This is a genomic window from Prevotella sp. AGR2160 (assembly GCF_000424185.1).
Lineage (GTDB): Bacteria > Bacteroidota > Bacteroidia > Bacteroidales > Bacteroidaceae > Prevotella.
Genome location: NZ_AUJK01000018.1, coordinates 1 through 57,671, shown reverse-complemented (window position 1 = coordinate 57,671; position 57,671 = coordinate 1). Strand labels below are relative to the sequence as shown.

General features: G+C 53.1%; 47 protein-coding genes (1 of these 47 running past the window's edge). 18 read left to right on the top strand and 29 right to left on the bottom strand.

Annotated features, from left to right (window positions below):
* On the top strand, nucleotides 1–1,254 hold the 3' portion of the coding sequence (locus G604_RS0110375) for a 4-hydroxy-3-methylbut-2-en-1-yl diphosphate synthase (RefSeq protein ID WP_028910512.1). It extends 621 nt beyond the left edge of the window; 1,254 of the gene's 1,875 nt are visible here — the last part of the coding sequence; its start codon lies beyond the left edge, outside the window; it ends in the stop codon at nucleotides 1,252–1,254.
* A 124-nt stretch (nucleotides 1,255–1,378) separates the two neighbouring features.
* Here G604_RS0110375 and secDF read toward each other — a convergent pair whose 3' ends face one another.
* The 3 genes from secDF to G604_RS0110360 all read right to left on the bottom strand — a co-directional run bounded on the left by secDF (nucleotide 1,379) and on the right by G604_RS0110360 (nucleotide 6,695).
* Nucleotides 1,379–4,366, bottom strand: a complete 2,988-nt coding sequence (gene secDF, locus G604_RS0110370) for a protein translocase subunit SecDF (RefSeq protein WP_028910511.1) — start codon at nucleotides 4,364–4,366, stop codon at nucleotides 1,379–1,381.
* A gap of 120 nt (nucleotides 4,367–4,486) precedes the next feature.
* A complete protein-coding gene (locus G604_RS0110365; protein ID WP_231376138.1) occupies nucleotides 4,487–5,584 on the bottom strand; it encodes an endonuclease/exonuclease/phosphatase family protein in 1,098 nt (365 codons plus the stop codon).
* Between the two features lie 163 nt (nucleotides 5,585–5,747).
* A complete protein-coding gene (locus tag G604_RS0110360; RefSeq protein ID WP_028910509.1) occupies nucleotides 5,748–6,695 on the bottom strand; it encodes a rhomboid family intramembrane serine protease in 948 nt (315 codons plus the stop codon).
* A 207-nt stretch (nucleotides 6,696–6,902) separates the two neighbouring features.
* Here G604_RS0110360 and G604_RS0110355 point away from each other — a divergent pair, with 207 nt between their 5' ends.
* Entirely contained in the window at nucleotides 6,903–7,178 is a 276-nt protein-coding gene (locus G604_RS0110355) for an HU family DNA-binding protein (protein ID WP_028910508.1), read from the top strand.
* 151 nt (nucleotides 7,179–7,329) lie between these two features.
* Here G604_RS0110355 and G604_RS0110350 read toward each other — a convergent pair whose 3' ends face one another.
* Nucleotides 7,330–8,136: a gluconate 5-dehydrogenase gene (locus tag G604_RS0110350; RefSeq protein ID WP_028910507.1), complete on the bottom strand. Its 807-nt coding sequence runs from the start codon at nucleotides 8,134–8,136 to the stop codon at nucleotides 7,330–7,332.
* 16 nt (nucleotides 8,137–8,152) lie between these two features.
* Nucleotides 8,153–10,516, bottom strand: a complete 2,364-nt coding sequence (locus G604_RS0110345) for a glycoside hydrolase family 3 C-terminal domain-containing protein (protein WP_028910506.1) — start codon at nucleotides 10,514–10,516, stop codon at nucleotides 8,153–8,155.
* A gap of 132 nt (nucleotides 10,517–10,648) precedes the next feature.
* Here G604_RS0110345 and G604_RS14150 point away from each other — a divergent pair, with 132 nt between their 5' ends.
* Complete coding sequence (locus tag G604_RS14150; RefSeq protein WP_196801119.1) at nucleotides 10,649–11,287, top strand: M15 family metallopeptidase; 639 nt, start codon at nucleotides 10,649–10,651, stop codon at nucleotides 11,285–11,287.
* A gap of 207 nt (nucleotides 11,288–11,494) precedes the next feature.
* Here the strand turns inward: G604_RS14150 and G604_RS0110335 are convergent, their stop codons facing one another.
* From G604_RS0110335 to yfcE, 3 genes are all read right to left on the bottom strand, one after another.
* The gene (locus G604_RS0110335; protein ID WP_231376136.1) at nucleotides 11,495–12,268 is read right to left on the bottom strand and encodes a hypothetical protein; all 774 of its coding nucleotides are present in this window, start codon (nucleotides 12,266–12,268) and stop codon (nucleotides 11,495–11,497) included.
* A 195-nt stretch (nucleotides 12,269–12,463) separates the two neighbouring features.
* The gene (locus G604_RS0110325) at nucleotides 12,464–13,603 is read right to left on the bottom strand and encodes a CobW family GTP-binding protein (protein ID WP_036905341.1); all 1,140 of its coding nucleotides are present in this window, start codon (nucleotides 13,601–13,603) and stop codon (nucleotides 12,464–12,466) included.
* A gap of 38 nt (nucleotides 13,604–13,641) precedes the next feature.
* On the bottom strand, nucleotides 13,642–14,181 hold the full coding sequence (gene yfcE / locus G604_RS0110320) for a phosphodiesterase (protein WP_028910502.1): 540 nt from the start codon (nucleotides 14,179–14,181) through the stop codon (nucleotides 13,642–13,644).
* A 111-nt stretch (nucleotides 14,182–14,292) separates the two neighbouring features.
* On the opposite strand from yfcE, the gene G604_RS0110315 reads away from it, so the two are divergent.
* The 5 genes from G604_RS0110315 to G604_RS0110290 all read left to right on the top strand — a co-directional run bounded on the left by G604_RS0110315 (nucleotide 14,293) and on the right by G604_RS0110290 (nucleotide 18,542).
* Nucleotides 14,293–15,384 (top strand): AAA family ATPase, encoded by a 1,092-nt coding sequence (locus G604_RS0110315; protein ID WP_028910501.1) that lies wholly within the window; start codon nucleotides 14,293–14,295, stop codon nucleotides 15,382–15,384.
* An 85-nt stretch (nucleotides 15,385–15,469) separates the two neighbouring features.
* Nucleotides 15,470–16,768: a hypothetical protein gene (locus G604_RS0110310; protein WP_028910500.1), complete on the top strand. Its 1,299-nt coding sequence runs from the start codon at nucleotides 15,470–15,472 to the stop codon at nucleotides 16,766–16,768.
* A 396-nt stretch (nucleotides 16,769–17,164) separates the two neighbouring features.
* Nucleotides 17,165–17,455, top strand: a complete 291-nt coding sequence (locus G604_RS0110300) for an HU family DNA-binding protein (protein ID WP_028910499.1) — start codon at nucleotides 17,165–17,167, stop codon at nucleotides 17,453–17,455.
* A gap of 76 nt (nucleotides 17,456–17,531) precedes the next feature.
* Nucleotides 17,532–17,954, top strand: coding sequence for an acyl-CoA thioesterase (locus G604_RS0110295; protein ID WP_036905338.1), 423 nt, complete (start codon nucleotides 17,532–17,534; stop codon nucleotides 17,952–17,954).
* A gap of 3 nt (nucleotides 17,955–17,957) precedes the next feature.
* A complete protein-coding gene (locus G604_RS0110290; protein WP_028910497.1) occupies nucleotides 17,958–18,542 on the top strand; it encodes a hypothetical protein in 585 nt (194 codons plus the stop codon).
* 3 nt (nucleotides 18,543–18,545) lie between these two features.
* Here G604_RS0110290 and lgt read toward each other — a convergent pair whose 3' ends face one another.
* From lgt to G604_RS0110255, 7 genes are all read right to left on the bottom strand, one after another.
* A complete protein-coding gene (gene lgt / locus G604_RS0110285) occupies nucleotides 18,546–19,406 on the bottom strand; it encodes a prolipoprotein diacylglyceryl transferase (RefSeq protein WP_028910496.1) in 861 nt (286 codons plus the stop codon).
* A 3-nt stretch (nucleotides 19,407–19,409) separates the two neighbouring features.
* The gene (gene ychF, locus G604_RS0110280; protein ID WP_028910495.1) at nucleotides 19,410–20,513 is read right to left on the bottom strand and encodes a redox-regulated ATPase YchF; all 1,104 of its coding nucleotides are present in this window, start codon (nucleotides 20,511–20,513) and stop codon (nucleotides 19,410–19,412) included.
* 80 nt (nucleotides 20,514–20,593) lie between these two features.
* Nucleotides 20,594–22,813 (bottom strand): hypothetical protein, encoded by a 2,220-nt coding sequence (locus tag G604_RS0110275; RefSeq protein WP_028910494.1) that lies wholly within the window; start codon nucleotides 22,811–22,813, stop codon nucleotides 20,594–20,596.
* 214 nt (nucleotides 22,814–23,027) lie between these two features.
* On the bottom strand, nucleotides 23,028–24,158 hold the full coding sequence (locus G604_RS0110270; protein WP_028910493.1) for an ATP-binding protein: 1,131 nt from the start codon (nucleotides 24,156–24,158) through the stop codon (nucleotides 23,028–23,030).
* 208 nt (nucleotides 24,159–24,366) lie between these two features.
* Nucleotides 24,367–25,320, bottom strand: coding sequence for a hypothetical protein (locus tag G604_RS0110265; protein WP_028910492.1), 954 nt, complete (start codon nucleotides 25,318–25,320; stop codon nucleotides 24,367–24,369).
* 65 nt (nucleotides 25,321–25,385) lie between these two features.
* Nucleotides 25,386–26,456: a glycerate kinase gene (locus G604_RS0110260; protein ID WP_028910491.1), complete on the bottom strand. Its 1,071-nt coding sequence runs from the start codon at nucleotides 26,454–26,456 to the stop codon at nucleotides 25,386–25,388.
* Nucleotides 26,457–26,636: 180 nt separating this feature from the next.
* Nucleotides 26,637–27,506 carry a TrmH family RNA methyltransferase gene (locus G604_RS0110255; protein ID WP_028910490.1) on the bottom strand — a complete coding sequence of 290 codons (870 nt, stop codon included), beginning with the start codon at nucleotides 27,504–27,506 and terminating at the stop codon, nucleotides 26,637–26,639.
* 491 nt (nucleotides 27,507–27,997) lie between these two features.
* Here G604_RS0110255 and nadA point away from each other — a divergent pair, with 491 nt between their 5' ends.
* From nadA to G604_RS0110220, 7 genes are all read left to right on the top strand, one after another.
* Nucleotides 27,998–28,987, top strand: coding sequence for a quinolinate synthase NadA (gene nadA / locus G604_RS0110250; RefSeq protein ID WP_028910489.1), 990 nt, complete (start codon nucleotides 27,998–28,000; stop codon nucleotides 28,985–28,987).
* Between the two features lie 473 nt (nucleotides 28,988–29,460).
* A complete protein-coding gene (locus tag G604_RS0110245; protein ID WP_028910488.1) occupies nucleotides 29,461–30,108 on the top strand; it encodes a hypothetical protein in 648 nt (215 codons plus the stop codon).
* Nucleotides 30,108–31,685, top strand: coding sequence for an RNA polymerase factor sigma-54 (gene rpoN, locus G604_RS0110240; protein WP_028910487.1), 1,578 nt, complete (start codon nucleotides 30,108–30,110; stop codon nucleotides 31,683–31,685). Before G604_RS0110245 ends, rpoN begins: the two co-directional genes overlap by 1 nt.
* Before the next feature lie 102 nt (nucleotides 31,686–31,787).
* On the top strand, nucleotides 31,788–32,396 hold the full coding sequence (locus G604_RS0110235) for a phosphatase PAP2 family protein (protein WP_028910486.1): 609 nt from the start codon (nucleotides 31,788–31,790) through the stop codon (nucleotides 32,394–32,396).
* A gap of 28 nt (nucleotides 32,397–32,424) precedes the next feature.
* Complete coding sequence (locus G604_RS0110230) at nucleotides 32,425–32,640, top strand: hypothetical protein (protein ID WP_028910485.1); 216 nt, start codon at nucleotides 32,425–32,427, stop codon at nucleotides 32,638–32,640.
* Between the two features lie 14 nt (nucleotides 32,641–32,654).
* The gene (gene cysS, locus G604_RS0110225; RefSeq protein WP_196801118.1) at nucleotides 32,655–34,148 is read left to right on the top strand and encodes a cysteine--tRNA ligase; all 1,494 of its coding nucleotides are present in this window, start codon (nucleotides 32,655–32,657) and stop codon (nucleotides 34,146–34,148) included.
* Between the two features lie 320 nt (nucleotides 34,149–34,468).
* Nucleotides 34,469–35,335 carry a hypothetical protein gene (locus G604_RS0110220; protein WP_155941922.1) on the top strand — a complete coding sequence of 289 codons (867 nt, stop codon included), beginning with the start codon at nucleotides 34,469–34,471 and terminating at the stop codon, nucleotides 35,333–35,335.
* Nucleotides 35,336–35,423: 88 nt separating this feature from the next.
* Here the strand turns inward: G604_RS0110220 and mutS are convergent, their stop codons facing one another.
* The 4 genes from mutS to rd form a co-directional block, all read right to left on the bottom strand.
* Complete coding sequence (mutS, locus tag G604_RS0110215; protein ID WP_028910482.1) at nucleotides 35,424–38,090, bottom strand: DNA mismatch repair protein MutS; 2,667 nt, start codon at nucleotides 38,088–38,090, stop codon at nucleotides 35,424–35,426.
* A 306-nt stretch (nucleotides 38,091–38,396) separates the two neighbouring features.
* Nucleotides 38,397–40,760, bottom strand: a complete 2,364-nt coding sequence (locus G604_RS0110210) for a hypothetical protein (RefSeq protein ID WP_028910481.1) — start codon at nucleotides 40,758–40,760, stop codon at nucleotides 38,397–38,399.
* A 2-nt stretch (nucleotides 40,761–40,762) separates the two neighbouring features.
* Nucleotides 40,763–41,116, bottom strand: a complete 354-nt coding sequence (locus G604_RS0110205; RefSeq protein WP_155941921.1) for a hypothetical protein — start codon at nucleotides 41,114–41,116, stop codon at nucleotides 40,763–40,765.
* A 304-nt stretch (nucleotides 41,117–41,420) separates the two neighbouring features.
* Nucleotides 41,421–41,585, bottom strand: coding sequence for a rubredoxin (gene rd, locus G604_RS15050; protein ID WP_081657741.1), 165 nt, complete (start codon nucleotides 41,583–41,585; stop codon nucleotides 41,421–41,423).
* A 135-nt stretch (nucleotides 41,586–41,720) separates the two neighbouring features.
* Between rd and metG the strand changes: the two genes are divergently transcribed.
* The gene (gene metG / locus G604_RS0110195; RefSeq protein ID WP_028910479.1) at nucleotides 41,721–43,781 is read left to right on the top strand and encodes a methionine--tRNA ligase; all 2,061 of its coding nucleotides are present in this window, start codon (nucleotides 41,721–41,723) and stop codon (nucleotides 43,779–43,781) included.
* 210 nt (nucleotides 43,782–43,991) lie between these two features.
* Here metG and G604_RS0110190 read toward each other — a convergent pair whose 3' ends face one another.
* Entirely contained in the window at nucleotides 43,992–45,500 is a 1,509-nt protein-coding gene (locus G604_RS0110190; protein ID WP_028910478.1) for an acetyl-CoA hydrolase/transferase C-terminal domain-containing protein, read from the bottom strand.
* 298 nt (nucleotides 45,501–45,798) lie between these two features.
* Here G604_RS0110190 and trhA point away from each other — a divergent pair, with 298 nt between their 5' ends.
* Nucleotides 45,799–46,458, top strand: coding sequence for a PAQR family membrane homeostasis protein TrhA (gene trhA, locus G604_RS0110180; RefSeq protein ID WP_028910477.1), 660 nt, complete (start codon nucleotides 45,799–45,801; stop codon nucleotides 46,456–46,458).
* A gap of 177 nt (nucleotides 46,459–46,635) precedes the next feature.
* Here trhA and G604_RS0110175 read toward each other — a convergent pair whose 3' ends face one another.
* The 7 genes from G604_RS0110175 to G604_RS0110145 form a co-directional block, all read right to left on the bottom strand.
* Nucleotides 46,636–47,166 (bottom strand): RNA methyltransferase, encoded by a 531-nt coding sequence (locus tag G604_RS0110175; protein WP_028910476.1) that lies wholly within the window; start codon nucleotides 47,164–47,166, stop codon nucleotides 46,636–46,638.
* Nucleotides 47,159–47,584 (bottom strand): SufE family protein, encoded by a 426-nt coding sequence (locus tag G604_RS0110170; protein ID WP_028910475.1) that lies wholly within the window; start codon nucleotides 47,582–47,584, stop codon nucleotides 47,159–47,161. The genes G604_RS0110175 and G604_RS0110170 overlap by 8 nt, the downstream gene beginning before the upstream one ends.
* Nucleotides 47,581–48,825 carry a peptidase U32 family protein gene (locus G604_RS0110165; RefSeq protein WP_028910474.1) on the bottom strand — a complete coding sequence of 415 codons (1,245 nt, stop codon included), beginning with the start codon at nucleotides 48,823–48,825 and terminating at the stop codon, nucleotides 47,581–47,583. The genes G604_RS0110170 and G604_RS0110165 overlap by 4 nt, the downstream gene beginning before the upstream one ends.
* A gap of 33 nt (nucleotides 48,826–48,858) precedes the next feature.
* On the bottom strand, nucleotides 48,859–50,712 hold the full coding sequence (locus G604_RS14145; RefSeq protein ID WP_036905349.1) for a M6 family metalloprotease domain-containing protein: 1,854 nt from the start codon (nucleotides 50,710–50,712) through the stop codon (nucleotides 48,859–48,861).
* 186 nt (nucleotides 50,713–50,898) lie between these two features.
* Nucleotides 50,899–51,912: a C1 family peptidase gene (locus tag G604_RS0110155; protein ID WP_028910473.1), complete on the bottom strand. Its 1,014-nt coding sequence runs from the start codon at nucleotides 51,910–51,912 to the stop codon at nucleotides 50,899–50,901.
* 61 nt (nucleotides 51,913–51,973) lie between these two features.
* Nucleotides 51,974–53,287, bottom strand: a complete 1,314-nt coding sequence (locus tag G604_RS0110150) for a histidine-type phosphatase (protein WP_196801117.1) — start codon at nucleotides 53,285–53,287, stop codon at nucleotides 51,974–51,976.
* Between the two features lie 80 nt (nucleotides 53,288–53,367).
* Nucleotides 53,368–55,035, bottom strand: a complete 1,668-nt coding sequence (locus G604_RS0110145) for a formate--tetrahydrofolate ligase (protein WP_028910471.1) — start codon at nucleotides 55,033–55,035, stop codon at nucleotides 53,368–53,370.
* Nucleotides 55,036–55,136: 101 nt separating this feature from the next.
* On the opposite strand from G604_RS0110145, the gene G604_RS14140 reads away from it, so the two are divergent.
* Nucleotides 55,137–55,910 carry an arginase family protein gene (locus tag G604_RS14140; protein WP_051220352.1) on the top strand — a complete coding sequence of 258 codons (774 nt, stop codon included), beginning with the start codon at nucleotides 55,137–55,139 and terminating at the stop codon, nucleotides 55,908–55,910.
* On the opposite strand, the gene G604_RS0110135 is transcribed toward G604_RS14140, so the two are convergent.
* Complete coding sequence (locus G604_RS0110135) at nucleotides 55,857–56,903, bottom strand: glycosyltransferase family 9 protein (RefSeq protein WP_028910470.1); 1,047 nt, start codon at nucleotides 56,901–56,903, stop codon at nucleotides 55,857–55,859. The genes G604_RS14140 and G604_RS0110135 overlap by 54 nt on opposite strands.
* 34 nt (nucleotides 56,904–56,937) lie before the next feature.
* Nucleotides 56,938–57,543 (bottom strand): DUF4254 domain-containing protein, encoded by a 606-nt coding sequence (locus tag G604_RS0110130; protein ID WP_028910469.1) that lies wholly within the window; start codon nucleotides 57,541–57,543, stop codon nucleotides 56,938–56,940.
* Nucleotides 57,544–57,671 lie beyond the last annotated feature (128 nt).

Here is a 57,671-nt window from a genome sequence, read left to right as displayed (position 1 = left end):
TCCAACACCGTCGTCATGGTCCGCTCCGTTCGCCTCCTCGTGGCAACGATGGACAAGGAGGACATGCACTATCCCCTCCACCTCGGCGTCACCGAGGCCGGTGAGGGTGAGGACGGCCGCATCAAGAGTGCCGTAGGCATCGGTGCACTCCTCGCCGACGGCATCGGCGACACCATCCGCGTCAGCCTCAGCGAGGAACCGGCAGCGGAGATTCCCGTGGCCAAGCACCTCGTCGACTATTTCGCACGCCGCAAGGGCCATCTGCTCATCCCCGCCACAGCCAACAAGGACTTCGATTGGCTTCGGCCGCAGCGCCGCGACACCGTCGCCGTGGGCAATATCGGCGGTGATCACGTTCCCGTGGTCATCAGCAGCCATCAGAAAGACGAGACGGAGGTGGTGTCGAATATCGACCAACGCCCCGACTACATCTATCTCGGCTCCGAGAAGCCGCGCCAGTTCAAAGCCGGACAGGACTATATCGTTGACTATAATGTCTACGATGCCTGGAACAGTGATCCCGCAACGACGGGAGCCCATCTGTGGCCGATCTTTCCCGTCATGGCCATGCCGCTGATGGCAGCCATCAAGGCTGACCGCAAGTTCCTCGTCCTACAGTTCGGTACTCCCGCCGAGGAATATCTCGCTTGTCTGAAGGCTCATCCCGAAGTGGTTGTCGTCTGCACGAGCAACCACCAGAACCGCCTCGGCGACCAGCGTGCCCTCGTCCACGAGATGATGAACGCCGGCGTAAAGAACCCCGTCATCTTCGCCGAGATGTACCGCCACAGTGCTAAGGAGAAGGAAGACCTCCAGCTCGAGGCCGCCGCTGACCTCGGCGCCCTGATGATCGACGGACTTACCGACGGCATCTGGCTCCTCAACGATGGCGATATCTCCGAACAGACGCTCGACGAGACGAGTTTCGGCATTCTCCAGGCTGCCCGGCTGCGCACGTCGAAGACGGAGTATATCTCCTGCCCCGGCTGCGGCCGCACCCTCTATGACCTCCGCGACACCATCGCGAAGATCCGTGAGGCCACGAAGGACATGAAAGGTCTGAAGATCGGAATCATGGGATGTATCGTCAACGGTCCCGGAGAGATGGCCGATGCCGACTACGGTTATGTCGGTGCCGGTCCGAAGCGCGTGAGCCTCTATAAGAAGCAGGTCTGCGTGGAGAAGAACATTCCCGAAGAAGATGCCGTGGAACATCTGCTCAGACTCATCAAAAGTGAAGAATTAAAAAAGTAGAGAATTAAAAAAGTAAAGCTACCGCAAAGGAAATAATAAAGAAAACTCCCGCCTATCCATCATCGGATAAGCGGGAGTTTTTATTGAGGTTTGTTTTTACTTCTTTACTTTTTTACCCTTTTAATTATTTCTTCTTTCCGTAAATCAGGTAAGCCACAGGGCTGGCGATGAAGATAGAGCTCAAGGTTCCGAAGACAACGCCGAGGATCATGGCGAAGCTGAAGGAGCGGATGCTCTGACCACCGAGGACGAAGATACATACCAACACGATCAATGTAGAGAACGACGTGTTGATGGTACGGGCCAGCGTCTCGTTGATAGAGTCGTTGAACAGTCCGCCGAGGTCTTCCTTAGCCTGGTTCGGATGGATGCGGAGGTTCTCACGGATACGGTCGAAGACCACCACCTTATCATTAATAGAGTAACCAATCACCGTCAGGATAGCGCCGATGAACGTCTGGTCAATCTCAAGGCTGAACGGAACGATCCCCCAGAGCAGTGAGTAAGCACCGATGACGAGGATCGTATCGAAGGCCAGAGCGACGATAGAGCCCACGGAGAAGGCGACATTGCGGAAACGTACGAGGATGTAGATGAAGATGGCCAGGAGGGCGAAGACGACGCTGATGATAGCGCCATTCGTGATATCCTTAGCCACGGACGGACCGACCTTCGTAGAACTGATGATGGAACCACCCTGGCGGATGTCCGGGTTCTTGAAGTCGTTGACATTCTTCTGTGTCACGAGGCCGGCAGCCTTCAGACTCTTATAGAGGATCGTCTCTGCCTGGTCGTCGATCGTAGGACTGTTGCTCTCGATCATCCAGTTGGTGGAGATACGCAGTGTCTTATGATCCGTACCGAGGGCAATGACGGAAGTGGTAGCGTGAGAGCCATCCTTGTTGACAAAGGCCTTGTCGACAATAGGACGAACGGTCTCCGGCTCTACCGGCTTCTCGAAGGTCAGCACATAGTTACGACCACCGGTGAAGTCGATGCTGCGGCTCAGGCCACGGACTCCGAAGGAGACGAAGCAGATGACGGCGACAGCGATCCAGATGGTGAAACTCTTCTTGCGCATACCCATGAAGGCCACGTGCGTGTTCTGCATGAGGTTCTTGGAGAGCTTCGTATAGAATTTCTGATTCAGCCACTTGTCATGACCGAGCTTATACTCGTAGACGAGACGTGTCAAGAACACGGCGGTGAAGAAGGAGCAGATAAGACCGATGATCCACGTCGTAGCGAAGCCGCGGATAGGACCAGTACCGGCAACGAGGAGGATGACACCCGTGATCAGAGACGTGAGGTTGGAGTCGAAGATAGCGGAGAACGCATTCTTGTAACCGAGCTCCAGGGCTTGCTTGATGCCCTTGCCGGCTCGCATCTCTTCCTTGATACGCTCATAGATCAACACGTTGGCATCGACGGCGGTACCGAGCGTCAGCACGATACCCGCAATACCCGGCATCGTCAACGCACTCTGGAACGACGCTAGGATACCCATCGTAAAGAAGAGGTTGAAGAGCAATGCGAGGTTAGCCATCATACCCGGGATGAAGTCGTACATGGCAACCATATAGATCATCAACAACACGAAAGCGATGACGAAGGAGATGAGACCCTGCTGGATGGACTGAGCACCGAGAGTAGGACCGACGACCTCTTCCTGTACGATACGTGCGGGAGCGGGCATACGACCGGACTTCAACGTGTTGGCCAGATCCTTGGTCTCCTCAATGGTGAAGTTACCGGAGATCTGAGAGCTACCACCGTCAATCTCCTGATTTACGCGCGGAGCAGAATAGACGACGCCGTCGAGGACGATAGCGATGGCCTTGCCAATGTTGGCCTTCGTCATCTGTGCCCACTCACGGGCGCCTTCGGAGTTCATCGTCATGGAGACAACGGGATGGTTCATCTGGTCGAACTCATCCTTGGCATCGGTGATCACATCACCCTGCAGCGGTGCCTGACCGGTAGGCGTCGTCACCTTCAGGGCATAGAGTTCGTAAACATTCTTCACGCTCAGACCGTCGGCAGGCTTGGCGCCCCACAGCAGTTTGAGGTCAGAGGGGAGGATGCGCTTAGCGGTAGCGCTATAGATAATCTTGTTGACAGCAGCGGTATCACGAACGGAGCAGTAACCGACGAGGGCCAGCGTCTGACCACCCGTGAGCTGCAGACGGGAGAGCAGCGGGTTGCGCTTGATGGCAGCGGCAGTAGCGCTCTCAGCACTCACATTAGCCTTGTTGTTGGTCTTGCCGAGCTTGAACTTCGGCTCAGCGGCCTTGGTCTTAGCCACCTCCTTGGCAGCCTTGGCCTTGCTCTTGGCAACGGCAGCTGTATCGGAAGCGTCATGACCACCATTGGCCATGGCCTGATCGAGCTGCTGGAGATAAGGAGCGACCTCCTCGGAGTTGTAAGTTTCCCAGAACTCGAGGTTAGCACTACCCTGGAGGAGCTTACGCATACGCTCGGGCTCACGGATACCCGGCATCTCCACCATGATACGGCCCTGCTGGCCTTCGAGCTTCTGGATATTCGGCTGGACAACGCCGAACTTATCAATACGTGTGCGGACTACGTTGAATGAGTTGTCGATGGCATTCTGAATCTCCGTACGCAGCGCTTTCTCCACCTGGGCGTCGGTACTCGTCGGAGAGACCTTGCCCTGGAGTTCCTGCGTGGCGAAGATTTCTGCCAACTTATGACCCTGGGCATTCTTGTGATAAGCGTTGATGAAGAGGGTGAGGAAATCCTTCTGAGAAGATTCCTCCTCGACGCGGGCTTCCTTCATCGATTTCTCAAAAGCCATGTCGGTCTTGTGGTCAGCGAGGTTCTCCACGACATCAGGCACAGAGATCTCGAGAATCACGTTCATACCACCCTTCAAATCCAGACCGAGGCCGATCTGTGTCTCGAGGCAGTTCTTGTAAGAGTAGACGCCTAAATACTTCACAGAATCAAGATAATCCTGCTGGGCAATAGGGTCTTTGATCTTCGCAGCCTGACTGTCATAGTAGCTCGTAGCTACAGAGAAAGACAGGTAGAAGATGCTTGCGAGCGTCAGTAAGACGGCAACACAAATAACTAATCCTTTGTTTCGCATTTTTTGTTTTATTTATGATTTTTATTTTCAGCTTTTTGATGTTCGCGCATAATATCGTGCAAAAATACACATTTTTTATCAAATCTCGAAATTTCAAAGGTTTTATTCGCTCTTCCGACCTCATTTTCTTTGTTTTTTCAGCCAACAACGGATCGGATAATGGTCTGAATCCTTCATTTTCGTGTCTACACGGCATTCATAGGGTTTGAAGAAACGGTTGCAGAAGATGTGGTCGATGCGTACGAAGAAGCCGTTGAGATGATAGCTGATGCCCGGGCCCGTAGCCGTGGTGACATAGCAGTCGGTGAGGCCGCGGCCGATGGTGCGGTGGGCGTAGGAGATGGGACTGTCGTTGAAGTCGCCACAGACGATGAGGGGATAGCGGCGGTGCCGCTCGATGAAGGCATGGACGCTGTCGGCCTGTGGCCCGCGGATCTTACAGCTCTGGGCCAGTTGGGAGAGGATCAGCCGTGAGGTATGACGGCTCTGATTGATATTCTCATCTCCCTTGATCATCTTCTTAAACCCATCGCCGACGGTATTGCTGAGTCCCGTTGTCTCGAGATGATTGTTGATGACGATCACGGTATCGCCGTCTATCTTCAGGAAGAAGGCACCGGAGCAGTTACCGCGACTAGCATAGGGGATGAGTTGTTTCTTGATAATCGGATATTTGCTATAAATCACGGAGACATCAGCTTTCAGATAACGTGGTGTCAAGATAGAGTCATGGTAGGCGTAAGCACTGTCGAGGACAGCATCTATCTCCGCACGGCCAAGCTGTGACTCCTGCAGACAGACGATGTCGGCCTGCGAACGGGCGATATAATTGACAAGATCCATCTGCACCTCTCCTTCATGATATCCGGCACCAAAGTTATTCGTATTGAAAGAGAGGATCTGGATGCAACTGTCGGGATGTTCGGGGGAAAAGTTTACGGGGCAATAAGTTCTCACGGGACCATAGGCCAACAACATTCCGATGATGGGAATCCAGGCGCCGCGCTTGCGGAAGAAGAGCCAGAAGACAAGAAAGAGGAGGTTCAGAAAGAGAAATACAGGAAACGAGAGGCCGAGAGTAGAGAGTATAGGATGGTCTACGGGATTCAGCCGGTCGCTGTATCCCGTGACGACCATCATCACAATGGTCCCGATATTGGCGCCACCGATGATGCCGCCGATCAGCCCTCCTCCGGGGCTATTCTTTCTCTTGCTCAATGTTCTTTCTCAATGATTTTATTAACATGATCATGTCCCGCCCCATGACATTTGCGCTTCCTTGCGCTTGCAAAGCGCAAGCACACAACGGCAGGCCATTCAACAACAGCGCGCCATTCGATAACGGCAGGCCATTCAACAACGGCAGGCCATGACGTAGGGGTTATTTACTTTGGTCGAAGAGCTTCTGCTTCTCCTCCTTTGTCAGACTGTCATAACCGCTCTTGCGGATCTTGTCGAGGATACGGTCGATCTCGTCCTGCTCCGCCTTCTTCTGCGCATTATAGTCCCAGTCTTTCTGTTCCTCCGTCTTCGGCTCCTCCTGATGGTGCCCCCCGAAGGACCAACTGCCGCCATTACCGCCAAACGCCGTATCATCATGACGGTTACGGCCTCCGAAGACATTCTTTACCTTTGAGAAAGCGTCATGGCCGCGCATCTTGCCGTATTGTCCCTGTTGCTTGTTCCAGTGACGGATCATGAAATAACCGAAGACCATACCGCCGAGGTGTGCGATATGCGCCACGGAGTCGCCGGGCTGTGAGAGTCCCATGTAGAGTTCGAAGGCGGCATATCCCATTACGAAGTATTTCACCTTGATAGGGACGGGCAACGGGAAGATAAAGATGCGCTCATTCGGCATCAGCATACCGAAAGCCAACAGGATGGCGAAGATAGCGCCCGAGGCGCCCACCGTCGTCCAGAGATTCAAATACTGTTCTACGGGCATATTTCCGACATTCGGGATCGTGACATACTGATATTGCGCCAACCCCTGGGAGACATAAGAGATATACTGAGCAGCCTCCTGGAAGAGTCCGGCACCGACGCCGCAGGAGATATAATAGAACAGGAACTTCTTTCCGCCCCAGATCTGCTCCACCACACAGCCGAACATCCAAAGGGCAAACATATTGGAGAGGATATGTCCCCATCCACCATGCATAAACATATAGGTGAAGAGCTGGTAGACATGGAAGTCAGGAGCCATAAAGAAGTGGAGACCACAGACATTATTGAGATCGATGGTCGACTGCAGGCCCAGCATGGCGAAAAAGCACAAGAAGTTGGCAATGAGCAAACTCTTGGTAACGGCGGGAATACGAAACATATTTTGTTCTGATTAAATTCTTTTTTCGCCCGCAAAATTACGAAAAAAACCTCGTAAAAGGGCCTAACAAGGGCTTTTTACGACTTTTTTTATTAAAATTACTCATTTTTTTCGGTGTTTTGTTGTCAATTACAAAAGAGTTTTCTAAATTTGTGCCATTAAAAAGACAAAATCAACATTCAATACACAATTAAAAACTAGAAAATTATGAACAAGACAGAATTAATCGACAAGATTGCAGAGAAGTCTCAGCTCACCAAAGCTGACGCAAAGAAAGCCCTCGACGCTACCGTAGAAGCCCTGAAAGAGGCTCTCGTCGCTGGTGATAAGGTACAGCTCGTAGGTTTCGGTACGTTCAGTGTCAACGAGCGTCCGGCCCGTGAGGGTATCAACCCCGCTACGAAGCAGAAGATCCAGATTGCTGCCAAGAAGGTGGCTAAGTTCAAAGCTGGCGCTGAGCTCGCTGACGCTGTGAACAAATAATAGCCTCACCTCGTAGGGACATGATTGATCATGTTCCGACAAATGGGGAAAAATATAAAAAGACAGAGCAACAGATTTTACATACAATTGTTTCATCTGTTACTCTGTCTTTTTTGCGTGAGGGCGGAACATAATAAATTATGTCCCTACATTATTTCGGCTGCTTGCCGATATAGGCGAGGATACCGCCGTCGACATAAAGGATATGTCCATTGACGAAATCACTGGCATCACTGGCGAGGAAGACGGCGGGACCCATCAAGTCCTCGGGCGTGCCCCAGCGCGCTGCCGGTGTCTTGCTGACGATGAAGGAATCGAAGGGGTGGCGGCTGCCGTCGGGCTGACGCTCACGCAGCGGCGCTGTCTGCGGTGTGGCGATATAGCCGGGACCGATGCCATTGCACTGGATGTTGTACTCGCCGAACTCGGAGCAGATGTTTCTCGTCAGCATCTTCAGGCCACCCTTGGCGGCAGCGTAGGCGCTGACGGTCTCACGGCCAAGCTCGCTCATCATCGAACAGATATTGATGATCTTGCCATGACCTTTCTTTTTCATTCCCGGGATAACGGCCTTGGAGACGATGAACGGTGCGTTGAGGTCGATGTCAACGACCTGACGGAAATCCTCCACGCTCATCTCCTCCATCGGAATACGCTTGATGATTCCAGCGTTGTTGACGAGGATGTCGATGGTACCGAGTTCACGGTCGATATCCTCAACCATCTTCTTCACCTCATCTTCCTTCGTCACGTCGCAGATATAACCCTTGGCGTCAATGCCCTTGGCCTTATAGTCGGCGAGGGCCTGGTCCATGTGCTTCTGTGAACGGCAGTTGAACGCGATCTTCGCGCCAGCCTGGGCGAAGGCCTCAGCGATGGCGAAACCGATGCCGTAGGCGGCACCCGTGACGAGTGCCACCTTCCCTTCGAGGGAGAAATTCTTACTGAATGTGTCCATTTTGATTTGTTTTAATTTATTGGTGTAATAACTGTAGATTCACCTGCGGTGCCAGTACGTTGCTGACCTTCTCCGTATAGGCGGAGATGGTGGCAGAAGCCTTGACCTTGATGTCCTCCACATTGTCGCCGAAGAGGAAGTCATACTGTCCGGCATCCACCTTCCACTCGCTGTTGGCGGTGTCGAAGGACGCAAGGTCACGGCGCTGGATCGTCATCTTCAACGTCTCACTCTGACCGGGCTTGAGCATCTTGGTCTTGGCGAAAGCCTTCAGTTCCTTTGCGGGCTTCTCATAAGCACCCTTCGGGGCATGGACATAGACCTGTGCCACCTGCTTTCCACTGACCTTTCCGGTATTCTTCACGGTGACGGCAAGGGAGATCTTGTCGCCGTTGACTTTTACGGACGGCGCACTCATGGAGAAGGTCGTATAACTCAGGCCATAGCCGAAGGGATAGGCGACATTGCGGCGGAAGGTATCGAAATAGCGATAGCCGACATAGATGTCCTCCTCATGATTGGTATAGTTAACCCCTTTCATATAGCCACCGGCAATCTTATCGGTGAGGTTGTAATAGTCGGGGGTCTGCGGGAAGTTCTTCGTAGAAGGAACATCATTGATATCGATGGGCCATGTTGCCGTGAGATGGCCGGAGGGATTAGCCTTTCCCGTGAGAACATCGGCGACACTGTTGCCGCCCTCCTGACCGGGCTGCCAGGCTACGAGGATCGCGTCGGCGCGGTCACGCCACGAGGCGGTCTCCATGACACTGCCGGAGTTGAGGATAACAATGACGGGCTTGTTCTGCGCATGGAAGACGGCGCTGACACGCGCGATCATATTCTTCTCCTGATTCGTGAGGTTGAACTCGGTATTGACGTCACGGTCCATGCCCTCACCGGCCTGACGACCGATGGTGATGATGGCGGCCTGCGCCTCCTGAGCTGACTGTGCGGCACAGCGCTCGGTGATATCGATCTCGTCGAGCTTCGGTTGGCCCTGATTGAGGAACCACATCTCCGGGTTCTTATCGGCCTGCAGTTTAGCCTTGGCATATTTCACGTAGCTCTGATAGATCTCCGTGAGCTGGTCGGTGGTCTTGATACCGGCATTCTTCAGACCCGTGAGCATATCGACGACATAAGGCACGTTGACACAGCCACTGCCGAGGCCGCCGCTGAGGAAATCATAGCTGTTGACACCGAAGAGGGCCACGGTCTTCACGTTGCTCTGCAATGGCAGAACGGGAGCAGCGCCCTGTGTCAGCGGCTCGTCTTTCAGCAGTACCATTCCCTCCACACTGCTCTGACGCGTGATGGCGGCATGAGCTTTCATGTCGGGCTTATTCGTATACTTATATTTCTTAAACTTCGGAGTCTTGACAATATATTCGAGCATGTTACGGACATTGCGGTCGACGTATTCCATCTTCAGCGTTCCGTCTTTCACGGCCTTTACGATATCCTCCACCTGAGCGGGATAACCCGGCATCATGAGATCGTTGCCGGCCGTAACTTCCTGACTCGTGGGCAGGTCTGCGCGCTTGCCGATCCAGTCGGTCATCACGATACCCTTAAAGCCCCAGTCTTTGCGGAGGACATCAGTCAGCAGGCCTTCATTGTCCTGGGAGTAGGTTCCGTTGATCTTATTATAAGAGGACATCAACGTCCAGGGCCGGGACTCGCGCACCATCTTCTCGAAGCCACGGAGGTAGAGCTCACGGAGGGCGCGCTGGCTGACACGCTCGTCGACACGCGTGCGGTCGCTCTCCTGACTGTTGACGGCGAAATGCTTGGCACTCACGCCGACGCCCTCACTCTGGATTCCCTTCACCATGGCCGTGCCGATCCATCCCGTGACGACGGGATCCTCACTGTAGTATTCGAAGTTACGGCCACAGAGCGGGCTGCGCTGCAGGTTCATGCCCGGTCCGAGGAGGACATCGACGCCATATTCGAGCGCCTCGTTACCCATGGCTTGTCCAACATGGTAAACGAGGTCGGTGTTCCACGTAGAAGCGAGACAGGTGCCCACGGGGAAGCCCGTGGCATAGAATGTCTGCGTCGTACCGTCACGGTGGGCGTCGATATGCACGCCTGCGGGACCGTCGGAGAGAACGGTGGCGGGGATACCGAGACGAGGAATGGCAACGGTAGTACCAGCGGCGCCGGCGACGAGTTTCTTCTGATGGCCGAGCATAGCGCCGGAGCCGACGAAGCCGTCATTGCCGCCGCCCACAAGGAGTTGTGCCTTTTCTTCCAGCGTCATTGCCTGAAGAACTTGATCGATATTGTCGGCGCGGAGCTGTGGAGCCTGGGCCGAGAGCGTTAAAGAAGTGGCGGAGATTGCCATTGTTAAAAGAATTTTTTTCGTTTTCATTCTTTAGTGATAATTCGGTTTCTAGATGTTCCTTTCGCAAAAGTACAAAAAATTCCTTGTCCATGCAAAGAGTTTATAGTTATTTTGTAATTTTGCACCATCATGGACATATTCTGTAACATCACAACCATAATGATGAAGGTTTTATTCTTCTTTTGGGTACTCCTCACCCCGCTGCATTGCTGGGGCGGCAACAAGGATTTCACGGTTTCGGCTATCCCCGATGATGTCTTCGCACGGATGCAGGGGAAGTCGTATAAGAAAGGCTGCACGGTGCCGCGCTCTGAGCTGCGGCTGCTGCGCTGTCTCATCAAGGACCGACAGGGCGTGACGCATCACGGCGAGATGATCGTCAACAAGAGAATCGCATGGAAAGTCATCGTCATCCTCAAGAAGCTCTATGAGGCGGGCTACCCTATCGAGCGCATGGAACTCATTGACAACTATAATGCCGACGACGAGACCTCCATGCGACACAACAACTCATCAGCGTTCAACTTCCGCTTCATCTCCCACACGCATAAGGTCTCGAAGCACGGCCTCGGCCTCGCCGTAGATATCAACACCCTCTACAATCCCTATCATAAGCGGTTGAAGAACGGCACGGAGGTCGTCGAGCCCGCCACGGGGCGCCCCTATCTTGACCGTTCCAGGAATTTCCCCTATAAGATCACGAAGGGCGATCTCTGTTACCGTCTCTTCAAAGCGGCCGGCTTCCGCTGGGGTGGTGACTGGAAGACGATGAAAGACTATCAGCACTTTGAATACTAATATGAACGGTATTGCCACCGTAGGGGCGGCCCTTGTGGCCGTCCTAAAGGGGAAAAATGTCACCGTGGTGTTAGGACGGCCACAAGGGCCGCACCCTACGGTGGGTGTTAGAGGAAAAATGTCACCGTGGCGTTAGGGCGCCCACAAGGGGTGCCCCTACTACGAGGGGGAGGGGCGACCACAAGGGGTGCCCCTACGGTGGGATGATTATCTCCGAAAACGGATATACGCACGGTCGTCGAAAGAACGGTTGCCAGCGACAAGACCTTTCGTGGCGAGAAACGTATGAATGTTCTGCGGATCATCATGTAGCTGACGCTGCAGCGCTTCCTCGCTCTCCGAGAGCGTAGGTTTCAGAAAGGGATAGCCGTCACTGGCGAGAACAATCTCATGAGCCCGCTCCACGGCGATCGTCTTTACACCAGGCAGAAAAACAGGATAACCATCGAGGACAGCATACTGTTTGTTCTGTCCCTCACGCATGGAACGGACGAGATCGGGAACGATCAGCGCCCTACCCTTCTCCGGCGCGTCGGGATCATCGGGATGCGCAAGGATATAACGGGCACGCTTCTCCGCATGCTCCCTTTCCGACGGTTTCCCGTTCTCATAAAGCACTCCGTCGACGAGACACTGGCAGTCGCCGATCATCCATATCTCCCTGCGAACATCACTATAAATGATGGCGGAGGCCGTCAGCCGCTCTTCGGGCGGAAGGACTTGATGATACTGTCTGTGGAGCACATCCGTGAGCGCCTGAATACATGTTTCACGCGAAACATCCGCCGGCAGCTGGCGTATGGCGTCACTGATGAGCAGCATGGCGTAGCGGCCGTTGCGCAGCGTGGGATGGATATGCCGCGGCGTCTTACTCGTACTGCCATCGATGACGGCAACGAAAGAAGGTGTCGTGACGATACCGTCCTCACAACGGTCGTCCGACACCTTTCCACAGAGATATTGTTCAATTATTTTCATCATTATCAATGGTATTGATTCCTTTGCAGGGGCCGTCCCTTGTGGCGGCCCGATGCTTTGCAGGGGCCGTCCCTTGTGGCGGCCCGATGCCGGTTACGGCATTTCTGATGGCGATAAATTCCCATTTGATTCGGCGTATCCGCCGACGGGCCGCCACAAGGGACGGCCCCTGCAAAAGGATATAACCGTGAATTGGATTTAATCCACTAAGCACTTGTCGAGTTCAGCGCAGATAGCGGCCTTGTCGAGGTTCTGCCCGATGAAGACAAGCTTCTGCATGCGGTCGCCGTATTTCTCGTCCCAGTCGGCGCGCAAGCCCGGCTCCTGGTCCATGAGCTTCTTCAGCTCATTCTTCGGCATCGTGGCATACCACTGACCGGCATTGCGCAGACCCACCTGTTTGCCGGCCTGTTCAAAGACATAACATGTGTCGGGCTCATCCTGGAAATAACAGATGCCCTTGCAGCGAATGACATTCTTCGGCCAGAAGCGTGCCACAAACTCGTCGAAACGACTGAGGTCGAAGGCAGGACGGCGCTGATAGACGAAGGTCTGAATGTTATACTCCATAACTTCGCCACCTTCCTCTTCCTCCTCATCGTGGTGGTGCTCGATCTCATCAATCCACGCAGCACTCGTGGCAACCTTATTGAAGTCGAAACGGCGCGTATTGATCAGTTTGTCAAGATCAACGTCCCCGTAATCGCACGTCAGGATCTCGGCCTTCGGCTGCAGGGCACGGAGAATTTCCTTCACGTGATTGAGGTCGTCGGCACTGACCATGGAGGCCTTGTTGATGAGGATAACATTACAGAACTCCACCTGCTGGATGACGAGGCTCTCGAGATCGTCCTCACCGATATTCTGTTTCAACAGATCGTTGCCATTGGCAAACTCATCGCGCAGACGGAGGGCATCGACGACGGTGACGATACTGTCGAGACGGGGCACGCCGTTCTTGATATACTCCGGTCCGAGGGTAGGAATGGAACAGATGGTCTGGGCGATCGGCGCCGGCTCACAGATACCACTGGCCTCGATGACGATATAGTCGAAGCTGCCGGTATTGACGATGTCGGCGAGCTGTTTGACGAGGTCCATCTTCAGCGTACAACAGATACAGCCGTTCTGCAGCGCCACGAGGCTGTCGTCTTTCTGGTCGACGACACCGCCTTGCTGGATGAGCGAGGCATCGATATTCACCTCACCGATATCATTGACGATAACGGCAAACTTGATTCCTTTCTTGTTCGACAGGATACGGTTGACGAGCGTCGTCTTACCACTGCCGAGATAACCCGTAAGGAGAAGTACGGGCACTTCCTTTTTCTTTTCCATATATAATGTAATCCGATTGCAAAATACTGAATGCTTCGTTATCCGATTGCTTTCAGCTTCTTTCCGTCCAAGTCATAAACAACAACCGTGCCATGTTCATAGGTCACCATCGTCGGCACATTGTTCTGTTTGGGAAAGGTAATGCTGCCCGTATTACAGAACACGGTGCCGTTGTCAGCACGATAGAGATGCCACAGATGGGTATGGCCCGTAAAGACATAGTCGTAACGGCCCGGCGGCAGATGATCCTCGTTGTAGACATGGCCATGGGTCAGCAGAAGCTTCTTTCCTTCGTCGACAAGCAACATATAATCCTGCATCATCGGGAAAGCGAGGAGCATCTGGTCCACCTCACTGTCACAGTTGCCGCGGATGGCGACAATCTCGTCGGCCATGGCGTTGAGCCGTTCGGCGATGCCGCGGGCGTCCATGCCCTCGGGCACGCGGTTGCGCGGACCGTAGTTGTGGATATCACCGAGGATGCAGAGCATGTCGCAGTGCTGCTCGCGATAGAAGGCCAGCGCCTTTTCCAATGCCGGCAGAGAGCCGTGGATATCGGAGAGAATTAAATATTTCATATCAATAGTTTTTTCGCCCTGCAAAAGTATAAATATTTTTTTGTAATTTTGCAAGCAGAATACAAAAATAAAGTCAAAATACTCAAATAAGAATTTTCAAAACATTACGATATGAGCAAGATCACGAAGATAGTCCTTACAGGAGGCCCCTGTGCCGGCAAGACGACGGCACTCGTAAAGATCAACGACCATTTCTCCGGCCTCGGATATAAGGTGTTCACCATCCCCGAAGTCCCCACGATCTTTCAGGCTGCGGGAATGGACTACCTGACGAGCAACAAGGATTTCTTCTTTCAGGGCGAGCTGTCGACGCTGAAGATCCAGCTGGCTTTCGAAGACCAGTTTCTGAAGATGGCCGAGACACTCTCCGAGCCCGTGCTTATCATCTACGACCGTGGCGTGATGGATATCTCCGCCTATATGAAGCCGGAGATGTGGCAGCAGATCATCAGCCAGCTCGGCTACACCACGCAGCAGCTGCGTGACGAGCGCTATGATGCCGTCCTCCACCTCGTCTCCGCCGCCGACGGCGCCGAACAGTATTATACCGTGGCCAACAACAAGGAGCGCACGGAGGGTATCGAGAAGGCGCGTCTCGTCGACAAGCGCGTCATCGCCGCCTGGACGGGACATCCCCATCTACGCGTGATCAACAACCACGATAATTTCGACAACAAGATTTTCCGTGTCATCCAGGAGATCAGCAGCGTCCTCGGCCTGCCCCAGCCCATCGTCGAAGAGCACCGTTATGTCGTGGAACTCACGGGTGAGGTGCCGGAAGCAACCACGACGGAGATCTCACAGATCTATCTCGTCACTTCCCCGGGCACGCAGATCCGTCTGCGCAAGCGCGTGAGCAATGGCAAGGAGGTGATCATCCATACTACGCGCAAGGTGACGCCGAATCATGAGATGATCGAGACGGAGCGGCAGATCAACAACAATCTCTATGAGTCCATGCTCCGCCAGGCTGATCCTTACCGCCATCCCGTGGAGAAGACGCGCCGCAGCTTTATCTGGAAAGGACAGTATTTCGAGCTTGACGATTACCACTCGCCCATCGATCACCTCATGATCCTCGAGACGAAAGGCGTCACGGAGCACGAGAGCGTCAACTTCCCACCTTTCATCCGTGTGGTGAAAGATATCACGGGCAATGCCGCCTATGACAACTACAACCTCGCATTGGGAAAGATTGAATAACTCTTTCCCTTTGTAGGTGGCCGCCATGTTGCGGCCACCTACAAAAGGATCTATGAATTTTACAGGTTATATAAAAAAGGAACCAATGAGACAACTGCTTATCCTCTTTCTGTCCCTCCTCTTTCTTCCGCTCACCCTTCAGGCGCAGCGCAAGGAAATCTCTGCCGCCCAAGACCTCGTCAAGAGCGGCAAAAACCTGGAGACGGCACAGGCAAATATGGAGAAACTCCTTAAGGACTCTGCCAACCGCACGAACCTGAAAATCTGGGAGACACTCTATGAGGCGGTACGCAAGCAGTATGAGCAGGGCAACGAGAAACTCTATCTGAAACAGCAATACGACACGGCAAAACTCTTCCGCTCCGTCAACACGCTCTTCTCCGTTGCCATCGCCATGGACTCCGTCGATGCCCGCCCCGACCGCCGCGGCCGTGTCCGTCCGCAGTTCCGCGACCACCATGCCGACTATCTCAACGCCATCCGCGGCAATCTCTTCTTTGGTGGCGCCTATTTCATCCGCAAACAACAGTATCCCGAAGCCTACTCCTTTTTTAATAGGTATATTGACTGTGTCCAACAGCCACTCTTCCGCCGTTTCGACTACGCCCATCACGACCGGCGTGTGCCACAAGCCGCTTACTGGGCCGTATTCTGCGGTTATAAGATGAAAGATACGAAGGCCTCGCTCCATCATACGTATTGGGCGTTGCAGGACACGGCGCATCAGGCTTACATGCTGCAGTATCTCGCTGAGACGTACCGGTTGGATAATGACAGTGCCCGCTATATGCAGACGCTGCAGGAGGGATTCCATCGCTATCCCCTCTTTCCCTTCTTCTTTCCTCGTCTCGTAGAGGGTTATGTCCGCGCCGACAGTCTGCCGCAGGCTATGGCGGTCACCGAAGAGGCGCTGAAGATCGCGCCCGCCAAACGGGAGTTCCTTTTCACGAAGAGTACGCTGCTGCTGAACATGGGCAAATACCGCGACTGCATCACGATCTGCGACTCCGTCATCGAGAAGGATGCCGCCCGGCTCACGGAAAGCAAGGACTCGGTGGAGCAGAAGAGCAAAGTGGATGAGAAAAGCATTGTGGCCGACAAGGACTCCGTCGTCTTCGCCGGTTTCTATCTCAATGCCGGTCTGGCGTATTACAACATGGCCGTCAATCTCGACAAGAACTACCAGTCGCAGCGCCGCAACCGTACGAAGATCCTGCAGTATTACGAGCGCGCCCTCCCCTATCTGGAGCGCTACCGCCGCCTGCGTCCTGCCGACCGCAAGCAGTGGGCCTTCCCCCTCTACACCATTTATCTCAATCTCAACAAGGGCAAGGAGTTCGACGAGATCAACAAGGTCATCTCCGCAACTGACGGCCAAAAATAAATAGGATTGATTAAGGTCAAGAAAAGGGGCTGTTTTTAGAAAATATGCAGGAAATATTTGTTGTTATCGAACACAATTCGTACATTTGCAATGTCAAAAGAAAAAACATAACACACACGGACCTCGTCGGAGGTCATAATAAAAAGATTAAAAAGGATAACAATTATGATGACAACAGTATTAATCCTCGCAGTCGTGGCAGCATGCATTGCACAGGCTGTCAAGGTGAGCGAAAAAATGGAAATGGGTAAGTAAATCCCATTCCTTCTTTGATTGACAGAATCGAAATTAGAAAATAGAGCCGGTACATCTTCCGCAAAGGAAAATGTTCCGGCTTTTCTACTTTTCCACTGAAATATTTTGTATCTTTGCACCCGAAATAAAAATCAGACGACAATGAACAAGACACAACTGATTGCTGCGGTAGCAGAGAAGAGCGGTACGACGAAAGCCGAGGCCGCCCGCTATGTAGAGACGGTCCTCGGCGTCATCGCCGACAATATCTGTGAGGGAGACGGTGATGTGACGATTCCCGATTTCGGTCATTTCTTCGTGAAGGAAGTGCCGGCACGCCAGGGCATCAACCCGGCAACGAAGGAGAAGATCACCATCGAGGCACACGACAAGATTGTCTTTAAATGTTCGGATAATCTGTCTATCTACACGCGCAAGCACCCGGCGAAATAACCTCTCTGCCATCCTTTCCGGGAAAGGATGGCAGCATGCCCTTGTTCTATTATTTTTAAAAAGATTGTTTTTTCTTATGGATATCCAGTTTCATCATATCTTCCCGCTGCAGGTTCGTTTCTTCGACGCGGATGTGTTCGGACATATCAACAACAGCATCTATTTTCAGTATTACGATACAGCGAAGATGGACTATTTCCATGCCATCGGTGTCGATGTCGATAAGAACCATGCCACAGTGACAGCGCATATCGACGCTGACTTTCTCCAGCAGATCCACACCACCGACAAGCATATTGAAGTACAGACGGCCGTGACGCATATCGGCCATAAGAGTTTCACCCTCGTACAGCGCCTCATCGACAGCGAGACGAAAGAGGTGAAATGCGTAGGTACCTCCATCATCGTCGCCTATGATCTGGAGAAAGAGCAGTCGGTAGAGGTATGGCCCGACTGGATAGCAGCTATTGAGAAATTTGAAGGACGGTCACTGAGATAAGCGATGCAAGTCTATCAAACCTACGAACTGAACACGGCTCTCTGCCCTATCATCGATTTCAATGCCGATCCCGCCCTGCTCTTTGCCCAACCGCTGAAAGATCATCAGGTGACGCTGGAAGCGTGTGAGCAGAGTCTGCTGCGTGCCGCCCAGGCGTATATCCAAATGGAGGATATCGAACTGCGGCTGCGCAAATACGGTGTCGCCGATATCCATCTCAAAGGCTATTGCGAGAGCGGCCATGAGAGTTTCCTCGGTCTCTCTTCCTTCAAGCGCATGGTCTATGATGTCCGTATGGTCGACGAGTGGCGCATGCTCATGCATGCGTGGCTGCAGCGTTTCAAGCGCAAGAGCGCTATTCTGTCGTATATCCATACCCATTTCGACAATAACAGCAACCATATCTTTCCACGGTCGCTCCATGAGTTTGAATATCCGAAGCTAAAGGATCAGACACTTAAAACGATGCTCGGCGCATACCTCCAGTTGTGTATGGTGCATGAGAAACTCATCAGCAGTCATCATCAACCGGACGTATACGCCGAACTTGTGGATTTTTCCCTCGCCGATATGGCGATCAACGGATAGAATTTACTTCGTTGATTCTGTTTTTTCTTTGTCTTTCTTCGGTTTCCGACACATAGCCCAGATGCCGATGGCGATGAGGGGAACGCTGAGTACCTGACCCATATCGAAAGGCAGGCCGGCCTCGAAGGCTTCCTGTATCTCCTTGGTATATTCTATGAAGAAACGGAAGGTGAAGATTGTCGTCAGACAGAAACCAAAATAGAATCCCGTACCGACACTCTTCGGTCCGCGGTGCTTATAGATTGCCACGGAGATGAGGAGAATGATACCGTAGGCAATAGCCTCATAGAGCTGACCGGGATGACGGGGATAACCGTCGACACGCTCGAAGATAAAAGCCCAGGGCACATCGGTGACCTTACCGATGATCTCGGAGTTCATGAGATTGCCAAGACGGATGAACATAGCGCCGACACCGGAGACGATACCGAAATTATCCAATACCACCCACATTGACAGCTTCGTATGGCGGCAATAGAGCCAGATGGCAATGATCATACCGACGACACCACCATGGGAGGCGAGGCCTTGGTAACCCGTCAGTTTCCACGAGCCGTCAGCCATATGGCGTATCGGTAGAAACATCTCGATGATATGGTCCCATGACGTCAGAAAATATCCCGGCTCATAGAAGAGACAATGACCGAGGCGGCAACCGGCGAGAATACCCACGAAGATATAGAGCAGCAACGGGTCAAACTTCTCATCGGGGATCTGCTGATCTTTATAGAGCCGGTGCATCATGAGATAGCCGAGGACGAGTCCCACAAGCCAGCACATGGAATACCAGCGGATAGTCAGCCCGCCGAGGTGAAACATCACCGGGTCGGGATTCCATACGATGTAATTGAGTAAGTGAAGCATAAACTATACATTAAAACGGAAGTGCATGATGTCGCCATCCTGTACCTCATAGTCCTTGCCCTCGATACCGAGCTTGCCGGCTTCGCGGACAGCAGCCTCAGATCCGTATTTGATGAAGTCCTCGTATTTGATGACTTCGGCACGGATGAAGCCTTTCTCGAAATCGGTGTGGATGACGCCGGCACACTGCGGGGCCTTCCAGCCCTTATGGAAGGTCCACGCTTTCACCTCCATTTCTCCGGCCGTGATGAACGTCTGGAGGTTCAGCAGGTGATAGGCTTTCTTGATGAGTCGGTTGACGCCGCTCTCCTCCAGACCAAGCTCGTCGAGGAACATCTTCTTATCCTCATAGGTATCAAGCGAGGCGATATCCTCTTCTGTCTTGGCGGCGATGACCATAGCCTCAGCACCTTCCTCGGCAGCCATCTCCTCTACTTTCTTGGAATAGGCATTTCCGCTCTTGGCACTGGACTCATCGACATTGGCCACATAGAGCACGGGCTTCGTCGTCAGGAGGAAGAGGTCATGGGCGGCCTGCTGCTCTTCTTTACTGTCGAAAGAGACAGTACGTGCGTTCTTACCCTGTTCGAGGGCTTCCTTATAAGCCTCAAGGACCGTCACCATCACCTTGGCATCCTTGTTGCCCGTGGCAGCGACCTTCTGCTGTTTGGCGAGCTGGCTCTCGATGGTCTCGAGGTCTTTCAACTGCAGCTCGGTATCAATGATACTCTTGTCCTCCACGGGATCAACGGCGGCGCCACCCTCACGGACGATATTGTCATCGTCGAAACAACGGATGACATGGATGATGGCATCGCACTCACGGATATTGCCAAGGAACTTATTACCAAGGCCCTCACCTTTACTGGCACCCTTGACGAGGCCGGCGATATCCACGATCTCACAGGTAGCGGGGACGATACGTCCGGGATGAACAATCTCCGCAAGTTTCGTCAGTCGCTCATCGGGGACCGTAATGACGCCGAGGTTCGGCTCAATCGTACAGAACGGGAAGTTGGCTGCCTGTGCCTTCGCACTCGACAGACAGTTGAAAAGTGTAGACTTACCCACATTCGGCAAGCCTACAATACCACATTTTAATGCCATATCTTTTTATAAACGTTTATTTCTGCATGCAAAAGTACAGAATTTATTTTACGTAAACAAATAGATAGGCGAATTTTCCTTTATCCCTCTCTGAACTTCTTCAATACGTCACAGTGGCTGACGTATCGATTGTCCTGGAAAGCGGGATGGGACAGCAGGAAGTTGTTCAACTCCTTCAGCGCTTGATACTGGCGGCTGTGACCATCGTAATACTGTGGTGTCGGCAGACTCCAGTCTTCCTTATACCACGAATCACGGCGGATAGCTGCAAGGGCATAATAACTGTCGAAGGCCAGATTCTCATCCTCACTGAGTTTACTCTCGTCGAGATAGCCGATAGCCTTTTTGATGAAGTCCATGTCACCCGTACGCACGCTGTCGGCGATGCTCCAGGAGTAATGCGTCAGCGCCCAACAGTCACCCTCATAACTGGCTTGGTAGAGTCGCGTGGCCAACTCGTAAGCCAACGGCTGCCGCGTAGCCTCATCCTTGGCCAGGGAATACTGACTCTGCAGATTGGTCATATCGAGACAATACTGCAGCTTGGGATTCTCCGAAAATGTACCGCTGCCCGGTCCCTCCTTCACGTCATAGTTCGTATCCTCATTCGTCATCTTCGGCGCCTGACGGTCAAACCAATACGGTTTCGTATAGTCGCGTGTCAGATAGCCGCTGATATTCTCCGAAGAGAGGTATTTCGGATCAACCTGCTTCAGATAGGGGATGGCATCGGCGAAGCGGCCCTCCGCCATGTATTTCGTTCCGATGAGGTCGTTGAAATAGTTGCTGTCGCGATAGGCACCGCCGCGCAGAAACTCCGCAAAGGCATTGTTCTGCGTCGTGTCCATATAGCGGACATAGGCGGCCAGGGAGTCGGCAGAGAGTTTGTCGAGAGCCGTGAAATACTCGGTATTCCAGTCGCGGCCCCAGTTATAGCCTGCAGCCGGTGGATTCTGACGGATGGCTGTCTTTGTCGTTGTGGTATGACGACCATCGGGATACTGCTCATCCATATAAGCCAACAGACAGAGGGCTTCCTGCGCACGGCCTTCCTTGATCAGTCGAGGATAGAGGTTGGCATAGACGGCACGGTCGAGGATATCCTCGTAATGCTCTCCTGGATTATCGGGCAAACCATAGGTATTCGGCTGCATATCCTTGACATATTCGTCATGCAGCCAACGGAACTCACGAATGAGGTAATCCTCATAACTACCGTCAAGCGTCTCGGTATGCGTGCTGTTGACAAGAAGGACGGCACGGGCATTATCCTTCATGCGGTCGCTGCCGGCGAGGGTGAGGGCCTTGGTCAACGCCGTCTTCGCTCCGTCGTAATCTTTGAAGAGATAGTCGAGGGTGCCGATAGCCGTCTGCCACAGACAGGGCGTCGTAGTCTTGCCCTCGCTGACAACCTGATTGGCGAAGGCAATGAAGTTGTTCACCTCCTGCTGGTAAACGGGCTTACAGCCTACTTCCTTGATCCATTCCTCAATGTCTTTTTGGCTTCTACTCTGACCGTCCGCAGGCGCGGCATAGTTATCAATCGTCTCTTGGGCATTGTTGACAAAGTCCTGTACGAGATAGGGCAACAGCATACTGTTCGGATTCTGACGATAGAGGGCCTGGATACCGGCGAGATTACGGTAGTTGCGCACGCTCCATTTCAGACTCTCCACATCTCCCTGACGGGCATAGATCTCCGTAGCCGCTTGTTTCTGTCCGGTCTTCAGCAACGCACGGGCATAGATATTCTCCATCATGTCACGGTAGACGCTCTGCGGCAGTTTACTGCCCTTCGTAGTCCAGTAGACTTTATTCTGCGCGTCATTGCCGAGTAGCATGTTCGCCCGCATCGCCAGGAGCATATACCGACTCTTCAGTCGACTACCGCGGTAGCTCTGTGCAGCACGGAGAATACGCACAATGCTCTGGCGGCGCTGCAGCAACTGCGCTTTCGTGGGATAATCCCAACTGTCGGCAGTAATCTGATCGCTGACCCGCAGATAACTGTTGAGGAGTCGGAGATAGTTCACCATCTCTGTGTCTTTCTTCTTCTGAGCGTAGGCGAGGATTTTCCGCGGTGTCTCGTCATCACCGGCGAAGTCACGGTAGCTGCCGACGAGGCCATGAGTATAGTCTTTCCAGAAGGCGTTGATACGTCCCTGGTTCTGATAGGTGTTGGCCGAAGGGTCAAGCACACTGAACAGATAATAATTATGTGTCGGTCCCTCAAACACACAGCCGAAGGTCGATACCGACAATGTCAACAAGGCGCTGACAAATAGTATTCTCTTTTTCATAAGTTTGCTTTTATTTTGCTCGTATCTATTTCTGGGGGCAAAGATATAGAAAAAGAGAATATCCTCCAAATTTTTCGGCCTCAAAAATCAGGCGCAAATCCCTATTGTGAAGGGGCGTTTCCCTATCTGTAAGGACAGGAATAACAGATATATCATATACTGCGCTCAAAATATGCATCATCTGTTACTCTGTCTTTAATCATGTCCCTACGGATCAGTCACTTAACAAGAAATCATCCACGCGCTCCGGTGTTATCACCTGAAAATGTGCCTGAGGATAAGCCTTGGCAAAACTCTCGGGGACTTTTACATTGGCTTTCTTTTCATTCCATTTCAGTTCTGTAGCCTGCAAGACACCATCACGCTCCTCCAAATAGTCGATCTCCTTTTGCTGCTGCGTCCTCCAAAACCAGGAATTGGTAAAGGGATGATGGATATTCAGATATTTTAGACGCTCCGCGATGACAAAATTCTCCCATAGTGCACCGCTATCCATGCGGTTCTCCACCTGTTGAAAATTAGCGATTACCGCATTGCGGATTCCTAAGTCCCAGAAATAAATCTTACGACTCATCTTTAACTCATTCCGCATATTCCGTGAGAAACTGCCTAAACGGAAAATAATAAAATTCTTCTCAAGAATTTGAATATACTTCTCTATGGTTTTCGGATCCAAACCTATCAATTGTCCCAACTCATGATAGGACACTTGATCACCAATCTGATAGGCCAAAACCTGCAACAACTTGACTATCTTCTCCGACTTACCAATCTGATCGAGAGTCAACACATCCTTATAGAGATAACTATTCGCTAACTCATGAAGCACCTCCCGCTCTTGTCCAGGAGAAGTGACAACCTCCGGATAATAACCGAAAACCATACGATGAGGAATCATACGATGTTCATCTAAAAGATTCGTATGATTTACCATTTCCTCATAGGTCAAAGGAAACAATAAGAACTCACGCTTTCTACCGGTCAATGACTCTTGTACTCCCTTGGCCAGTTGAAAAGAAGAACTTCCCGTCACAATAACCTGTACACCTTCTATTTGATCCGTGATGAGCTTCAATCGAAGACCGATGCTCGGTATACGCTGGGCCTCATCGATGACTACATATTTATTCTGTCCGATCAAAGCCTTCAGACGTGTGGAGGAAATATTGTCGAAAAGATGCTGAACATCTATATCATCCCCGTTCAACCACAAGACACGGTCTAATTTACCAAACAAGTCGTGCAAAAGAGTTGACTTTCCTACTTGTCGGGCTCCATAAATAATAATAGCCTTCTCTCCGCCTATCAGATGGGCTATAAGTCCTTTTTGTATACGCTCTATCATTGTTGCACATTTTGGGCAAAGATAGTCAAAAAACACGTAGAATCCCAATTTCTTAACATAGAACTCCGTGTATGGACATGATTCATCATGTTCCGCCCATCTAACAATGAGTAGGTGGCCGCAACATGGCGGCCACCTACAATAGGATCTATGAATTATGCAGGCTACGATAGCCCTCCCTATTGGGGAGGGGTGGGAGAGGCCTTCCCTACCGATTAAATATCTGTTCGTAAGCAGCGGGACGGAAGCGGCGGATATGTCTGTCCTGGAGATCATAAAGGATCACTTCGTCGTGGATATCGGGACGGAGAGAGGCGATGAGGTTGTGAGCCTCCATGATCTGCGGCATTTGTACGCTGCGGTCGATGATTGTATCACCAGGGAGGATGGGATATTCATCCTTACTGTGGATAATGCCGACATACTGGTTGTTACGGAAGAGAATCTTCCACGTGAAAAGCGGATAGGCGGCACTGAGCGGTAGCTGATAATCGGGGAGATAGTGGAGATATTTGTTTACCTCTTTTATATTAAGGATAGGATACTGCTCATGGATATCCGTCACGTCTCCCGTATTGTACACCATCAGTACGCCGCGATCGGCTGGCGGCACAGGCTGCGAGAGTTGGTGCAGACGAACCGTCGTAGAGAGTACGAGGTGTTTCTGTTCACAGCATTCATGGAGCCGCTGCAGAAAAGCAAAGTAATTCTTCCGTGTGGACATCGTCCAATCACAGTCAATCTGTATCTCATGGACATGATGAATTCCATTAGTGGCATTCATCTGTAGGATTCTCTTCAGGATTTTCTCCGCGAGATGATCCTGTGGTTGTTCCATACATTCGTTGAGAACATAAATGACGGGGATCATCTCCATATCCTCGGGCAGCATACCTTTTGGCCCGAACACCGGCTCATCGCCGAAAGCAAGCGTGGCATTCGGCATCGCTTCCGTACCATCCATGACAACATCGAAGTAACGTACATAGAGTTTCCTCACCTCATGCTGATACAGGAAGGCTTTCTCCGCAGAGTCGATACGCAGGGAAGTCTGCCAGAAATACATCGCATGCGTGTTCTTCCCCGTCTTAGCTTGGGGACTGCCGCAAGCCGTCAAGAGAAGTAGTGCGATAGCATAAAGAAAGATGGTTAATTTCTTCATGATTTATGTGGATAAGTGATGAAAAACTTGTGGATACAGTGTGGAGATCTATCGTATTCTTTCATTTATAAAATATCAGAAACCGTTGATTCTAAGTTCTTTTTCGCCGTTTCCGGTTTTAAACACTCCTCTGTGGATAACTCCGGAGGATTGATACTGTGGATAAGTTGAAAACCGCCGCGGCGCAAGACCTCTTCATCGCTTACTCTTCCGGCAAGAAGGGCAACAGGGACGTTGTATTTCTTCGCAATGGCAAGGATTCTTGATGGCAGTTTTCCCATTAACGTCTGCCGGTCAGAGGCCCCTTCGCCCGTAATCACAAGATCCGCTTTCTTGACTTGATCTTCAAAATCAAGAGCACGAAAGAGCAGATCAGCACCGGGCTTCATCTCTGCATGGAAATACTGCAGAAAAGCATAACCGAGTCCACCGGCGGCACCGGCTCCCGGTTCGTTACTCTTGTCGTAACCGAAATGACGGGCGGAAAAAGCGGCAAACTGAGCTGCACGACGGTCGAGGAGTTCCACCTCTTTCTCTGTCGCTCCTTTCTGTGGTGCGAAGACAGCCGCCATCCCGAGCTTTCCACACAACGTGTTGATAACATCGGAACCAAGTGTGAAGCTACAGTACTTGAAGAACGGCAGTACGTCGTCAATCTGCTGAACCTGAGGGCGGAAGACATGAAGCTTATGGACAAGAGCTTTCAACATCCCGATGCCACAATCGGATGTCGCCGTACCACCGAGGCCGATGATAAACCGTTTGCACCCTTGGATACGGGCATCAACGAGCATCTCCCCTACCCCATAACTCGTGGCCAGTGTCGGCCGCAGTTCGGTATCTTTCAACAATGCCAATCCTACCGTTGCCGCCACTTCGATGACCACCGTATCCCCGGCAACGAGATACGACGCCTTGATTGGTCGCATGAGAGCGTCATGGGCATTGATGGTTCTGATCGTTCCGCCGATAGCATCATGAAAGGCAGCTGTCCAGCCCTCCCCGCCGTCACTGACGGTGAAGGTATGCACCTCCGCTTGTGGGTTCACCTTTTCTATTCCTTTCTTCGCGGCGGCATTGGCCTCCGCGGAACTGATACATCCCTTGAAAGAGTCAAGGGCAACAAGTATATTCATAAAATTAAAAATTAATCAAGTTGTTTGCAGGGGCCGTCCCTTGTGGCGGCCCGATGCCCGTTAGGGCATTATAAATGGGGATCATTCACAGTTCTTTTCGGCGTTCCGCCGACGGGCCGCCACAAGGGACGGCCCCTGCAAGAGGATCATAGCCGCAATAGGACGACACCTTCAAGAGGATCATAGAGCGTAGAACGCCACGGCACTGGCGGCGGCGACATTCAACGAGTCAACGCCATTGGCCATGGGTATTTTCACCACATAATCAGCATCATGGATGACACGGTGCGGCAGTCCATCACCCTCCGTACCGAGGATAATCGCCAATTGCTCTTCCGCCTGCAACTGCGAATCATCCAAACCTACGGAATCATCCGTCAGTGCCAACGCCGCCGTCTTGAAACCTAATGGATGGAGGATATCACCGAGCGTCCGGTCCGTCTCTTTGGCGTTCCCCTCTCCTATCCATGTCCACGGCACGAGGAAGATATTTCCCATCGACACACGGATGGCACGGCGGTTCAGCGGATCACAACTGCCAGGCGTGAGGAGGACGGCATCAATGCCCAGGGCGGCGGCACTGCGGAAGATGGCACCGATATTCGTCGTGTCCACCACATGGTCAATGACGCAGATCCGCCGGGCATCCTTGCAGATCTCCGCCACCGTGGGTAGCGACCTTCGCCGAAACGCACAGAGTACGCCCCGCGTGAGTGCATATCCCGTAAGACTTTTCAACAGTTCACGGTCACCTGTAAAGACTTTAAAATCAGAGACAACGTTTCCTTGATCATCATGGATATCCCCGTTATCCACACGTTGGTGGATAACCTCCAGAATATCGCGGGCATCTCCCGTGAGATGGCGGCGCTCACAGAGCAGCGACACGGGCTCATAGCCTTTTCTCAGGGCGATACGGATTACTTTCGGACTCTCGGCAATGAAAAGTCCACGTTCGGGATGCTGCCGGGAGCGCAGTTGCATCTCCGTGAGGCGGGCATAGGGCTCCAGTCCTTCCTCCGAGAGCTTATGTATTTCTATGACAGACATATTTTCCTGTTTTTCCGCAAAAGTACAAAAAATCTGTGGAAAACTCGTTGAAAAGTATATGGAAAACATCGGGATAACGATTTTATAACTTTCTGCCTTTTCCACAATATCGAAGAGCCCTTTTTCCGTCGTGGATATCCCCGCCTTTCTCCACAGCACTCACCCACCCTTTTCCACGGCTTTTCCAACCCTTATCTTTTACACAATGAAGTTATGCACCGGTTTGGTAAAATGTGGAAAACCCACTAAACAACTTAATATCAGTTTTATAATATCCTCATCAGCGTGGAAAAAAGTTGTTGAATCGTGGAAGTCAAAATCATAACTTTTCAAGGGAAAAAACTATCCACATTTCCACAACATATCATATATATCATCATTTATTTTTTTAAGAAAAAGAAAAAAGGATATAGATAATAATGAGAGAAAGATTTTTTGTTAAATAAAAGTTGTAACTTTGCACGCAAAAGTAATCATAAAAGGAAAGCAAGATGATCAAAGAAGAATGGAAGGCGAAGGGATATATCGACGAGCCCGTTGATCCCGCCCTGGATTTGAAGAAAGAGATCCGCCGTCTCTGTGAGGAGAAAGATGCCATTATCCTGGCACATTATTATACTATAGGTGATATTCAGGATATCGCAGACTTTGTCGGCGATTCTTTGGCGCTTGCCCGTAAGGCGGCAGAGACGAAGGCGAAGGTGATGGTGATGTGTGGCGTCCATTTCATGGCAGAGACCTGTAAACTCCTCTCTCCCGACAAGATGGTGCTCACGCCCGACCTCAATGCCGGCTGTTCTTTGGCCGACAGCTGTAAGGCTGAGGACCTGAAGAAATATAAGGAGGAGCATCCCGGCTATCAGGTAATCTCATACGTCAACACCACGGCTGCCGTGAAAGCCCTCACCGACTGTGTCGTCACCTCCGGAAATGCCAAGAAGGTCATCGATGCCTTTCCGAAGGATGCCAAACTGATCTTTGGTCCCGACTATAACCTTGGCAACTATATCAACTCCGTCACGGGCCGCAAGATGCTGCTGTGGAACGGTGGCTGTCATGTCCATGAGAAGTTCTCCGTCGATGAGATTGTCCGTCTGAAGAAAGAGCATCCCCATGCCGTCGTCATGGCTCACTTGGAGTGCAAGGCTCCCGTGTTGGCGATGGCCGACGTGAAAGGCTCTACGGCGACGATGCTGAAATATGCCCAACAGAGCGACGCCCGGGAATTCATTGTGGCCACCGAGGCCGGTATCCTCCACGAGATGCAGCGCACCTGCCCCGACAAGACCTTTATCCCCGTACCGCCGGAGGTCAGTGAGGGTGGTCTCGGCTGCAGCTGTAATGAGTGTGAGTATATGAAGATGAACACGTTACAGAAGATCTATAACACGCTGAAATACGAATGGCCTCAGATCGAGATCGATCCCGCTATAGCCCGTGATGCCGTGAAGCCGATTGAGAAGATGCTGCGGTTGTCATAGGGACATGATCAATCAAGCCCCTACTTTGATTTAGGTCAAGAAAGTCGTACGAAATCGTATTTTCCACCGAAAATATTTGGGTTGAATCACTTTTCGTTTGTATCTTTGCAACGTCAAAAGACAAGAACGATGAAGTGATTCATCCATTATTTAGGTTATTAGTTTTTTAGGTTTTAAGATTGTTATTTGTATAGGATTATCGTTAGGATTAGTTCAATAGGTAAGTAATAAAGATTGTAAAGGATAGGATAACAAAGTCATAGGTTGAAAGAAAGAGACGGATTCCAATGTGGGGACCGTCTATCAGAGAAAGGTAGAAAGATTTGTATGTCATGAAAAAGAATGGAAGGAGAATGAAACTTCTACAGACGCAGTCCAAGGGATTTGGCCTGCGTTTTTTTTATGTCAATAAATTTGGTGATATACTCGAAAATCATTACTTTTGCACTATAATAGAATAAGGAAGGACAGATATGGCAAGACATCCCCTTTGGAATGATGATTACTGGTTGCTGCTCCTGCAACTCTACCTCACGAAGCCGGTAGGCGTGAAGCCGCTCTACTCCCGTGCCCTCGTGTCGCTGAGCCTCGAACTGCATATCGAGCCACAATTCCTCTATCGCCAGCTGTTCCAGCTTCGTCAGAAGGACACGCCGCGGATGCAGCGGTTGTGGGAAACCTATGGTGAAGACCCGCGGCGGCTGAAGAAGGCCGTGGCCAAGCTCCGCGCCATGAAAGGGTTCAACCATGCTGATGCCTTCTATGCCGGCGTCACCCTCCATGAGTCATTTGAACGGCTGTTTCGTCCGCTCCCTGAGGAGCCGCGGCTGCTGCCCGTGATGCTCGTCATGATCCTCGACCTTTATTTCCGTCTCACTCCGATCACGATGGTCGAAGATACCCCCGAGGTACGCCAGTTGGCCAAACTCATGGCTATCCCCCCTACCCTCGTTGTCGACGTTATGGATGTCTTCCTCTATCTTGATCCTTGTATCACCCGCCGTGACAGTTACCGCAAGGAACTCCTCCCCGCCTGCCAGCAGATCTGGCAACAGTATGGCAATGAGAATCCCGAGATTCTCACGGCCAAGGCGGCACAATATAAAGCATATTTTGAATAATGGCTCAGAACCTCACACAAATACAGACCCAGAAGCAGCAACAGTTGCAGCGCCTCAGTGCCCAGCAGATGTTGCAGGTCAAACTCCTCGAGATGCCCATCACGGAGCTCGAGCAGAACGTCAATGCCGAACTCGATGATAATCCGGCTTTGGAACGGGCTTCTGATGAGGATGTCCAGACCGACGACGCTACTCCCGATGACGACAAGATCGGTCTGGAGGATGGTGATGACCGTGGCGATGCTGCCGACAATGCTGCTGACAACGACATGAGCGGTGATGATATTGCCGATGAAGTCTATGAGCAGCAGAGTGAGCGTGAGGAGCGTGAGGATGCCCTCGACAATGCCCTTCAGGATCTCGGCCGCGATGATGCCATGCCCGATTATGAGACACAGCGGCACAGTAACCAGGACAATGCCGATTATGAGGAGATGGTCTATGGCGACACGGAGTCGTTCTACGACCGTCTGAATGAGCAGATGGGAACGCTGGAGCTCACCGACAAGCAGCGTCAGATCATGGAATATCTCATCGGCAGTCTTGATGATGACGGTCTGCTGCGCAAGGATCTCGGGACTATTTCCGATGAGTTGGCGATCTATCACAACTGTGATGCCTCGGAAGACGAGATAGAAAAGGTCTTGAAGATTCTGCAGACCTTTGATCCCGCCGGTATCGGCGCCCGCAGCCTTCAGGAGTGTCTGTTGCTGCAGATCGACCGCATGAAGAAAGGGAAGTTGCGGGATGCCATGCATACCGTTATTCATGACTATTTCGACGAGTTCACCCATAAGCACTGGGAGAAGATCCAGCAGTCCATGGACCTCTCGCCGACGCAGGTACAGACCTTGCAGGAAGAGATCCGTAAGTTGAATCCGAAGCCCGGCGCCTCCCTCGGCGAGACCATCGGACGGAATATGCAGCAGATCACGCCCGACTTCATCGTCGACACGAATGATGACGGGTCCGTCTCGTTCTCACTGAATCAAGGCAATCTGCCACAGCTCATCGTCTCCCCGTCGTTTGTCGATATGGTGAATACCTATAAGACGAATAAGGGCAATATGGCCCGTTCACAGAAAGAGGCCCTGCTTTATGCCAAGGAGAAGGTCGACAAGGCCCAGGGCTATATCGAGGCTATCCGTCAGCGCCGTCATACGATGTATGTCACGATGAAGGCTATCATCGAATGGCAGCATAAGTTCTTCGAGGATGGTGACGAGGCCGACCTGCGACCGATGATCCTGAAAGATATCGCTGAAAAAACGGGGCTCGATATCTCCACCATCTCCCGTGTGAGCAACGTGAAATACGCGCAGACGAAATGGGGTACGTTCCCCCTGCGCTTCTTCTTCACCGACAGTTATACGACGAAGGATGGTGAGGAGATGTCGACGCGCAAGATCAAACTGGCGCTGAAGGACCTTATCGACAAGGAGGACAAGAAACGCCCTCTCTCTGATGATGCCCTGGCGAAGGCGATGGCGAAGAAAGGCTTCCCCATCGCCCGCCGTACCATCGCCAAATACCGGGAGCAAATGGATATTCCCGTGGCGAGAATGAGGAAAAATTAAAGAAGTAAAAAATTAATAAAAAAGTAAACTTAGGGAATTTCCTAAAGGTAAAGAAGTAAAAGATTGTGTGGGGCATGATTCATCATGATCCGCAAAAATGATATGGAAGATAAGAATATTATATTGACAGCACGGGTATTGAGTATGGTGTTCACGCCATTCTATCTGCCCATTGTCGGACTCATCGCACTGTTCATCTTCAGCTACATGAGTCTGCTGCCGCTGACGTATAAGCTCTTCGTCGTTATCCTCGTCTACCTCTTCACGGTCCTCCTCCCTACCCTGCTCATCCGTATGTACAGGACTCACAGAGGCTGGCGGCCGGTGGATCTGGGACGGAAGGAACGGCGTGTGATCCCGTATATTATCTCCATCCTCTGCTATTTCGGCTGTCTGGCGGTGATGGGAGCACTCAACGTACCCCGTTATCTGCGCATCATCCTCGTCGCCGCACTGGCCGTTCAGATGCTCTGCGCCCTCGTCAATGTGTGGTGGAAGATCTCCACGCATACGGCAGCCATCGGCGGTGTGGCGGGAGGCTTGTTGGCGTTTGCTGACATCTTCTCCTTCAACCCCACGTGGTGGCTCTGTTTCGTGCTCATCCTCTCGGGGATGGTCGGTACGAGCCGCATGATCCTCCGCCAGCATACGCTCTCGCAGGTGCTCTGTGGCTTTGCCCTCGGGTTTCTCTGCAGCTATATCATTATATAAAATATAAAATATAAAAAATATAAGAATTATGACCATTCAGTTAGCATTCCTGCTCTTTGTAGCAGTAGCATTAGTAGGCTGGGCCATTGCCGAGCTGAAAGGAAAGATGTCGTTTACGCACTCTGAGATTGAGAAGGAAGAGGCCGAGGAGATCGAGGCCCATCAGCGTGCCAACAACTTCAAGGAGATGAACCTCCACGATCTCATCAAGAACAACTCCACGAAAGGCTATAAGGCCGTATAATAAGAAGAAAAAATATGATTGATCAACCACTGATGATCTATAACACGCTCTCTCGTCGGAAAGAGCTGTTTCGTCCGCTCCATGCCCCTCATGTAGGTATGTATGTCTGCGGTCCTACTGTATATGGTGATCCCCATCTGGGCCATGCTCGTCCCGCCATCACCTTCGATATCCTCTTCCGTTACCTCACCCATCTGGGCTATAAGGTACGCTATGTCCGTAATATCACCGATGTCGGGCATCTCGAGCATGATGCCGATGAGGGCGACGACAAGATTGAGAAGAAGGCCCGTCTGGAGCAGCTGGAGCCGATGGAGGTGGCACAGTATTATACCAACCGCTATCATAAGGCGATGGAGGCCCTGAATGTCCTTCCGCCGTCTATCGAGCCCCATGCCTCCGGTCATATCATTGAACAGGAGCAGCTTGTGAAGCAGATTCTTGACAATGGTTATGCTTATGTCAGCAATGGCTCTGTGTATTTCGATATTGAGAAATACAACAAGGACCATAAATATGGCATCCTCTCCGGTCGTAACCTCACGGATATCATCAACAACAGCCGTGAGCTCAATGGAGTGGGCGAGAAGCATAACCAGGCTGACTTCGCCTTGTGGAAGAAGGCCACGCCCGAGCATATCATGCGGTGGCCGAGTCCGTGGAGCGACGGTTTCCCCGGCTGGCATTGTGAGTGCACGGCCATGGGCCGGAAATATCTCGGTGACCATTTCGATATCCATGGTGGTGGCATGGACCTCATCTTCCCGCATCATGAGTGCGAGATAGCGCAGGCTGTCGCTTCCCAAGGAGATCAGATGGTACACTATTGGATGCACAACAACATGCTGACGATCAATGGTCAGAAGATGGCGAAGAGCCTCGGCAACTTTATCACCCTTGAACAGCTCTTCACTGGAAAGAACGAGGTGCTTGAACAGGCTTACTCGCCGATGACGATCCGTTTCTTCACCCTCTCCGCCCATTACCGTGGCACCGTGGACTTCAGTAATGAGGCCCTGAAGGCAGCCCAGAAAGGTTATGAGCGACTGATGGGTACGTGTGAGGATATCGATCGTATCCAGCCGTCAGCAAAGAGTGATGCCGAGACGGCGAAGTTCGTCGGTGGTCTCCGTCAGCGCTGCTACGACGCAATGAATGACGACCTGCAGACGCCGCTCGTCATCAGTGCTCTCTTCGAGAGTTGCCACGTCATCAACAGTATCCTCGATCATAAAGCACAGATCAGTGCAGATGATCTCAAGGAACTGAAAGACACGTTCCATCTCTTCACCTTCGACATCCTTGGCTTGAAGAATGAGCGTGCCGCCAATAATGATGCCCGTGAGAAGGCTTTCGGAAAGGTTGTCGACATGGTCCTCAAACTCCGTGCGAAGGCTAAGGCCGACAAGGACTGGACGACGAGTGACCAGATCCGTGATGAACTGGCCAAAGATGGCTTCGAGGTGAAGGATACCAAGGATGGTGTCACCTGGAAGTTGAATATTTAAACTCCGTAGGGGCACCCCTTGTGGGCGCCCTAAACCCACGTGATGGCCATACATCATTCCCGGTTAGGACGGCCACAAGGGCCGCACCCTACGGTGGATGATAGGACGGCCACAAGGGCCGCACCCTACGGTGGATGATAGGGCGCCCACAAGGGGTGCCCCTACGGTGGGTGATAGGGCGCCCACAAGGGGTGCCCCTACGGTGGGTGATAGATGCCCGTTAGGGCATTCCTAGCGGTTCATTACACGGTATATATTCGGCGTTCCGCCGACGGGCCGCCACAAGGGACGGCCCCTGCAAGTGGATTATATTTTCGATCATGAAAAGATTCTCTTTATTTCTAATATTGTTTTCCATTGTACTGACGATATCCGCGCGCAATACGGCGGGACCGATCAACTGTCTGGCTGTGTTCCAGAAAGGTGATACGGTATCGTATGCGATCCATCGTACGAATTATCTGCTGAAGACGCCGAAGGATACGACTTTTCTGATGAATGACTTTGCCGTCCTGCAGTTGGCGGTTCTCGATGCCAATAACCAGGGCTGTCACCTCACGGCCGACTATCTTGAAGACCCGCATCTAAAAGGGATTCATATCGATATGAAACTGGATCGTTGGGGCAGGGTAGTGGCCATCAACAACTGGAAGGCACTGGCTCTGCAGTTGAAGAAAGTATACAGTTCCATGATCGGCGATATCTATGGGAAGAAAGACCTCAGTAAGGTCATGACGCAGCAACAGATGAATGGCATGGTGGGGAAACTGTTGACCTCCGAGGAGGCCGTGCGTGAGAATTTCACCGACCTCACGCAGCTCTTTGCTTTCTATGGCCTCCAGTTTGACAATGGCTGGAAGAAGAAAGACAGCAATGAGGGTGGCTATAAGCAGCATCAGGAGACGTATGCCACGCTGCAACAGGCTACTGCCCTGGCGCCTTCCTCCGTCCATCGCAGTGCCGCAGCCGGGCTCCATGATTATATCGTAGGCACCTATACCACGATGACGGTCCCGGCCAATGACGCGCCGGAAGGGAAGGAACTCGTGACGAAGCACAGTCAGGAGAACAGTTATTTCTTCAACGGATGGGTGAAGAAATCCACCTATGGTGAGGTCGTCAGCCAGTCGGGTAAGCCCGTCAACGGCATGACCACCGTCATCGAGTGGTGGAAGCGGAATTGGTAAAATTTATCAACACATGATAAATCATGTCCCCTACGGAATGCCCTAACGGGCATCGGGCCGCCACAAGGGGACGGCCCCTGCAATAGGATCATCCTTTTACGATTTTCTTGATCTCATTGAGTTTATTCAGGGCCTCGACGGGGGTGAGGTTATTGATATCGAGGTTGAGGATCTCATCACGGATCTGACAGAGGACGGGATCATCGAGCTGGAAGAAACTCAGTTGGGTACCACTGCTGGCCTGTCCGATATTCTCCACCTTCGGGCGGCCTACCTCACTGCCGACGCCCTCATTGTCCTCCTCCAGTTGTTTGAGGATGACATTGGCGCGTTTGACGATGCTGCGCGGCATACCGGCGATCTCAGCCACATGGATACCGAAACTATGCTCGGAGCCCCCCGGCTCGAGCTTACGGAGGAAGATGACCTTTCCGTCGACCTCCTTCACACTGACATTGAAATTCTTGATTCTCGGGAAGAGTTTCTCCATCTCGTTGAGCTCATGATAATGGGTGGCGAAGAGCGTGCGGGCCTGTGCGCCGTGGTGCTCATGGAGATATTCCACGATAGCCCATGCGATGGAGATACCATCGTAGGTCGACGTGCCACGTCCGAGCTCATCGAAGAGGACGAGACTCTTCGGTGTCACATTATTTAATATGTTGGCCGCCTCCGTCATCTCCACCATGAAGGTCGACTCACCGAGGGAAATATTGTCGCTGGCGCCGACACGTGTGAAGATCTTGTCGACCATACCGATGCGGGCACTGTCGGCGGGGACGAAACAGCCGATCTGCGCCATGAGGACGATGAGAGCCGTCTGACGCAGCAGGGCTGATTTTCCGGCCATGTTCGGACCCGTGATCATCATGATCTGTTGTTTCTCCGTGTCAAGATAGACATCATTGGGAATATAGCGCTCCCCGATGGGCAGCTGCGTCTCGATGACGGGATGGCGCCCTTGTTTGATATCGATCACCTCACTGTCGTCGACGACGGGCCGTACATAATGGTTCTCCTCACTGCTCTTGGCGAAGGCCAGCAGACAGTCGAGACGGGCCACGAGGTTGGCGTCGATCTGTATCTGGGGGATAAACTCTTGCGTTGCTGTGACGAGCTCGGAGAAGAGCTGTGCCTCAAGCTCGAGGATCTTCTCGTCGGCACCGAGGATTTTCTCCTCATATTCCTTCAGTTCATGGGTGATATAGCGCTCGGCATTGGCGAGGGTCTGCTTGCGCACCCATTCCGCCGGTACCTGGTCCTTATAAGTGTTTCTTACTTCAAGATAATAGCCGAAGACATTGTTGAAACCGATCTTCAGACTGCTGATGCCCGTCTTCTCGATCTCACGCTGCTGGATCTCGAGGAGATACTGCTTGCCGTTGTCACGGATGGAGCGGAGGTCGTCGAGCTCCTTATTATATCCCGGCGCGATGACGCCACCTTTGTTGACGAGCTGCGGCGGGTCGGGCTGTACCTCCTTCTCGATGCGCTCACGGAGACTGTCACAGAGGTTCAACTGCTCACCCATGCGCTTGAGGGCCTCGTTTTTCGACGATGTACAGGCTGTCTTCACGGGTCTGAGGGCCTCGAGGGCTGTCTTCAGTTGTACGATCTCGCGTGGTGATACTCGGCTGACGGCGACCTTCGAGATGATACGCTCGAGGTCACCGATGCGGTGAAATTCGTCGTCGATGCACTGTCGGTATTCGGGCTCACGGAAGAAATACTCCACGATGTCGAGTCGTTCGTCGATGAGCTTCTTCTCCCTCAGCGGGAAGACGATCCAGCGGCGGAGCATACGGCCGCCCATTGGCGTGACGGTACGGTCGAGGACATTGAGGAGTGAGGAACCGTCCTCGTTCATCGTAGAGACGAGTTCGAGACTGCGGATGGTGAAGGTATCGAGGCGAACGTATTTGTCCTCCTCAATGCGTTTCAGCGCCGTGATATGTCCGAGATGGGTGTGCTGTGTGATCTCCAGATACTGCATGATGGCACCTGCGGCGATGATGCCGTTCTTCAGGTGTTCCACGCCGAAGCCTTTGAGGTTCTTCGTGCCAAACTGTTTGAGGAGTTTCTGCCGTGCCGTCATCTCCGTGAAGACCCAGTCGTCGAGCTCGAAGGTACAGAGACGGGTACCGAAATACTGTTCAAACTCCTGCTTCTTCGCCCGGTCGTAAAGCACCTCCTTCGGCGAGAAATTGCCGAGGAGCTTCTCCACATAGTCGTAGGTGCCCTCACCCGTGAGAAACTCTCCCGTGGAGATATCGAGGAAGGCGATGCCGCAGGCGTTCTTGCCGAAATGGACGGCGGCGAGGAAGTTGTTCTCCTTGTAGTTCAGGACATTGTCGTTCATGGCCACGCCGGGCGTGACGAGTTCGGTGATGCCGCGCTTGACCATCTTGTCCATCTCCGTGAGACCTTTCTTGCCCTTGATGGCTGCCCGTTTCTTCTTCGGGTCCTCGAGTTGGTCACAGATGGCCACGCGCTTGCCGGCGCGGATGAGTTTGGGGAGATAGGTGTCGAGGGCATGATGTGGGAATCCCGCCATCTCCGCCGTGCCGTGGTTGCCGCCGTTGTTACGGCGTGTGAGGGTGATACCGAGGATCTTACTGGCCTCGATGGCATCCTCGCAGTAGGTCTCGTAGAAGTCACCGCAACGGAAGAGCATCAGCGCGTCGGGATGTTTGGCTTTCATCTCGAAGAACTGCCGCATCATGGGCGTGAGGCCCTTCATTTCTTTCTCTGTCATCTGTTATTTCTCCTTTTTTCTAGGCATGGTTCTTTGCAGGGGTGGCCGGCCCCTGCAAGTGGATCTACGTTATAAATCCGGAATTCTAAGCATGCAAAATTACGAAAAAAAGAGGAATTATCAAAATAAAAATCAGAATATCCCACCGTTAGGGTGCGGCCATGGGGTGCCATGACCCACCGTAGGGTGCGGCCCTTGTGGCCGTCCTAAAGGGGAAAATGTCATCGTGGGTGTTAGGGCGCCCACAAGGGGTGCCCCTACGGGGGGACAACGAGGTGTGTAACGTTGTAACGTTGTAACGTTACTTTAATACGCTCCCACGAGGCTGCTCTTGTAATTCTTCAGTGCGGTCTTCAGGGCGGTGTTGACACTGTAGTCCTCATCATTGGTGAGGGAGAACTGGAAATCACCGTGGTTGATGCGTCCGGCACCATAGAAGCCTGTGACGAGGGCGGGGATGTTGACGGGATCGTCGGCACGATAGATGTACATCAGACTCTCGTCGGTGTCGAAATTGCTGTAGGTATAGTTGCCTACGACACTCTTGTAGGTCTCCGGAACCTTCTCGTCGGCGGTTGCAGCCTCATAGGCATCGAAGTTCGTGGCGTCATCCTTCTGCGTGATATAGCTGAAGTTCTTGCCTTTTTCGGCAAAGACATTCCCAAAACTCTTGATCATGCCACCGGCCTCACCGCTGAAGGTGCCGTCGCCCTTGGCGTCCGTGCCCTGCTGGGAGATCATCATCGGATATTTGATGTCGCGGAAATAGTTGCGGTCGACGAAGGCATTGCCGCCCGTCGTCACGCCGACACCATATTTGGCGACACCATCGTAGTAGTTGTTCCATACATGCACGCTCATCGTGCGGATACGCGGATGACGGGAGTCGCTATGGTCAAACCAGTTGTGGTCGTAGTCGATCCAGTTGGGGCCTGTCTCACTCTTCATGCCGCAGAGGGAGCTCTTGCCGGTATCCCAGAAGCGGCAGTAGCTCGTGGTGATATAGCGGCTGTCATCCTTCAGGTCCACAGTGCCGTCACCCTTCGCCTGGTCGGCGTCGCTGCCGGCATTACCGTAGAAGAAGTCCATGTGGTGCACCCATACGTGAGCATTCTTCGTGTCAAGGGAGATGCAGTCATCGGGATGAAGCATGATGGCGAAGTTGCGGAACTCTACGCTCTGGGCGTTGCGCACGAGGAATCCGAAGCCGTAGGCCGTGGCATCATCGCCGATACCTTCGATGGTGATGTTCAGTGTACTGTAGTATTTGTTTCCTTTGATCTGCAGCCCCTCATTGGAGAGCATGTCGTCGAGACTTTCCTTGGGGATCTGTCCGATGAATCGAACGGCGAGGGCCGTAGAGTCAGTACCTTTCTGATAGGCATTGAGGATAGCCTGGAGGCCCGTGAAGGTCTGTGCTGTACCCTTCTTGTCCTGAACGACGGAGCAGGTAACGGTCTTGGCGTTGTCCTTCGTGACATAGATCACGCGGGCCCCGGTCTTCAGCGTACCATCATTATTATAGGCGCCGATACCATTATTGTATTTGAAATGGGCAAAGTCCTGACGGGGAAAGGCGATGACTTTCAGGTCCGTGGCCTCGTTGGCGGCGTCAGCGACCTCCGTGCCGTCTTTTACGGGGATGACCTTCAGACTGTAGGTGCCGGCCTTCAGTCCGACGACATCGGCGCGGCCATAGGTGCCGTAGTTGCGCACGAGGGGCTGGTCTATGGTGGTATAAGTGGAATAGTTCTCACCCTTCACCTGTACGCGGTAGCTCGTGGCACCGTCGAAGGGCTTCCACGTGATATAGGCACTCTCGCGCCAGCCCTTGGCGGTGATGATCTCCACTTTGCCCGTCTTGTTGGTAATGGAGCCGTCAGTGTCGTTGCTGCTGACCGCCTTTAGGGCGGAGAGCTGGGCGACAGCGGTGAGGGTGTCCTTCACCGTCTCGCCGTCGCTACCCGTCAGCGCCACTTCCACGCTCTCGTTGTCCTTGCTGATGTTCACGCCTTGGAGGGCAGCCGTATTATAGTAGTTGATGCTGCCGTCCTGGCTGACGGCGCAGAGCTGGTTCTGCTGAAGGTCACAGCCGACACTGTGGAGCGTCTTCCCCGTGGCGGGTACCGTACCGGAACTGTCGGCGACGGTGATGGAGTAGAGGTTGATGCCGCCCATGGAGGAGGAGAGCGTCACGTCACCATCCGCAGTTACCGTTCCCTCGCCGGACTGACTTGATGTAGAAGCTACGAAGCCACTCGTTACGGTGAGGTTCGTTGCCGTCAGCGTTCGCGCTGTTTTCGAACTGGAGGACGCGAAGGAGACTGTGATCTTCTGACCTTTCTTCATATTCGGAATAATAACGTCGATATTATTCCCGTTCAGTTGTATCTCCTTATTTTTGTCAATACGAATTTTATCTGCCTCAGGAGCTGTGAACAGTAGTCCGTCAGCGATGTTCAGGTTCTGTCCTCCAGCCGTTAACGCTCCACTGTTGATGGCTTGCTGATAACTGTAGCGGCCTTTCGTCGCGTCGGTGAGTTTCCAAAGTGTGGCGTCCGATTTCAGCAACGTTTCGTCGGCAGAGGATAGCGATTTGAAGTTCCAGCTCTGGGCCTGGACGTTCAGAGCCAGAAAGATCAGTGTGAAGAGGGTGATTATTTTCTTCATGGCTATTTATTTTTAGAGATTTTCTTTCCGTTGATAATGTAAATTCCCTTTTGCGGATGGGGCGTGCGCATGCCGCGGAGATCATAGAAGACATCCTTGTCGTCTCCCTGATCAATCGTCGTAACGGTACGGATGGCTGTTGTCGTTGAGGAGAAGAGGATGGAGAAGTTTTCCAAGTCGGTGACGGTGGAAGAGTTGTCACGGAAGGTGATGGTTACCTCATCCCCATCGAAAGAGAGGTTTTCCACTTCTTTTGTCTGGGTCTGACCGTCAAGGATCACAGTCTGTTTTTTTTCGCTGGCAGCAGCCGCTGTGGCTGTCAGGGCAAAGAGAATTAGAAGAGTTAGTTTGTTCATGTCTTTGTTTTATTGATATTTTTGTTGAATGGTTTTTGGTTTGTAGGGACATGATTGACCATGTTCCCCACATATTGTTTGGGCAAAATTTCTCGTGGTCAAAGATACAAAAAAAATCGGAATGGAAATTCCGAAAATTCTTGTTTTTCATGAAATTAAACGTAAACGTTTGCGTGATATTTGCAGGGGCCGCCACAAGGGACGGCCCGATGCCGGAACGGCATTTCCATATGGGGGTCGTCCTCGGTTCGATTCGGCGTTCCGCCGACGGGCCGCCACAAGGGACGGCCCCTGCAATCGGATTCTATTCCTCCACGGGCTCGAAGTCATCCTTGCCGACGCCACAGAGTGGGCAGGTGAAATCATCGGGGAGGTCCTCGAAGGCCGTTCCGGGTTCAATGCCATTATCGGGATCGCCTACTGCAGGGTCATAGACCCAGCCACATACTTTGCATACATACTTTTTCATCTTGTTCGATTTTGTTTAAGGGTGAGACAATATTGTTATATCGTGAGCAAAGATAATGCTTTTCTTTAAATCAGACAAATATAATTGGAAAATATTTTGTAAATTTGCACACTGAAAAAATATTGTACAATATATATGGATAAGAAATTCAAAAGAACGACGGTCACGGCAGCCCTTCCCTATGCCAACGGCGGCGTGCATATCGGGCATCTTGCCGGTGTCTATGTCCCCGCTGACATCTACGTGCGCTACCTGCGCCTGAAGAAGGAGGACGTGGTGTTTATCGGCGGCAGTGACGAGCACGGCGTGCCTATCACCATCCGTGCCAAGAAAGAGGGTATCACCCCGCAGGATGTCTGCGACCGCTATCATAAGATCATCAAGGACTCTTTCAAGGAGTTCGGTATCTCCTTCGATATCTACAGTCGTACGACCTCGAAGATCCACAACAAGTTTGCCTCCGACTTCTTCAAGAAACTCTATGACGACGGCAAGCTCATTGAGAAAGAGACGGAGCAGTATTACGACGAGGAGGCCCACCAGTTCCTCGCCGACCGTTATATCATGGGTGAGTGTCCCCACTGCCACAACCCCCACGCCTATGGCGACCAGTGCGAGAAATGCGGCAGCGACCTCAGCCCGATGGAGCTTATCAATCCCCATTCCACCATCAGCGGCTCGAAGCCCGTCATCAAGAAGACGAAGAACTGGTACCTGCCGCTCAACGAATACCAGGACTGGCTGAAGAAGTGGATCCTCGAGGGCCATAAGGAGTGGCGCCCGAATGTCTACGGACAGTGCAAGAGCTGGCTCGACATGGACCTGCAGCCGCGCGCCATGACGCGTGACCTCGACTGGGGTATCCCCGTCCCCGTCCCCGGTGCCGACGGCAAGGTCCTCTATGTGTGGTTTGACGCCCCCATCGGCTATATCTCCAACACCGTGGAGCTCTGCGAGAAGGAGCCCGAGAAGTTCGGCAACTGGGAGAAGTGGTGGAAGGACCCCGAGACGCGCCTCGTCCACTTCATCGGCAAGGACAACATCGTGTTCCACTGCCTCATCTTCCCCGTCATGCTGAAAGCCCACGGCGGCTATATCCTCCCCGACAATGTGCCGGCCAACGAGTTCTTGAACCTCGAAAACGACAAGATCTCCACGTCACGCAACTGGGCCGTATGGCTCGACGAGTATCTCCGTGACTTCCCCGGCAAGCAGGACGTGCTGCGCTATGTCCTCACGGCCAACGCCCCGGAGACGAAGGACAACAACTTCACGTGGAAGGACTTCCAGGAGCGCAACAACTCCGAGCTCGTCGCCATCTACGGCAACTTCGTCAACCGTGCCCTTCAGCTCACGAAGAAATACTGGGGTGGGGTGGTGCCCGCCTGCGGAGAATTGCAGGACGTCGACCGCAAGGCCATTGAGGAGTTCAAGGACGTGAAGGCACAGATGGAGAACTATCTCGACAACTTCAAGTTCCGTGAGGCTCAGAAGGAGGCCATGAACCTCGCCCGCATCGGCAACAAGTATATCACGGAGTGTGAGCCGTGGAAGGTATGGAAGACCGATCCGAAGCGTGTGGAGACGATCCTGAACATCTCCCTGCAGCTCGTCGCCAACCTCGCCATCGCCTTTGAGCCCTTCCTCCCCTTCAGTTCCGAGAAACTGCGCAAGATGATCAATATGGAGCAGTTCGACTGGACGGAGCTTGGCCGCACGGACCTCCTCGAGGCCGGTCATCAGCTCGCCGAGCCGCAGCTCCTCTTCGAGAAGATTGAGGACGACGTCATCGACGCCCAGCTCAAGAAGCTCGCCGACACGAAGAAGGCCAATGAGCTCGCCAACTACAAGCCGCAGCCCGTGAAGGCTACCGTGCCCTTCGAGGACTTCGAGAAGCTCGACATCCGCGTGGGACATATCAAGGAGTGCAAGAAGGTGAAGAAGAGCAAGAAGCTGCTGCAGTTCCTCATCGACGACGGCACGGGCGAGGACCGTACGATTCTCTCGGGTATCGCCGCCTACTATGAGCCCGAGCAGCTCGTGGGCAAGGATGTCCTCTTCGTGGCCAACTTCGCGCCGCGCAAGATGATGGGCATCGAGAGCCAGGGCATGATCCTCAGCGCCGTAGACGCCGATGGCAGCCTCCACGTCACCTCCACCCTCGACAAGGTCAAGCCGGGAAGTATCGTGGGATAAAGTTTTTTATACAATAGATAATATAAATCCCCATCTGTTTAGGCAGGTGGGGATTTGTTGGTTTATTTACTGCTAACAAAAACCATATAAAACCCAAATAAAACCGTGGCCGTGTTTTTTTAAGAAGAAAACCTATAAAAACAAGATAAAAACATTTTCTGCCAACGTAGGGTGCGTGGCCGCAACATGGCGGCCACCTACCAGAGGGATCTAAATGTATTCGGCGAAGTCGGTGAGGCGCATGTCACCCTTGCGGAGGAGGGTGTCGTGGAAGGCTAGGGCGGCGCGCATGCTCTGCGGCTCATGGCCGATGGGGGCGATGTGGTTGAGATAGTCTCGGAGCAGGGGGCGGTAGTCGGGATGGGCACAGTGCTCGATGATCTCATGGGCACGGCGCACGGGACCTTTGCCACGGAGGTCGGCGACACCCTGTTCGGTGACGATGACGTCGACATCATGCTCCGTACTGTCGACATGACAGCACATCGGGACGATGCTCGAGATTTTCCCGTCCTTGGCCGTCGACGGTGTGGTGAAGATGGAGATATAACCGTTGCGCTCGTAGTCGCAGCTGCCGCCGATGCCGTTCATGAGCTTGGAGCCGCAGATATGACTGCTGTTCTCGTTGCCGTAGATATCGCACTCCAGGGGCGTGTTGAGGGCGATGACGCCGAGGCGGCGGATGACTTCGGGTGAGTTAGCAATCTCACTCTGGCGGATCGTCAGGTGCTGTTTGAAATAGCGGATATTGTCGTAGACGCGCTGCAGGCACTCGTTGGTGACCGTCATCGCCGTGGCGGAGGCGTTGGTGATGATGCCCTTCTCCATGAGGTCGATGGCAGCATCCTGTACCACCTCCGAGTAGACCTCGAAATGCGGGATTTTCGGGTCCTGTCCGAGGGCCTGGAGGACGGCATTGCCCGTGGCGCCGACACCGCTCTGCAGCGGCAGGAACTGCGGCGGGATACGTCCGGTGTCACGCTCGGCGACGAGGAACTCGGCAACGTTGTAGCCGATCTGTGTCGTCTCGGGCGTGAGGGCCTTGAAGGCACGGGCCTCCTCAGGGATATTACAATCGACGACACCGACGATCTTCTTCGCGTCGATCTCTATATAGTCGTTGCCGACCTTGTCGTTGACGTGGATGATGGGGATCGGCTGACGGGCGAAGCCGCACTCCCCGGGCTCATAGCAGTCGTGGAGGAGGCGTGCTACGGGGGAGTGGAAATGGTTGAACTCAAGGATGACACGCTTGGCCAAATGGGCGATGGTCGTGGCGATACCGCCGGCACTCGTCAGACAGGCCTTGCAGACATCATCATTCTCCTCGATGCTGCTGACTTCGATGATGGCCCAGTCTACGGTGCCGTAGAAGCCGTGGCGCAGCCGCTCGGCCATGTGTCCGAGGTGCATGTCCTCATAGTCGATCTCCCCGAGGTTTGTATGGGTACGGAAGTCCTTATTGGTGGAGAAGGGCGCGCGGAACTTGATGGCATGGGCGTTGGCCATGTCGCCCTCGACGCTCTGCAAGGAGGAGGCCCCGGTGAGGATGCCCACCTGGAAGGGTTTCCCCGCCTCATGCTCGCGGATGGCCCGTTTGGAGAGTTCACGGAAGACGGCCTTGGGCACGCCGTTGGGCGTGAAGCCGCCCAGGGCGATATAGTCACCGTCGTTGATCATCGCTGCCCCTTCGGCAGCCGTTATTCTTGTGTACGCCATAGTTTAGTTGTATTTTTATTTGCGCAAAGATAAATAATTATTTGCTAAAAGGCAAAAAAAATACAAAAAATGCGGTTTTTCAGACGATAAAAAAATAATTATGCATTGTCCTTGCGGTTTTTTCGCTATATTTGCACATGGAAAGGCGGGGCAATGATCCCGTTGCAGGGGCCGTCCCTTGTGGCGGCCCGATGCCGGAACGGCATTCCATATTCGCATTGCGAATCGGCGTAAACGCCGACGGGCCGCCACAAGGGACGGCCCCTGCAACGGGGAAAACTGAAAAAAAACTGAGGTTATGAAATTAAAGATATTCTATTCCCATAAGGAGGAGCTGTGGAACTCCTGGAGCCATGCCGGCGGCATCCTGCTCGGTGTCGTCTTCGGCGCCATCTTCCTCTATCTCTGTTTCTCTTACGGTAACGGATGGGCCACGGCGGGCGTGATCCTCTATCTCTTCGGCATGCTGATGAGTTATATCGCCTCCACCTGGTATCATGCCCTCTCGGCCTGGTCGCCGTGGAAGGAGCGGCTGCGGAAATGGGACCATGCGGCTATCTACTGGCATATCGCGGGCTCCTACTCACCGATCACGCTCATCGCCCTGCGTGACCAGGGCTATTGGGGCTGGACGCTCTTCTGCTTCGTATGGCTCTGCGCCATCATCGGGACGATCACGAGTTTCCATAAGTTGAAGAAACACAGTAATGTGGAGACGCTCGTTTACTGTGGCATGGGTCTGAGTGTCCTCGTGGCCTTCAAGCCGTTGATCGATGCCGTCTCCATGGGGGCTATCATCTGGATCATCGCCGAGGGCGTCTGTTATCTCACGGGAGCGCTGTTCTATACCCTTCACAAGCGGAAATACATGCACACGGTATTCCATTTCTTCGTCCTCGCCGGGTCTATCTGCCATATCGTCGCCGTGTGGGATATTCTCATGAAGTACCTCTTTTAAAAGTAAAAAAGTAAAAAATTAAAAAAGTAAAATTCATCGAGCCTATTGTAGGTGGCCGCCATGTTGCGGCAGGAGCATATAGGGCATTTGCGCTACCTTGTGCTTGCAAAGCACAAGCTCAACGGCAGGCCATTCGACATTGGGTTTTAGACGGGCGGAACATGATGAATCATGTCCCTACAAGCGGAGCTTTTTCGCGAACTCCCACGTGACGATGCCGGCGGTGACGCTGACATTGAGGCTGTGCTTCGTGCCGAACTGGGGGATCTCGAGGCAGCCGTCACTGCTGTCGACGATATCCTGTCGCACGCCCTTCACCTCATTGCCGAAGATCACGGCATAGCGGCGCGAGGGGTCCACGGTGAGGTCCTGCAGCTTCGTTGACCCCTCCACCTGTTCGATACTGTATACGAAATAGCCGTTGTTGTGGAGCTCACGGACGGCATCGGCGGTGTCCTTGAAGTATTTCCAGTCGACACTGTCCTCACCGCCGAGGGCTGTCTTGTGGATCTCGGGATGTGGCGGACAGGCCGTGATGCCGCAGAGGTAGATGGCCTCCACACGGAAGGCGTCGCTGCTGCGGAAGACGCTGCCGACATTATATAGTGACCTTACGTTGTCGAGGACGACGACCAGGGGCAGCTTCTCCGCCTCCTTGAACGCCTCCACCGACAACCGGTGCATCTCTATGGTCTTGAGCTTACGCATCTTCTTTCATGCTGTAGGCCAGGGCATAGGCCTTGATCTGCTTCACCATGGCCAGGAGACCATTGGAGCGCGTGGGACTGAGGTGCTCGTGGAGCCCGATCTTATCGATGAAATAGAGGTCGGCATCACGGATCTCCTGTGGCGTATGACCACTGAGGACACGGATGAGCAGGGCGATGATGCCCTTGACGATGAGGGCGTCGCTGTCGGCCGTGAAGACGAGTTTTCCGTCCTTCAGGTCACACTGCAGCCACACACGGCTCTGACAGCCGTCGATGAGGTTGCTGTCGGTCTTGTATTTGTCATCGAGGGGCTCGAGCTCATTGCCCAGATCGATGAGCATCTGATATTTATCCATCCAGTCGGTGAGGTCGCTGAACTCCTCTACAACCTCATCCTGTGCTTCGTTGATTGTCATACCTTTTCTATTTTGAATACTTTATCGTTCGGTCTCACCTTTCCCGTGACAGGTACGGAGACGCGTGTTTTCTGTTGTGCTTCCTCAATGGGTCCGTTGTCGTCGTGGATCTCCGATGCCGTGATATACATCACGCCCGTGGTAGGTCCGGTGATGAGCAGTCGGTCGCCCTTGCGGAACGTCGTGGCCTCCACGGCGATCTCACCGACGGAGAGGCGGCTGAAGAATTTCGTCACCTTACCGATGAGGACCTTCCGCTCCGTGGCATTGCTGCCGTAGTTCTTGTTCCACTCCCCGAGGGTCTGTCCCTGGTAGTAGCCGTCCCAGAAGCCACGGTTGAAGACGGTGGCGAGACGGCGATCCCATTCGTCCTTTTTCTCCTCCGTGAACGTACCGTCGAGGACGCTGCGGATAGCTTCCTTATAGCACGTCACGACGGTGTAGACATATTCGGGACCGCGGGCACGGCCCTCGATCTTGAAGACGCGCACACCGGCATCCATCATCTTGTCGATGAAGCGGACGGTCTTCAGGTCTTTCGGACTCATGATATACTTGTTGTCGATCTCCAGTTGATTGCCCGTCTCCGTGTCGGTCACCGTATAGGAGCGGCGGCAGATCTGCACGCACTCGCCGCGGTTGGCACTGCGGTCGGCATTGGCCAGGGAGAGGTAGCACTTGCCGCTGACGGCCATGCAGAGGGCGCCGTGGCAGAACATCTCGATGCGCACGGGCTCACCCTTCGGCCCGCAGATGGGCTGGCGGAGGATCTCCTCATGGATATGCTTCACCTGCTTCATGTTCAGCTCACGGGCGAGGACGCTGACATCGGCAAACTGGCTGTAGAACTTCAGGGCCTCGACATTGGAGATATTGAGTTGCGTCGACAGGTGCACTTCCATGCCCTTCTCGCGGCAGTAGACCATCACGGCGACATCGGAGGCGATGACGGCGCTGATACCGGCCTCCACGGCGGCGTCGATGATCTCGTGCATCGTCGCCATGTCCTCGTCGTAGATGATCGTGTTGACAGTGAGATAGGTCTTGATGCCATGCTCGTTGCAGGTCTCCGCGATCTCACGGAGGTCCTCGATGGAGAAATGGTTGGCGGAATGGGAGCGCATGTTGAGTTTACCGATTCCGAAATAGACGGAGTCGGCACCGGCCTGGATAGCCGCGGCCAGTGATTCCCGCGATCCCACGGGGGCCATCACTTCATATTCTTTTTCCTTTGCGTTCATGGTGCAAAGGTACATATTATTTTTGATAACGTATTATTTCACGATGATTTTCTTCTTCGCTCCATTGCCCTCCACTACGATATAGACACCGGGGGAGAGGGTGGCGGAATGGCGGCGGCCCTCGAGGTCGTAGATAGCGGCGGGAGTGGCGGCGTCGGCTGTCGTGATGTCGCTGATGGCCGTCGTGGGCTGCGGGTTGTAGGCGAAGGAGACGGTGCCGTCATCATTCGAGCGGATGCTGCGGATGAGGAAATGGAGCAGTTTGGTGCCGTCAGTATTGGCGTTATAGAGGGTGTCTGACGGACTGCTATAGTCGGAGATACTGTCGTTGACGACCGTGGTGCCGTTCATATAAGGGTAGATATCATTGGTCTCACTGGCGATGACTTCATTGGCATATGTCCGCAGTTTGAGACTGTTGTCGGCCGGCACGATCGTCATGCGCTGGTGGGTGTTGGTGACGGTGTCGACGGTAGTGACGCTGTTGACGATATTGTTGTCCCAGATAGCCTTGTCGTAGTCCACATGGGTCACGAGGAGTCCCGAGGCGGGGATATACTCATCCCAGCCTTGCTGCTGCCGGTTCTCCAGGAGATAATACTCATCGGTATGTGCCGGGTTGACGATCTTAAAAGCCGTGGCATTGTCGGTGATCGCCGGCATGGCCATGATGCTGTCGCCGTCGTTGAGGGTGGCGTAGGAGAGCCAGCCTGCCTCGTTGCGCTCCCAGGCGGTATAGCCTGCCGGTTTCCATCCGAGGCCGTAGGGACCATTATAAGAGCCCCCGGACATCAGATCCCAGTAGCCCATGCCGTAGTTCGTGTCGTTCTGCGTGTCGTAGGTGTCGGGGAAGCCGAGGCAGTGGCTGAACTCATGGCAGATGGTGCCGATGCCCATGAGGTAGGTCGTGTAGCCACCCACATAGGCCTCGTTGGAACAGGCATAGGTGTCGATGGTGATACCATCGCAGGAAATATTGAAATAGTTGCGGAAATAGTTGTAGATTGCTTCCTCATCAACGGACCCACGCCCTCTTCTCGAGCCAGCATTCTGAGCCGTGTAGATGGAGTCGATGGTCTCCATGAGGGCCATGTCTGAGAGAGTATATTCATGAGGCCATACCGTGGAGGAGGAGCCGCCACTGGCCTCGCCCTGGCCGGCATAGAGCACGTAGACTTGGTCGGCCTCGCCGTCGCCGTTCCAGTCGTACTGGGTGAAATCGACAGAATTTTCAGCGGCGAGACAAGCCTCACGGATCATTCTGCCGACATGGAGGTCGGAGAGGTCATACTTCTGGCCGCCGTATGTGGCTGTATAGTTTTCACCGTAATATTTATAGCTCTGACTGAGGGTGATGGGACCTACGACATCGAAAGTGAGGTTGAACTTGCCGTAGCTCTGGTCGTTGAAATAGTCGTGGACGCTGCCCGTCGTTCCCATCTCGCTCTCGTAGCCCGTCTCGTTGGCAATGGCGTCGTAGGTGGCCTTCGGATCTTTCATGGAGAATTTCTTATCGGGGAACTGTACGAGGATGATGAGTCCCTTCTTGCTGCCGGTATACGACGCCGAGGCAGCAGCTCTCTTCATGCCCTTCCTTGCTGCCAGCCGCTTCATTGTGGCGGCATGGCGCAGGGAGAAGGCCTGTGTGGCGGCCTTTGCTGTGCGCGGGCTGTCGGTCGTGGTGGCGAGGCGGAAAACGTTGTTGCTCTCCACCACTCTTTGGCCGTCGGCGTTGACATAATAATGATGGTGCTCATCGCCCACGAGCATCACTTTCTGTTGACTGCCGTCACTCATCGTAACGGTACGCCACCGTTTCAGGGCGGGAATGGCTGTCATGGAGAGTACTGCCGTCATCAGCAGCAGGATCATACTGATTCTTTTCATCATCATTGTGTTATATTTTTTGTGGACAAATATAAGGAAAAAAATCGAGATGATGATTCTATATCAACGAAAAACTTGTTTCGTTAAGCAAAAACAAGTAAAATTAAAGAAGTAAAGAAGTAAAAAAGTAAAGCTACCGCAGGGGAAGCGTTTACTAGTATAGAAATGGATCCTACGTTTACTTTTTTACTTTTTTCCGTTTTCCCACACGGCGATGGTGTTTTGCCGGAGGTAATTTTCGGAAAGACAGATAAATCCGTGGCGCCCCCATTCCGTGCCCCAGGAGTTCTTCATCACATAATAGAGGCGGCCGTGGTGGCGGATGATGCCGACGATGACCATGGCGTGGTCGTCCGTCGTCTCCAAGCGTTCAAAGGCACGCTGACGGGAACCCTGCGTGATGGTTTTTGCGGGGATGTCACAGAAGAGCTTCTGTCCGAAATACGGATTACTGATATCGCCCTCCCAACAGACGGGATGGCCGTGGCGCAAATGGCGGTTGATATTCGCCATAAGACTGTCGAGGGGTATATTATAAAAGGTGTCTTGATAGCGGTTGTCTGGAATCTCCAGGGCGAAGGAGGTATAGAACGGGTGATGGGTGAAACTCGTCAGGGCCTTGTATTCATGAGGGGCACAGACACTGCGGGCAAACTCCCCGCGCGTATATTCCGCGCCGAGCATATAGACATGAGGAGCGGGGAGGGCGCCGAGAGTCTCGTCGAGCTGCTCTTCCATCTGCTCACGGAACCACTGCAGTCCACGTCCCTGTGCTGCCGCCACATCGGCGAGGTGCTCGATCTGTTGGCAGAGCACACCGTAGTTTGTCCCCGGGCGGTCAGGATAACTGTCGTAGGGGACGATGCCGTCCTGCCGCAGCGCGTCGAGAGCCATGGAGGCGGTGCCGCGGAGCGTGATGGGATGCTGCTGGCGCGAGAAATAATAATCCGTGGCCTGGCGCTCGATGATCCTGCGGGCGAGGAATGCCGGAGAGAGGCAGACAGAGTCGCCGCGCTGCAGATGCTCGCTCTCGATGGTGCCGAGCATGGCATAGACCCAGCAGAGGGAACTGTTGCCCTGGTCTCTGACGGGTGTCGTCTTCACGGCCGCGAGGATCTGCTGCCGCGGCTGTTCCTCTTGCCGGTGGGGACCACAGGCTACGAGGAGGAGCAGCAGGAGGAAGAACGGGATTCTTTGCATCTTGTAATCGTTTTTTGATCCACCGTAGGGACATGATTTATCATGTTCCGCCAAAGGATTATTATTTCAGTTTCCGCTCCCAATATTCGCGCACATCCTTCCAGTGGTAATAGGGTGCACAATCGGAGGGGATGGGGAGGCGGGCCTCATTCTCGTTGCGCAGGATCTTCACGAGGATATCCTGGTCGGTCATGCTGCGGTGGTAGAAGACGAGCTGGATGTTGCAGGCCATGGGGAAGATGCGGTAGTCGAGCCAGCCGCGGTCGTCGAGGGCCTCGAGGTCGTCGACGGTCGTGTCTTTTGGGTTGACGATAGGCTCTCCTAAGCCGTCGAGATCCATCAGACAGGTGAGGGGCATGACCATCGTGTCGTGGCCGTAGCGCAGGGTAGCGCCGGGATGGGGCAGACGGATACAGCTGTCGGCTGTCTCAATGATATTCCGCAGCAGGGCGCACTGGCTGTAGGGCACACGACCCTTTGAGATCTTCGCCGGTCCGTATTCCACATACCACCAGGCATTGCTCTGCTGCCAACAGTCGTAGAGCTCATCCTTCGTGAAGAGCGGGAAGAGGTTGATGGAGTCGCGGAGATCGGTGTTCTGCATGCTGCAGGCCAGGGCGAAGAGGGCACGGTTGAGACTCTTGGCGTCGACATGTTGCTGCCAGTAGTCCTTGGAACTGAAGAGGCTGTTCATCAGACGGTCATGATGCTCATGCTTCTCTTCAAAGGCTTTCAGCACGGCATTGTTGAGGGCCTCCTTCTTGATCTTCTCGATGGCATCGTCATGATGATTCATATAATACATGTCATGGTAACTGGCATCATGGCGGATATCCAGTTCGGGATTGACGACGAGGAGTTGCTGCAGGGCATTCTCCATGGAGAGGATACAACGGATGACGACGGTGCTCTTGGCATCGATGTGCGTTTTTCCGGCAAACACCTCGGGGAAGTTATGGATCATGCGCAGGGCGATGTCCTTATGCTGCTGGGCACCGAGGAGCGTCAGTTCACCGTCACGCCCACGGGCCTCGTCGCGGATGATGGCGAGCTGCCGCAGCGTCTTCTGACCCAATGGCGTGAGCATGCCGAGGGAGTCGGCGTGGGCGAGGGTCAGCCACGGCTTGTCATAGTCGTTCTTGCCAATGAGATACCGGCTGCCATGACGACCGTAATGACTGATATAAAAGGGTTTGTAACCTGCCGGTGCCGCCGTGTAGCTCTTCTGCATCGGGCCGGGGTAGGCGAGATAGTTGGAACCGGCGAGACAGGCATTGGCGTTGATCTCCTTACGGCTCTCCTGCGCCGTGGCGGTGAGGGAGGTGAGAAGGAGGATAGTTGTGAATATCGTCTTAAAGGTATAGAAATATTTCATTGATTTGGTTGTTATGAGGAATAAAATGCTTGAGACATATTACTCCCCTCCCTTTCGGGGAGGGGGTTGGGGGTGAGGCCTTAGCTCAGTCCTTCTATCAGTCCGTTGATGACATCGATCTTCTCTGCCTGCGGATGTTTCGGAAGACCGGGCATGCGGAGGATATTTCCGGCGATGGCAACGATCATCTCGGCACCGGCATTGACGACGAAGTCACGGATGGTGAAGGTGAAATCCTTGGGGACACCATATCGTTTCGCGTCATCGGAGAAGGAATACTGCGTCTTGGCGATACATACAGGGAACTTGTCATAGCCCCACGCCTTGATCTTCTCCAAGGCCTTGCGGGCCTGCGGCTTGTAGACGACTTCTCCGGCACCGTAGATTTCCTTGGCAATCTTTTCCACTTTTTCTTCTACACTGTCGTTGAGTTCATAAAGGTATTTGACAGCGGGAGAAGGATGCTGCTCTGCGGCAGTGACCACCTCACGGGCCAGCGCCTCACAGCCCTCGCCACCCTTCATGAAGGCCTCGTTGGGCGCGAAGGGGATATGGAGATTCTTACAGTAGTCGCTGACGATGGCCATCTCATCCTCCGTATCGGAATAGAAGCGGTTGAGGGTCACGACGACGCTTTGTCCGAGGAGCCGCATATTCTCAATATGTTTGGCGAGATTCTCCAGGCCTCGCTTCACAGCCTCGTGGTCGGGCTGGTCGATAGCATCATCGGCGACACCGCCATGGAGCTTCAAGCCGCGGAGGGTACAGACGATAACGGTGGCAGCGGGATGGATACCGGCGATACGGCATTTGATATCGAGGAATTTTTCCGCGCCGAGGTCAGCGCCGAAGCCGGCCTCCGTGACGCAGTAATCGGAGTAGGTCATGGCCATCTTCGTGGCAAGGATGGAGTTGCAGCCATGGGCGATATTGGCGAAGGGACCACCCTGGATGAAGGCTGCCGTGTGCTCCATGGTCTGTACGAGGTTCGGATGGATGGCATCCTGCAGCAGTGCCATGATGGCACCGGCGACACCGAGGTCTTTTACTGTGAAGGGCTTGTCGTCGGCCGTGATGCCGAGGAGGATGTTCTCAATACGGCGCCGGAGGTCGTCCTCATCCTTGGCGAGACAGAAGATAGCCATAATCTCCGAGGCCGGCGTGATGTCGAAGCCGCTCTCGCCGACGAGGCCGTTAGTCTTTGCGCCGAGACCCGTGACGATGTTGCGGAGGTTCCGGTCGTTGATGTCGAGGACCCGCTTCCACAGCACCTCTTTGAGCATGAAGCCCTCGTCGTGATGCTGATAGAGGTAGTTGTCGAGGAGAGCCGTGATCATGTTGTGAGCTGTCGTGATGGCGTGGAAGTCACCCGTGAAATGAAGGTTAATTTTCTCCATCGGCAGCACCTGGGAGTAGCCGCCGCCGGCAGCGCCGCCTTTCATGCCGAAGCAGGGACCGAGGGAGGGCTCACGGAGGGCGAGGACACTCTTCTTGCCGATACGGTTCAGGGCCATGGAGAGGCCGATGCTCACCGTTGTCTTTCCGATGCCGGCCTTTGTGGGCGACATGGCGGTGACGAGGACAAGGTGGTTCTGCTGCACCTTCTTCTCGTTGATTAACGTGTTAGGGACTTTGGCAATGTACTTGCCGTATTTCTCCAGGTCATTATCCGGAATACCAATCTTCCCGGCGATCGTCTCGATCGGCTGCAGGGGGCACTCGCGTGCTAAGTCAATGTCACTTTTCATTGTTTTCTCAAAAATTATGGTGCAAAATTACAAAAAAAAGAGATCATATCAATATTTTTGGCATATTTTTCGTATATATTTGAATAATAAAAAAGAAGAATATGAATCAAAAGGTTATTGTCATTAGTTTTTCTGGAATCTACGACCTGGAGCCTTTCGCCCATGACCGCCATTTCAAACATCTCGACTTCTCGGATATCCCCGGCACCGACTGTTATTGTGATGTGGCGGCTCAGCGGGAGATTACGCGGCGGCTGCAATATCTCGGTCCGGAGGGCTTCCACTTCATTGACTCCGGCAATTACCATTATATCACGAAATTCTGGACTGACAAGATCAAAAGGCCGTTCCGCTTGATTCTTTTCGATCATCATACGGACATGCAGGCGCCTCAGATCCCGGGACTCTTGACTTGTGGCAGTTGGGTGAGGGAGATGCTCCTCCACAACCATTATTTAAAAGAGGTGGTCATCCTCGGCACACCTACGGGCGCAGAGCGTAAGGTGCCGCCACGGCTCGGCAGGCGCGTGATCTTTGATGACGAGGACCTTATCCACCGCCATGTTCCTGTCCATCCCGCCGACGAGGGACGGTTTCCGGTGTATGTGTCCATTGATAAGGATGTGTTGTCACGAAGGGATGCCGTCACCAACTGGGACCAGGGGACTGTAAGCCTCGACGAGCTCGGTGTCCTCCTGCGTTATATCCTTGATCACGAGGATGTCATCGGTATGGATATCTGTGGGGAATATGATCTTGGTCATAGCCTCGTGGAGGAGCGTATTGCCGCTAAAGAGGACAATGCTGCCAACGAGACGATATTAAAGGTTTCCTTCCACCCGCTCAACGATCTGTTCAGGCGTGATACCATTTAGGCAGGCATAATCGCCGCGGAGGCAGGGCTTCTGACCGAAGATGGAACAAGGGCGGCAGGGCAGGTCGTCGCGCTGGATGACATTCTCCGGTTTCTGATTCCATCCCATGAAGCCCGCGTAGGGGTGCGTGGCGCCCCAGATGCTCATCACGGGCGTTGCCACGAGGGAGGCGAGGTGCATGTTGGCACTGTCCATGGAGATCATCACATCGAGATGACTCATCAGAATCAACTCCTCCTTCAGTCCTTTAAGCGTATCAGCGACGGTCATGCACTGCGGGTAATGCTGACACCAGGCATGCATCTTAGATTTCTCTTTCGCCCCTCCACCGAAGAGAAAGATACGGAAGGAGGGGTGCCGTTGCGTGAGTTGTTGAATGACCTCTTCCATCTTCTCTAAGGGGTATACCTTTCCCTGATGGGCAGCGAAGGGAGCGATACCAATCCATTTCTGGAAATTCTTCTTTTCCCCGATCGTTGTCGGCAGGAGGCGGAGGTTGCCACCACCGGAAGGGAAGATAGAATGGAAGTTCAGCGTCACGGGATAGCCTAGCCGGGCCAGTACGTCACAATAATTTTGGAAAGAGGAGGGCAGCGGCTGCAGATGTCGGTCTTTTTGTGAGACGAGCTGTCGCCGTTCCTGCCGGTGCTTATTGATATGTGCCACGCGGAACTGTGCCAGATTGAATCGGGCGCGGAGATAGGCGGTGCGCAGCACACCATGGAAGTCGGCGATGGCCGTGAACTGTTTGGCGAGGAGTCGCCGGTAAAGGGTGTTGAGTCCCTTAATACCATGATAGTCTGTCTTTACGTCTGCCGCCATGAACCCCACATTTTCTGCGAGGTTTTCAAAGAGCGGACGGGCGAAAGGCCGGCTGAGTACGGTGATGCGCAGCGAGGGATATTGTGTCGCCAGGGAGGCCACCACAGGGACCATCATGGCAACGTCTCCCAGGGCGGAGAAGCGCATGATCAAGAGATGTTCTCGTTCCATAGCCTAGAAGGGTATCATTTATATCGGTTGTTTTTTATTTCTTTCCGTAGAGTACGGGGTTTGTATCGGCATCGTTGTACATCTTCATCTGACGGTATACCTTCATGTATTTCCGTCCGGCGGCGATGTCGGCGAGGAGCTGATCGATAGCCGTGCTGAGGTCTTTTTGTTGTTGTAGGAGGATATCGAGTTTGCCACGGCATTTGGCCACATGATCGGCGGAGGCATCCTTTCGCTCAGCCTGTTCACGCATGTGGTAGATCTTTAAGGCGAGGATACTCAGACGGTCCACGGCCCAAGCAGGGCTCTCCGTGTTGATGGTGGCGTCGGGGCGCACGGTGACATCCTTATACGTGTTGCGGAAATAGGAATCAATTTCCTCTACAAGGTCCGTACGGTCCTGGTTACTCTTGTCGATGCGGTGTTTCAGCGTCATACCTTCCTTGGGATCGATATTTGGATCACGGATGATGTCTTCGAAATGCCACTGAACAGTATCTATCCAGCATTTCTTGTAGAGCATGGCATCGATAGAACTATCAGCATAGGGATTGTTGATGGGAGTGTTGATGTTATCGGTGACATGATAGTCATCGATGGCACGTTGAAAGATGGCGTTTGCCTTTTCTGTGAATGTCATTATTTTTAGGCTTATTTTTCTGAGTGAATGATTGACGCACAAAAGTACTCAATTTTGCTGACATGAGCAAAAAAAAAGAGGAAAAAAGCGATTTTTAGGCCCAAGGGGGATTGTCCGTGGCGGGCGGA

What these genes read in the sequence shown, in the direction of transcription:
- secDF (WP_028910511.1), bottom strand. Translation starts at nt 4,366, where the DNA reads ATGCGAAACAAAGGATTAGTTATTTGTGTTGCCGTCTTACTGACGCTC.
- G604_RS0110360 (WP_028910509.1), bottom strand. Translation starts at nt 6,695, where the DNA reads ATGTTTCGTATTCCCGCCGTTACCAAGAGTTTGCTCATTGCCAACTTC.
- G604_RS0110355 (WP_028910508.1), top strand. Translation starts at nt 6,903, where the DNA reads ATGAACAAGACAGAATTAATCGACAAGATTGCAGAGAAGTCTCAGCTC.
- G604_RS0110350 (WP_028910507.1), bottom strand. Translation starts at nt 8,136, where the DNA reads ATGGACACATTCAGTAAGAATTTCTCCCTCGAAGGGAAGGTGGCACTC.
- G604_RS0110345 (WP_028910506.1), bottom strand. Translation starts at nt 10,516, where the DNA reads ATGAAAACGAAAAAAATTCTTTTAACAATGGCAATCTCCGCCACTTCT.
- G604_RS14150 (WP_196801119.1), top strand. Translation starts at nt 10,649, where the DNA reads ATGATGAAGGTTTTATTCTTCTTTTGGGTACTCCTCACCCCGCTGCAT.
- G604_RS0110335 (WP_231376136.1), bottom strand. Translation starts at nt 12,268, where the DNA reads ATGATGAAAATAATTGAACAATATCTCTGTGGAAAGGTGTCGGACGAC.
- G604_RS0110325 (WP_036905341.1), bottom strand. Translation starts at nt 13,603, where the DNA reads ATGGAAAAGAAAAAGGAAGTGCCCGTACTTCTCCTTACGGGTTATCTC.
- yfcE (WP_028910502.1), bottom strand. Translation starts at nt 14,181, where the DNA reads ATGAAATATTTAATTCTCTCCGATATCCACGGCTCTCTGCCGGCATTG.
- G604_RS0110315 (WP_028910501.1), top strand. Translation starts at nt 14,293, where the DNA reads ATGAGCAAGATCACGAAGATAGTCCTTACAGGAGGCCCCTGTGCCGGC.
- G604_RS0110310 (WP_028910500.1), top strand. Translation starts at nt 15,470, where the DNA reads ATGAGACAACTGCTTATCCTCTTTCTGTCCCTCCTCTTTCTTCCGCTC.
- G604_RS0110300 (WP_028910499.1), top strand. Translation starts at nt 17,165, where the DNA reads ATGAACAAGACACAACTGATTGCTGCGGTAGCAGAGAAGAGCGGTACG.
- G604_RS0110295 (WP_036905338.1), top strand. Translation starts at nt 17,532, where the DNA reads ATGGATATCCAGTTTCATCATATCTTCCCGCTGCAGGTTCGTTTCTTC.
- G604_RS0110290 (WP_028910497.1), top strand. Translation starts at nt 17,958, where the DNA reads ATGCAAGTCTATCAAACCTACGAACTGAACACGGCTCTCTGCCCTATC.
- lgt (WP_028910496.1), bottom strand. Translation starts at nt 19,406, where the DNA reads ATGCTTCACTTACTCAATTACATCGTATGGAATCCCGACCCGGTGATG.
- ychF (WP_028910495.1), bottom strand. Translation starts at nt 20,513, where the DNA reads ATGGCATTAAAATGTGGTATTGTAGGCTTGCCGAATGTGGGTAAGTCT.
- G604_RS0110275 (WP_028910494.1), bottom strand. Translation starts at nt 22,813, where the DNA reads ATGAAAAAGAGAATACTATTTGTCAGCGCCTTGTTGACATTGTCGGTA.
- G604_RS0110270 (WP_028910493.1), bottom strand. Translation starts at nt 24,158, where the DNA reads ATGATAGAGCGTATACAAAAAGGACTTATAGCCCATCTGATAGGCGGA.
- G604_RS0110265 (WP_028910492.1), bottom strand. Translation starts at nt 25,320, where the DNA reads ATGAAGAAATTAACCATCTTTCTTTATGCTATCGCACTACTTCTCTTG.
- G604_RS0110260 (WP_028910491.1), bottom strand. Translation starts at nt 26,456, where the DNA reads ATGAATATACTTGTTGCCCTTGACTCTTTCAAGGGATGTATCAGTTCC.
- G604_RS0110255 (WP_028910490.1), bottom strand. Translation starts at nt 27,506, where the DNA reads ATGTCTGTCATAGAAATACATAAGCTCTCGGAGGAAGGACTGGAGCCC.
- nadA (WP_028910489.1), top strand. Translation starts at nt 27,998, where the DNA reads ATGATCAAAGAAGAATGGAAGGCGAAGGGATATATCGACGAGCCCGTT.
- G604_RS0110245 (WP_028910488.1), top strand. Translation starts at nt 29,461, where the DNA reads ATGGCAAGACATCCCCTTTGGAATGATGATTACTGGTTGCTGCTCCTG.
- rpoN (WP_028910487.1), top strand. Translation starts at nt 30,108, where the DNA reads ATGGCTCAGAACCTCACACAAATACAGACCCAGAAGCAGCAACAGTTG.
- G604_RS0110235 (WP_028910486.1), top strand. Translation starts at nt 31,788, where the DNA reads ATGGAAGATAAGAATATTATATTGACAGCACGGGTATTGAGTATGGTG.
- G604_RS0110230 (WP_028910485.1), top strand. Translation starts at nt 32,425, where the DNA reads ATGACCATTCAGTTAGCATTCCTGCTCTTTGTAGCAGTAGCATTAGTA.
- cysS (WP_196801118.1), top strand. Translation starts at nt 32,655, where the DNA reads ATGATTGATCAACCACTGATGATCTATAACACGCTCTCTCGTCGGAAA.
- G604_RS0110220 (WP_155941922.1), top strand. Translation starts at nt 34,469, where the DNA reads ATGAAAAGATTCTCTTTATTTCTAATATTGTTTTCCATTGTACTGACG.
- mutS (WP_028910482.1), bottom strand. Translation starts at nt 38,090, where the DNA reads ATGACAGAGAAAGAAATGAAGGGCCTCACGCCCATGATGCGGCAGTTC.
- G604_RS0110210 (WP_028910481.1), bottom strand. Translation starts at nt 40,760, where the DNA reads ATGAAGAAAATAATCACCCTCTTCACACTGATCTTTCTGGCTCTGAAC.
- G604_RS0110205 (WP_155941921.1), bottom strand. Translation starts at nt 41,116, where the DNA reads ATGAACAAACTAACTCTTCTAATTCTCTTTGCCCTGACAGCCACAGCG.
- rd (WP_081657741.1), bottom strand. Translation starts at nt 41,585, where the DNA reads ATGAAAAAGTATGTATGCAAAGTATGTGGCTGGGTCTATGACCCTGCA.
- metG (WP_028910479.1), top strand. Translation starts at nt 41,721, where the DNA reads ATGGATAAGAAATTCAAAAGAACGACGGTCACGGCAGCCCTTCCCTAT.
- G604_RS0110190 (WP_028910478.1), bottom strand. Translation starts at nt 45,500, where the DNA reads ATGGCGTACACAAGAATAACGGCTGCCGAAGGGGCAGCGATGATCAAC.
- trhA (WP_028910477.1), top strand. Translation starts at nt 45,799, where the DNA reads ATGAAATTAAAGATATTCTATTCCCATAAGGAGGAGCTGTGGAACTCC.
- G604_RS0110175 (WP_028910476.1), bottom strand. Translation starts at nt 47,166, where the DNA reads ATGCGTAAGCTCAAGACCATAGAGATGCACCGGTTGTCGGTGGAGGCG.
- G604_RS0110170 (WP_028910475.1), bottom strand. Translation starts at nt 47,584, where the DNA reads ATGACAATCAACGAAGCACAGGATGAGGTTGTAGAGGAGTTCAGCGAC.
- G604_RS0110165 (WP_028910474.1), bottom strand. Translation starts at nt 48,825, where the DNA reads ATGAACGCAAAGGAAAAAGAATATGAAGTGATGGCCCCCGTGGGATCG.
- G604_RS14145 (WP_036905349.1), bottom strand. Translation starts at nt 50,712, where the DNA reads ATGAAAAGAATCAGTATGATCCTGCTGCTGATGACGGCAGTACTCTCC.
- G604_RS0110155 (WP_028910473.1), bottom strand. Translation starts at nt 51,912, where the DNA reads ATGCAAAGAATCCCGTTCTTCCTCCTGCTGCTCCTCCTCGTAGCCTGT.
- G604_RS0110150 (WP_196801117.1), bottom strand. Translation starts at nt 53,287, where the DNA reads ATGAAATATTTCTATACCTTTAAGACGATATTCACAACTATCCTCCTT.
- G604_RS0110145 (WP_028910471.1), bottom strand. Translation starts at nt 55,035, where the DNA reads ATGAAAAGTGACATTGACTTAGCACGCGAGTGCCCCCTGCAGCCGATC.
- G604_RS14140 (WP_051220352.1), top strand. Translation starts at nt 55,137, where the DNA reads ATGAATCAAAAGGTTATTGTCATTAGTTTTTCTGGAATCTACGACCTG.
- G604_RS0110135 (WP_028910470.1), bottom strand. Translation starts at nt 56,903, where the DNA reads ATGGAACGAGAACATCTCTTGATCATGCGCTTCTCCGCCCTGGGAGAC.
- G604_RS0110130 (WP_028910469.1), bottom strand. Translation starts at nt 57,543, where the DNA reads ATGACATTCACAGAAAAGGCAAACGCCATCTTTCAACGTGCCATCGAT.